The following is a 43,891-nucleotide window of genomic DNA, read 5'->3' on the forward strand; positions in this document are numbered from 1 at the left end:
CAATAACTAATATTTCTATATATGTATTAGTTAATTGAAGTTTCAGAGTTACTGTTCCATTGACTTTGCAATAATTAAATGCATTATTAATTAGAATGGATAGTACTTGAATTAACCTTTCTTTATCGCATATATATCTAGGAAAAATAGTATCTTCAATATCTAAAACAAAATTAATAGATTTTTCTTTTGCCATAATTTCAAAATATTCATAACTATCAATTACTATTGTATCTATTTCTTCTTCATTTAGATTGATACTCCAACTATTTGCATTTGCACTAGCTAAAAGCAACATGTCATTAATCAAATTAGACATTCTATTACCTTCTGAATTAATAGTTTGTATAAATCTATTACTTTCTTCTAGTGTTTTAGTTTTCTTTAAGGCAGATGCGCTAGATAGAATAACTGCTAGAGGAGATCTTAATTCATGAGATGCAGCAGCAATAAACCTGTCTTGTCTTTTTTTGCTATCTATAATAGGTGCAATAGCTTTTTTAGAAAATAGATAAGCAAATATAGTTAATAATATAATAGCAAAAAAATCTATTAATATATAAAATATTATTTGACGATGTAGTTGTTTATAATAATTATCTAGAGAATGCATTAAAACAACAGAAATATAACTATCGTTTTTGGGAATTAGTCCCAATGAAATAAAAAATTTTTGGTTTTTAAATACTGTGGTAAAATCTATACTTGTATATATCTTAAGATTAAGTTCGGTATCGTTTATGTCAAAAGAATATTTTTCTTTTCCGATTTTAATACATTTATCAACTAATTTTTTATAATTTTTATCTGTATGAAATTCAGTGATTTTAAGTGGTGTATTATTTTCAGATATATACATGGTGTAATTGCCATTGAATTCTGATTGTGTAAGCCATTGAAGAGATAAAGTCTCTTGAGCTTGTATGTATGAATAGCATGATGTTGCATTATTAGTAAATGTATTATAATCTGTTGTATATAAGTTCTTCTGGAAGAAACTTAAAGCTATTGTTGACGTTAATACAAGTATTATACTAGTTATGATTGTGCATATTAGTGTTAAGTTTATTTGAAGTTTTTTAAACATCTTTTTTCTCCAGTCTATAGCCTATTCCGCGTATAGTTTTTATTGTTAAATTGCTTCCTATTGATTTTAATCTTCTTCTAACAAGATAAATATAGTTATCTAGGTTGCCATCTTCTACTTCAGCATAACTTCCCCATACATAAGATAATAATTTTTCTCTTGATAGAGTAGAATTGGGATATTTTAGAAAGAAAGAAAATAAAGCTCCTTCTTTTTTAGATAATGAGCATGAATTGTTACCACAAGATAGGATACGTTTATTTTCTTCGTAAGATATATCTAAGTAATTAATTATATCAGCAGTATCTGTAATTTGCTTAGGTCTTCTAGTTATACATCTTATTCTAGCCATAAGTTCTTGAAAATCAAATGGTTTAATGACATAATCATCAGCTCCAGTATCAAGACCTAAAATTCTATCGTTAATAGTGCTTAAAGCAGTAAGCATAATAATAGGAGTTGATATTTTGGCTTCTCTTGCTTTTTTTAAGATTGATATTCCATCTAAGCTAGGTAGCATTCTATCTAATATGATTAAATCATGGTTATCATTTAAAATATATGTTAATCCATCTTCACCATCATTACAAATATCTATATCAAAATTCTCATTAATAAATTCAAATTTTAATGCTTCACATAATTTTATGTCGTCTTCAATTAATAGTATTTTCATTAAGTATCACGCCCTTCAGTAGATATTATATCAAAAAGTTCGTAATATTTAATAAAAATTTGTCTATAAATTGCATAAAAATTATTTATTATGTGCTATATATCATTAAAAATGAGAAATAATATATAGTATTTTAGAGAAAACTTAGAGATTAAATTGTTATAATTTTAGATGAAATTAGAGATTGGGGTGTTATCATGAAGAAGGTTACAATAATAATTACAGTTATGTTTATGGTATTTTTCTTGTTAACTGTAGGAATAGGTTGCAAAGATATAAGAGTAAAGTCAGAACATAGTTATGTAGAAGATGAGTATTCTTTTCCTGATAATATACAAGATATATTAGATGTATCAATGCTTGATAATGGTAAACTTGCAGTGATTGGAAGAGCGTATTTAAAAAATAGTACATTTAGTGATAATATTGATGAACCATTAAGATATTATGAATCTAGTGATAATGGAGAATCGTGGAGAGAGAAAAAGCTAAGAATACCTAAGAAGAATGATGAAAAATTTATAGAATATGAGGAAGGAAAAATTTTAGGAGATGGTTCATTTATATTTTCTATAAGGGAATATACTAAACAAGAATTAATCAAAATTGATTCTATAAAAACAATAAGTGAAGATGAGGATAAAGAAAACAGAGATAATAATCCTATTAGAATAGTAAGAGGAGATTCAAAGGGAAATTTGACAGAGATACCAAGTGACAAATTGCCTATAAATGAATATAAGATAGAGGCGGTTAATAACAGATATGTATATTTAAGAAAAGATGACTCATTAGAGATAATACAATTTGACATAGATAATGAAGAGATTACTAATATAATAAGTTTAGATAATAAACGTCAATAGAAAATATGGATTTTATTCAATTGAGAATATATTATTATTATAAGCATAGGTTGTAAATTTAGAGAAATTTTAGAGATTACATTGATATAATTTAACCGTAGGGTTAAGGAGGAAACTAGATAAATGAATATATTGAAAAGGCTAACTATTATTTTTATAATAATGATTCTTTTAATTACAATGATATCTGGGTGCAAAGATGGAAAAAAAGAACCAAAATCAAAGGGAAGGTATGTAGAGGAAGAATATAAATTTATAGATGGAATGACATATATATTAGACATAAAAGTTATGGATAATGGCAAAATAGCATTGCTAGGACAAATAAATAATGAAAGTAAAGATAGTTTTACTATAGATAAGACTAGATATTATGAGTCGACTGATAATGGACAAAGCTGGACAGAAAAAGAAGTTAATTTGCCATCAAAAATAGATGATAAATTTTTAAATTATGAACAAGGGGAAATATTAGATGATGGGTCTTTTGTATTTATAGTAAATGAATACACTCAAGAAGACATAGATAAAATAAATGAAGAAATGCAATCATTTGAAGATAAAACAAACATAAATGAAGAGTACGTAGAAGAGGAGTATGATCAAAGTATTTCTTCATCAAATATATCTAAACTTGTTAAAATTGATAGAAAAGGAAATATTACAGAAATACATGATGACAATATAAATATAAATGATACAGGAATATTAGGAGAAGAAAATGGTTATTTATATCTTAATACTTATGATAAACCCAATATAATTCAAATGGATATTAATGAAAATAAAGTTATAAGAATTATAAAAACAGAAGGAGATTATATTGGAGAGGCAATTATATTAAATAATAGGATATATGTCAACAACTATGATAATGTAATAGAATATAATACAGAAGATGGAAGCAAAATAGGTAAAGATAATATGCTATCTAAGAATACAATGTCGAATTTGACCTATGCTATTAGTTCGGATAAAAAGACTTTATATCAAGCAGGAGAGGATGGTGTATATAGCTATTCTGTAGGAAATAAAATAAATGAACAATTAATAGATGGTAGTATGACAACTTTTGGAGATGATGATTACATAATAGATAAATTTTTAGAGACAGCAGATAATGAGTTTCTTGCAGTTTTTTACAATTCGTCTGGAAATAAAATTATAATGAAGCATTATTATTATGATAAAGATGTAGATAGTAAACCAGATAAAGAACTAACGGTATATTCTTTATATGAAGATTCTTATTTGAAGCAAAATATAGTTAAATATCAAAAAGAACATTCGGATGTATATATAAATTATGAAATAGGAATAGACACTAATGATAATGAGGATGATATGCCTAGCGAAAGTGATGCAATAAAAACTCTTAATACTGAAATAATGGCAGGAAAAGGTCCAGATATAATATATTTAGATGGTTTGCAAGAAAATTCATATATAGATAAAGGGCTACTTGTAGATCTCTCAGATGTAGCAAATAGTTTTAAGGATAAAGAATACCTGACTAAAATATTAAAAGGTAGCAGTGTAAATGGGAAGATATATTCGTTGTCTATGTATTTTAGAATTCCAGTGATATTTAATAATACTAATAAAAATGTAAGTAATTTAAATGAGTTAGCAGAAGCAGCTAGTGAAGTTAAAGGAAGCTATAAAGGTGATATAGTATTACCTATTGAAGCAGATGAAATGCTTTATTATTTTTATAAAACTTGTGGAGTAGGAATTCTAAATGAAGATAGAACACTTAATGAAGAAAAACTAAAAGAATATTTAGAAGATGTAAAAACAATATATACAGCATCTAAAGATAGTCATTTAGAAAGTACTATAAAAGAACATAAAGAAATACTTGATAATTATGGTAAATGTAGTGATGCAACAGAAGAGAGCTTTGCAAAAAGTATGTATTTTGATAACTATTTAAATTGGGATGTTACAGCTGCTTTAGATGAAATACCAGCTTTTTCACTATGTACATTATATTCTACTCAAGATGTTGTTACTTACAATAAAATTATACAAGGATATTCTAGTTTAAATTATTCAAAGTGGCTAGGTTTAGATAATAAATCAATAATGAATTTGGGCAAGATAGGGATATCATCTAAGAGCAAAGAACAAGAATTAGCTAAACATTTTATAAAGACATTATTTAGTGAAAAATATCAAAATAATTCTAGAGATTCTATGAATTTTTCTGTAAATAAGAAAATATTAAAACAATCATTGCAAGATGAAGAAACTTTATCAGGAACTATGGAATGGCTTAGCCAAGATGGAGATGAAGATGTGTGGATAGATATGGAGCCTCTTAAATCTGAAGAAGTAGATAAATTTATAGAAATGGTTGATTCATATGGTGGTTCTAAAGATGCTGATACTAAGATAATTGATGACACAATAGAAGATATGGTTTCTTATGTTAAGGGGGAAAAAAATATGGATGAAACATTAGCTATAATAAACAAAAAATTAAAGGTTTATTTATCAGAATAGGAAAGGGCATTTTAATGAGAAATATTATGAAAAAAAATAAAAATAACTTTATAAAAGAAAAATTTAATAAAAAAGCTCTTATATTTATTCTACCAAGTATTATAGGTGTAAGTATTTTTATGTTAATACCATTTATTGATGTGTTTATAAGATCATTTCAAAATGAAGTTCTTAGAGATTTTGTTTTCTTAGATAATTATAAAGAAATATTTACTAATGATGCTTTTAAACTTGCTAGTAAAAATACAATAAGATTTGTGTTAGTGTGTATACCATTATTACTTATAATTTCTCTTGTAATAGCAGTTATAATTAATAGATTCTTTAGAAATTCAGAGAGGCTTACTACAGCATTTCTTATTCCTATGGCTATACCTATAGCTTCAGTGGTTCTTATATGGAAAATTGTATTTCATGAGCATGGACTATTAAATAGTTTATTAAATGATGTAGGAATACATGGAATAGATTGGATGAATAGTAAATATGCTTTTTGGGTTCTTGTAGTAACCTATATATGGAAAAACATGGGCTATACAATAATATTATGGATGGCAGGATTAAGTGTTATACCAAATGAAGTATATGAAGCTGCAAGAGTAGATGGCGCATCAGAAGTGAAATGCTTTACTAAAATTACATTACCAATACTTAAACCAACATTGTATACAATTACTGTATTATCATTATTAAATTCATTTAAGGTATTTAGAGAAGCATATCTTATAGCAGGAAATTATCCTGATGAAAGCATGTATATGTTACAGCATACATTTAATAACTGGTTTAGAGATTTAGCTTTTGGAAAAATATCAGCAGCTTCTATTGTTATGGCAGCTGTAACATTAGTTTTAATATTATTTTTGCAAAAGAGTTGGGAGAAGTAAGATATGAAGAAAAAGATAATAAAATTTATAATAATTGCACTTGCAGTGTTTATGATTGTTCCAATAATATTCATAATAGTTGGATCTATTACTAGTCCAGAAGAATTAAAGGATTATTTAGGTCCAGTCCTTCAAAATAAAGAAGGTTTTGCAACATTACCGCTTTTACCTAATTATCCTACACTTAAATCGCTAGTAAAGTTGCTTTTAGATAGTCCAGAATTTTTTGTTATGTTTTGGAACTCTTTACTTATGGTCTTTTTTGTTTTGTTAGGACAAGCACTTATTGCTACTCCAGCAGCATGGGCATTTGCTCAATATAAGTTTCCATGTAGAAAAGCATTATTTACTTTATATATAGTGGCTATGCTTATGCCATTTCAAGTTACAATGTTATCATCTTATTTAGTTTTAGATAAGTTTCATATGATTAATACGACTCTTAGTTTAATAGTGCCAGGAATATTTTCAACATTTCCAGTATTTATAATGTATAGATTTTTTGAAAATGTACCTAAGGATGTCATAGAAGCAGCTAGAATAGATGGCGCTAGCGAATTTAAGATATTCTTCAAAATTGGATTGCCATTAGGTATTCCTGGAATAATATCTTCAATGATATTAGGTTTTATAGAATATTGGAACTTAATAGAACAACCAATAACATTTATAAAAGATCAGAGTAAATGGCCATTATCTTTATTTTTACCAAATATAAGCTTGGAAAATGCTGATATGGCATTTATAGCATCACTAGTAACATTATTTACTTCACTTGTGATTTTCTTCGCAGGTCAAAAGTATTTAAAACAAGGAATATCAGCAACTTGTGGAAAGGAAGAATAATTTATGAAAATAAAAGACATAATTAATTATAAAATAAAAAAAGAAATAAAAGATAAGTATAAAGCTATAAATATACTAGCATATTTTTTACTTATAATGCTTGGATTAACATTGTTATCTAGATTCTCGGATTCACTTACTATTCCAAAAGTACAAACAACCAATGGAAATAGAGGAACTATTGATCACGAAATATCTGGAGAAGGAATGATATATCAAAATAGTAGTAATTCAGTAAACTTAATGGAAGGTCTGAAAATAAATTCAATTGATGTTGCTGAAGGAACATCAGTTAATGTAGGAGATACATTATTAACTTTAGATATGGATACATTAAATACTGTGTTAGCTTCTCTTGAAAAAGAATTAGAATCATCTAAGCTTGCTTATAATAGAGCTGTAGAAGATCAAAAAAATGCAGAAATTAAGATAAATAAACAAATATCAGATGCTAAAAGTGCTATGGACAAGGCACAAAGTGATATGAATAATGCTCAAGATGAGGAAAAAGAACAATATAGACAAGAGTATGAAGCTAAAAAATCAGAGTATGAAGAATTGGTAAATGGTAAGGATGAAACTTTATTATCATATAAAAGAGCAGTAGAAGATGCAAAGAACCAAGATAATTCAGAAGTATCTGAAAAAGTACAAAAGCTTACTGAGATAAAAAATGCAGGTGGTAAATTAACTGCACCTACTTCAGGAACAATTATAGAAATAACTGCTGAAAAAGGTGGAACTACTCAAGGGGGAAGTGTTATATCATTATCTAATTCTGAAGTGGAAAATCTTCTTACAGTACAAATATCAAAAGATGAAAAAAAATCTATAAAAGTAGGACAGAAAGTGGATGTGACAATAGATGATGATAGTACTTATATGTCTAACGTAAAAATAGCATCTATAAAAGTTAATTCTGAAAATTCAGAGATGTTAGATGTTACTGTAAAGCTACCTGTTGGGCAAGGTACTATTGGAGAATATGGCAAAATAACTGTTCCAGCAGAGAGTAAAGAGTATGATGTAATATTGCCACTTGAAGCTATTCATCAAGATGGTAATAAATATTATGTGTTAGTTGTAACTGATAAAGACACTGTATTAGGTAGTCAAAAAATTGCATCAAAGGTTGAAGTATCTATTGCTGATAAAAATGGAGATAGTGTTGCACTAAAGGATTCAGCTATATCTTCTTATGATGAAGTAATAGTATCATCTAATAAAGATATAAAGGATGGAGACAGAATAAGAAAGGAGGATAAATAATGAAAATTAAGTCTCACATAGTTAATTTAGTATTACTTATTATATTGATTATGTGTGTAGGATATGAGATAGCATACTATAATGAGGCTAAATTTTCAAAAAAGGTTTCGTATTTATATGTGCAGGATTCTAATATAGATGTAAAGTCTATGCAAAAGTATCTAAAAGATGAAGAGGTAGATAACAGATTTTCATTTGTTGGATTTAAAGAGGAGTCTAATGGAACAGCATACAATATGGAACTTGGCAAAAATACAGAGTGTAATGTTATATATTTAGTCGGGAATTCTAATGTTATATTAAATAATACATCCTTGTATTTAGATGATAGTAAAGGGTGTATTGTAGATAAGAAAGTAGCATATGCATTATTTGGAGATTATAATGTAAAAGGATTAACAATAACATATAATGATATTGAGTATACAATAAGAAATGTTGTAGATAATTTAGAAAATGCTATAGTCATAGAGGGTGATAGTAATTCTAATATAATGATGGATATAATAGCAGTAGAAAGTGATGATGAAAGTTATACTGAAGAATTTATGAATAAATATGGTATAAATGCTATAACAAGTGATAATAACATATATTATAGATTTGCTGAAGGTATGTCTTGTATTTTACTTATTATTATATTGATTATATTTTTATCTAAACTTATTAGAATTATTATTAAGGACAAAGATAGGCCTATAAAACAACTTATAGACATAGCTATTATAATTATAGTGTGTATGAATTTATATAAAGTTGTAGATGTTAATTTTACTATTAATTATAATCTTATACCTAATGAATGGTCAGATTTTGATTATTGGGGAGATATGATAAGAAAATATAGTGAAAAATATAAGAGTATTATGCTAATGCAGAAATATAATATAGAAATATTTCCTTTCATTAATGCTGCTAAAAGTATAGCTTGTGGAATTATATCTATTGTATTGTTTTGGACCGTTAAGAATAGGATTAAGGTAGATAATTTGAAGAAGTTATATCTATTAATCGTTTTAACAATGATAATAGAATTTATTGTTATTATAATTGTTAATAAAAATTATGAACTTAATAGTTCGAGAATTATATATTTATTTCCTTATTATTTTGCTATAAATTATTTTTTAGATAAAAAATTAAGTTAGTGTTATTGTTGGATAATTTATATTTCACAATAATTAATATCAAAATTATATGTTCTAAGTAAATAATATAATATGTAAAAAATCCAATGTTATTTAGTTTAATTAATATTATGTTTGTTATTAGTATCAATATTATATGTTTTCATAAATAGCATAATTTCATTAAGTATTTACTAATATAATAAAAAAGAGTAAAGATCCCTAAATACTATAAACTCGCTAAAGCTCAGACAGTATAGTATTTTTAACGGGATCTTTACTTTTTTATTATAAGAAATACTAAATTCTATTATAGATAATTTACTTAAAGCAATAATTTGATATTAATTAACTTAAAAAATAAGAAATCAAAAATAAATATATTCAATAATTTTTTATCCTTAAGAACTTTTTTTAAAAAGATATTTGCTTAAGTTAATCATATATAGTACAATATTCATAAATGCACATAATATGGCGATAAGCTACATTAATTATAAAAATTTGTATTTCAAATAATTGATGATTATATATAATTATTAAGATGTAAGTAATAATGTAAACTAATATTATATGTTATATAGTTTTTTTGCCAGAGTAGGGGGTTAAGTATGAGTTTTAATAATGTAAGAAAAATTCCATCTCCAGAAGAGATGAGAGAAATGATACCTTTATCTGCAGCATCACAAAAGATAAAGGCAGAAAGAGACGAAGAGATTAAGAAAATATTTACTGGGGAAGAAGACAAATTTGTAGTAATTATAGGACCTTGTTCTGCAGACGATGAAGATGCAGTATGTGATTATGTTTCTAGATTAGCTAGAGTTAATGAACAAGTTAAAGATAAACTATTTATAGTCCCTAGAATATACACTAATAAGCCTAGAACAACAGGTGAAGGATACAAGGGAATGTTACATCAACCAGATCCATTAAAAGCACCTAACATAATAGAAGGTTTAAAAGCTATTAGAAAGATGTTTGTTAGAGCAATAGAAGAAACTGGATTGACACCAGCTGACGAAATGTTATATCCATGTAATCATATCTACTGTGGAGACTTATTATCATATGTAGCTGTAGGTGCTAGAAGTGTAGAAAATCAACAACATAGATTAACTGCATCAGGTGTAGATGTACCAGTTGGAATGAAGAATCCAACAAGTGGAGATTTATCAATTATGTTCAATGCTATAAAGGCTGCTAATGGATCTCATGATTTTATATACAAAGACTACGAAGTAAGCACAAATGGTAATCCATATGCTCACTGTATCTTAAGAGGAGCTGTTAATAGATATGGTAACAACATACCTAATTACCACTATGAAGATTTAATGAAGACTTTAGAATTATATGATAAGTTTAAGTTAGGAAATCCAGCTGTAGTAGTAGACGCTAACCATTCTAATTCAGGAAAGTTATTTGCAGAACAACCAAGAATAGTTAGTGAAGTTCTTCATAGCAGAAACTACAATCCAGACATTAAGAAATTAGTTAAAGGTGTTATGGTAGAAAGTTATATAGAAGAAGGAAATCAAAAAGTTGATGGAAACCATGTATATGGAAAATCAATTACAGATCCATGTTTAGGTTGGGAAGCAACAGAAAAATTACTTTATACTATAGCAGAACAAGTATAATAGACTAATTTGTAAGATAAGGATTATTACAAAATTTACATTTTGCAATAATCCTTAAATTTATGCATTTAACCTCTAGGAAAGCATATGAATTTTATAACATAATCGCTTTTATACTTTTCCTAATAAGGATGATGCTATAATAGTTGAATATATAATTATAAATATAGTATAATATGTAAGTATGGCGTCTGTGAAAGTGGAGAAAATATATAATAATGTTTATGTTTATAATAAATAGAATACAGGAAATATTATAATATACAATTATAAGATAAAGTTATGGAAGGTGATTTAATGATAAAGTTAGTAGATGTATCATATATAACTGAAGATAAATTTCAGATACTTAATAACATTAATCTTACTATAGATGATTCGAAATTTGTAGTTATAACTGGCCCTAATGGTGGAGGAAAATCTACATTAGCAAAAGTTATAGTAGGCATCATTAAACCAACATCTGGAAAGATATATTTTAATGATATAGATATTACAGATATGAGTATTACAGAAAGAGCGAAGCTTGGAATTAGTTTTGCATTTCAACAACCAGTTAGATTTAAGGGGATTACAGTTAGAGACCTTATTACATTAGCAGCTAATAGGGAGATTTCAACTGAAGAAATTAATTCTTATTTAAATAAAGTTGGGTTAGATGGAGAAGAGTATATTGATCGTGAAGTAAATAGTAGTTTATCTGGTGGAGAAATGAAAAGAATAGAAATTGCAATGGTTATGGCAAAGGATACTAAGCTATATGTTTTCGATGAACCAGAAGCTGGAATAGATATATGGAGTTTCAAGAATCTTATATCTGTATTTACAGAAATGAGAAAGAATAACAAGTCTAATTCAATGATTATTATTTCACATCAAGAGAGAATAATGGATATTGCAGATGATATAGTTGTAATTAGTGAAGGAAAAGTAATATCTCATGATAGTAGAGAAGAAATATTACCATGTTTATTAGAAGGAACTAATAGACAATGTTGCAAGAAGAATACTTTGGAGGTGCAAAAATAATGGATAAAGTAACTAAAAGCTTGATTCAGATTGTATCTGATATAGATGGAACACCTCAAGGTGCATATAATATAAGAGAAAATGGAGAGTGTGCGGGAAGACATACTACTGAGCATATAGATATTATTCCAAAGCAAGATAAATCAGGAATAGACATTAAGATAAAAGGTGATACTAAAGGGGAAACAGTATATATACCTGCACTTGTAACTCATGAAAATGTAAAGGATATAGTGTATAATGACTTCTATATAGAAGAAGGAGCTGATGTTATCATATCAGCTGGATGTGGTATACACAATGATGGATGTGGTACATCAGAACATAATGGAATACATAGATTCTATGTTGGGAAAAATGCACATGTAGTATATTTAGAAAAGCATATAGGAACTGGTGATGGAGAAGGAAAGAGAATTATTAATCCAGTAACTTATGCAGAAATTGAAGAAAATGGTTACCTTGAAATGGATACAGTTCAGATAGGTGGAGTAGATTCTACTAAGAGAGAGTGCAAGGCTATACTGAAGAACGGAGCTAAACTTATAGTTAAAGAGAAGATTATGACACATGGTAATCAATTTGCAGAAACAAGCTTTGATTTGGATTTAGATGGAGAAGAGTCAGGTGCTAACTTGATATCTAGATCGGTAGCTAAGGGTAATTCAACTCAGAGATTTTTATCTAAGATAAATGGAAATGCAAAATGTACAGGACATTCAGAATGTGATGCTATTATAATGGATAATGCAAAAGTGACTGCTATACCTGAGATAACAGCTAATAATATAGATGCATCTCTTATTCATGAAGCAGCTATAGGTAAAATAGCAGGTGAACAAATAATTAAATTAATGACTCTTGGACTAACTGAAGAAGAAGCAGAAGCAAGAATAGTTGAAGGTTTTATGGAGTAAAAAATATAAGGCATAGCCATAAAGAATATGTATGGCTATGCCTTTTTGTTTTATGATATGTAATTTGTGTAAAAAAAATCTCTTATTATAACAAATAGCAGAATAGTATTATATTCTGCTATTTTAAATGTTAATATTAATTACTTCATTTGAAGAGTTTCAGTCATGATTTGACCAACTAATGCAGGATCTGGATCTACATTGTCTCCGATATTAGTAGTAGTAATAACTACTGTTGAATCTCCTAATAAAGGCATAAATTGTTTCATATGCATAGTTACATCTGCTTGAGTTACATCATATTCCATTACAAAAACATCAAATTTTTCTGTAGAAAAATCAGAAAAATTGAAGTTAGTAGCTGAAGAAAATTGAGAAGTAATTTGTTCTTCTAAGCTGCTTTTTATATCATAATAATCATTTATATTTGTACTTCCACTAACATCTTGTATAAGTATGTTAACACTTGAAGTTCCAGTTGTAGTATCTGCAGCAGCTGGATAATATAAATAATGACTAGAAGCAGTTATTTCTTGTTCAGTCCAATTGGCAGGTACTTTAAATGAACATTTGTCTAAATTAATATCTTGTGTATCATAAGTGATATCTGTAGTTGTAACTTTTTTGCTTGAAGTTTCTTCTACTTTTTTGCCTGAATTTGATGTGCTTCCTTTTTTATCATTAGAATCTCCACAACCAGTTAACATAACAGTAGTAAGTGCTGCCATAGCAAAAATAGCTATTCTTTTTAATAATTTATTTTTCATAAAATCCCCCTATTAAGTATAAAATTTAAAATACCTTAAAATAATATCATATTAAGTAAAAAAATACAAATATTAATTTGTAAAGAGTAAAAAAACGCGATAATCATACAAGATTATCGCGTTAAATAAATGATTTTATAGAAAAGAAGTTAATTCGAAATAGTCATTAAGTAATAAATCATTTGTGTTTATATTAGGTTTTACACATTTTATAATGTTGTTTTCAAATAGCATAGCAGTATGTTCTGTATAGTATGCACCAGGTGTATAAGCCATAGGTAACTGATTATAACCATCACTAAATATTACTTGAGTATTGGAAGTTTTAAATTCTTCTGGAATTTCACAGACAAATTTATCGTTTATATTATCTTTTTTCATTTCAACGCCTGGCCAAGGTGCTACATATTTATCATTTACATATATATAAGCAAATATTTTATCGCCCCAGTTAGATGGTTTAGTAGCATATATGCAGCCTTCTACAAAACCTCTGTTTATGAAGTTATGTTTTTTCTTTACATTTACCTTAGATGAAATTTCTTCATATGCAACTGCAACTGATCTACCATCTATTTCAGCATGCATTTTTCCGTTTGATACTATAATCTTTCTTCCTGATAATCTATCAGTATATTCTCCATCTTTTAAGTTTGTTTCTGTGTCTATAATAGCATAATTATTAGATAAATTAATTATTGATACACCAGTTGTACCACGTTCTATTAGAAATACAGAGTTATTATTAAGTATTCTTATATACTCATTGCTTCCAGAAAATTTGTTATGAAATCTGTTTATTTCTGAAACTTTTTTATCTTGCCATGATAAGTTACTAGTTTCTCCAATTCTTCCATGTAAACCGTTTGAAGGACGACAGAAGAATAGAGGAACTGAATCAGCACGAGAAGCTACAATACACCATCCTAATAAAATGTTCTCATCAGATATTCTGTCTGATTTTCTACCATAATCACCAGCATAAGTATCATGTGATTCAACCCATGTTACAAAGTTCTTAGCTATATCGTTTTTACAATAGAATTGAGCAAGACCTGCATTACAGTTTGTAACAGCGTCTATAACATTCCATCCATAAACGTTATCTGTAACCTTAAGATATTTTGAGTAGTTTTTGATGTCTGTTCCGCATTCATTTAATATTTCACCGTATATAAATGCGTTATTATCTTTGTTTTTTATACCTGAAGTAACAGATGGCCAATAATCACTTGAAATATAATCTTCAGGTAGTTCTATATGTTTAGCAGCATCAAAGCGGAAACCAGAAGCTCCTAAATCTTGAAGTCTATTTAAAAAATTAATTATTATTTTTTGAAGATCTTTGTTTGCTGTGTTTAAACCAGGCATACCTATTGCACCTTGAGTCATAGAAGTTCTGTCAAAGTCGTTATTATTAAAAGCACCATTGCTTTCTGCATGCCAGAAGTTATCGTTATCTCTTAAATAAGAAGGAATTCTATCGCATCTATCCCATTTTGCATGATTTCCTTTACCTGTGTTATTAGCTAAATGATTAGTAACTACATCAACTATTATTTTTATTCCATATTTATTTGCTTCTTCGCACATAGCTCTGAAGTCATCTTCAGTTCCTAATGAATTTCCTATAGTAAAGTCAACTGGTTGATAAAATTGCCACCAATCTCCAGTATATGATAAATTGTCATTTTTAGTGGGTTGTACTGGAGAAACTTGAATACTAGAAAATCCAGCTTTAGCTATGTTTACAATATTATTCTTAACATCATTAAATAACCAATTCCAAGCGTGAAATATAACTCCATCTTCGCTCTTTTTAGCTAAGTTATATTTGTTTTGTTCATATAGTTTTAAAGCTTCTTTAAATTTATTATAATGTACTAATGAGTCAGTATTATTCTTCTTTAATTCATCAAGTGTTACGTTTAAACTATCTCTCTCTTTAATATTTATCAAGGTAATCCCTCCTTATTAGTTAAGAAAAGCTTTACATGATGTAGCGCTAAATGCTAATCTCATAATTATCTATACACTTATTATACAGCAAAATGTAAATAAATCAAGAAAAAAGTAAATAAAATGTTAACAATATGAATAAAATGATAAAAATTCTATAATTGTAATGAAAAAAGTCAAAAAATAAAAGAAGCGCTAAAGCAAGTTATATTGATGATTATAGCCATTTGAAGAAAAAATATACATGTTGAGTGAAAAAAATAAAAATATTAAAATATGTTAATAAAGTTTATAAATTTTACGCTATTTAAAGTGAACATAGTAATGCACGATAAATAAATATAAATAATAAGAAGGTGAGAGAATTTTGAAGGAAAATAAATTTTATGGTGCATATAATAATAGAATAAAAAAAGATATAAATGATAAAGCTATAGGAAAAATAATAGAAAAAAGTGAAACATTAAAAAGACTTAGTGAAACAATAACTAAGATGAAACCTCAGAGAATAGATGCTGGAGAGGAGTATATGTTATCTACTGAAGCTGAAGATGTAATGGGAGAAATAAAAACTAGTGATGTATATATAAACATAGAAATAGAAGATAGTTTTTCTAAATACAAAAGAGATCAATGGCTTGCTTTTAGTAAATTATTATATGAAAATGGTTTCTATGATAATATGTCTGATGAAGAAGTTAGGGACATGGAATTTAAACTTATTAAAATAACAGATCCTTTGGATAGCATTGCAAAAGATGATGAAGATATATATTGTGACATAGAAGAAATATTATCATCTTATTGTGCTAATATGGAGCTTGAATCTTCTGTGTGTGCACTTAGATATTTCAGCAACAAATATATAAAAGATGGATTAAAAGAAAAATTCGATAAATTAATAGAAGAATATCATACACATAATTCGCTTATTTTATCTAATTATAAATCACCAGTTGAAAACTTTGAGCTTGCTAGAGCAAAGGTTTTAGAAAAGAGTAAAGATATATTAGAGCTTACAAGAAAGAAGATGGAACATCCTAATATGCCTCTTAGTCAACCTGTTGCTGAATTAGAAGCAGCTTATATATTAGGTAAAGGAGTTGCTTCAAAAGAACTTATTAAGAAGCAAAATCATAAATATGAAGATATATTTAATGAGATAATAACTAATAAAAAGAATGTAGAAACTGCTATAGATGAAGTAAAAGACAGTTTGGTTATTTTTATATCTAAAGGTGGAAAAAATGAAGTGGCGAAAAGTTTAGTTGCTAATAGATCGAAAACCACATTTAATAGAGTATTAGATTATTGGAAAAACTTATAGAAAATATGTTATTATAATATAAAAAATCGATAAGGCTATTATATAATGAAGCGCTATCGATTTTTTAACGTCTTTACTAATGAATATAATTTAAAGTCACTAAAAATTAGCTTTTATGCTTATGAGATTTTTATATTTTTCCTAGACGTTAAAAAACATATAACGGAGGTAAGCAGATGAAGAAGGTTAAAGCTATACTTTTTGATATGGATGGTGTAATTTTTGATACGGAAAGAGTGTATTTAAAAGAATGGAAACAGGTTTTTTCACATTATGGATATGAAATGAAGGATGAAGTATATATATCTGTTATGGGAACAGGAAGAAAAAATGTAAAAAAAGTTTTTAAAGAGCGCTATGGGGATGGTTTACCTATAGAAGACATGTATATATACAAAGATAAATTATTAAGCGAAGCTGTTGATAACAATGAAATCCCACTTAAGGATGGTGCTATAGATATACTAAACTATTTAAAAGCAGAAGGTTATAAAACTGCACTTGCAACTTCTGCTAAAAGAGATAGATTAGAAATTCAATTAAAGCTTGCAGATATTAAGGATAAATTTGATTCAATAGTATGTATAGATGATGTTGGAAAAGGAAAACCTAATCCTGATATATTTTTGTTAGCAGCAAAAAATATAGGGGTAGAACCGGCGGAGTGTATGGTTATTGAAGATTCTGAAGCAGGCATAATGGCAGCATTTAATGCTGGTATGATTCCAATTCATGTGAAAGACCTTAAGGAAGTAAGTGAAACAATAAGAAAACATTCTCATAGACAATTCAATAATTTGCTTGAAATAAAAGAATATATAAAAGAAAATTAAAAACTCTATCAATTGAGAATAAATATCTAAACGATAAAATCTTGATAAACCTTGAACAATCTAGTATTATATAATATATAGCACGTGTTAAGTACACGATCAATTGAGAATGGGAGAGGTATTATGGAAGATAAAAGGTTAGAAATAGGTATTAAGGTAAGTAAAAATACTATTTGGGGCAATGTATTGCTTACGATTATCAAAATAATAGTAGGAATAATATCTAAAAGTTCTGCTATGGTTGCAGATGGTGTACATTCATTATCTGATGTATTGACAACAATAGGAGTTATGATAGGACTTAGATTATCTAGTAAAGAAGCAGATGAAGATCATCCTTATGGACATGAACGTATAGAGAGTTTGACTTCTTTGTTTTTATCTATAATGTTATTTGCAGTAGCTATAGGAATAGGATACTCAGGTATAAATAATATAATTCATAATAATTATAGTACTCCAGGTAAAATGGCAATAGTTGCAGCTATTATATCTATATTAGTAAAGGAGTTAATGTACAAGTATACAAAAAAATACGCGGAAGAAATTAAGAGTGAATCTCTAAGAGCTGATGCTTGGCATCATAGATCAGATGCATTATCATCAGTAGGAGCCCTTATAGGAATAATTGGAGCAAGGATTGGATATAAGTTTTTTGATCCATTAGTATCTGTAATAATATGTATAGTCATTGTAAAAGTAGCTTATGATATATGTAAAGAAAGTATATCTCAACTAGTTGATCAATCAGCAGAACCAGTTGAAGTTGAGAATATTGCAAATAGGATTTTAAGTGTTGATGGTGTTGTAAGAATAGATACATTAAAAACTAGAAAATATGCTAATAAATTATATGTAGATGTATCTATAGCGGTTGATTCAAGCATTACAGTAGTAGAAGGACATAATATTGCTATGACAGTTCATAACTTGATAGAAGAAAATAAAGATATAAAACATTGTATGGTACATGTTAATCCTTATTTTATTACCAAGAGAGTATAGAGAGGTGATTTGATATTTTTACACAATTTTTAATAGATAAGTTCATCAAGAATAGTGCAGATGTAAATGATGAAAAGGTGCGTAATTCCTATATATTATTAGGTGGAATAGGTGGTATAATTGTTAATGCTGTTTTATCTTTGATAAAAATGATTATAGGTATTTTAGTAAAGAGTATAGCTATAACAGCAGATGCAGTTAATAATATGTCAGATGCTATATCATCAATAATTACAATTGTAGGATTTAAGATGGCAAGTAAACCAGCAGATGAAGAACATCCTTATGGACATGGTAGAATTGAATATATATCAGCACTTATTGTAGCATTTTTGGTAATGCTTGTTGGGTTTGAATTTGTAAAATCATCTATTGATAAGATTATACATCCTGATAAGGTAAAGTTCGAGCTTATACCATTTATAATATTAATTATATCTATAACTTTTAAGTTATGGCTTTCTTCATTTAACAAAGTTATAGGAGAAAAAATAGATTCAAAGGCATTAAAAGCTGCGTCAGTTGATGCATTAGGCGATGTTTTTACATCATCTTGTGTGGTAATTTCGTTTTTAGTATCTAAATTTACTGATTTGCCTGTTGATGGGATATTAGGTTTAGTGGTTGCATTATTTATATTGTATTCTGGATTTAATTTAGTAAAAGATACTGTCAATCCATTACTAGGAGAAGCACCTGATAAAAAATTATTAGAGAATATAAAGGATATGTTACTTCAATATGATCATATATCAGGAGTTCATGATTTAGTGATTCATAATTATGGTCCAGGAAGATGTATGGCTACAGTTCATGCAGAGGTTCCTTCAAATGTAGATATTATGACAATTCACGAAGAGATAGATAGAGCAGAAAGAGATGTTTTTGAAAAACTAAAAATTAATCTTGTTATTCATATGGATCCACTATGTGTAATAACAGGAGAAAACAAAAAAACATATGAAGAAGTAAGAAGAATTATAGATAGTCATGACGAATTGATTTCTATACATGATTTTAGAGTGGTTGGAGATGGAGATAAGAAAATAATTCTATTTGATGTAGTAGCAAAACTTAATCTAAAAGTTCAAACAGAACAAGATATAAAGCAACTAATAATAGAGGAATTAAAAAAAGATCATCCATATTATAAATATGTTATTACTGTTGATACTGATGATTTTCAAGTGTAAGTATATATAAAAAAATAAAAAAGAATTTCTAATAAAAAATAGTAAAGATTCCTGAATGCTATAAATTTACTAAAGTTCACAAGGTATAGTATTTTAAATGGAATCTTTAGTATTTTTATTTTTTGGAAAATATTACATATCTAGTATTATAATAAAAAACATAAAGCAATTGATTTTTGAATGTAAGAATTAGTATAATAAATAATGGGGTGCAAGATAATTTCTGAAATACAAAGAAAGAGGGAAAAATATGAGAGAAGAAAAAAGATTTGCCGTACTTATAGATGCAGAAAATGTTTCTGCAAAGTATATAACTCATATATTGTATGAAGTTAGTAATTATGGCGTAATAACTTATAAAAGAATATATGGTGATTGGACTAAACCTAATGCATCAGCATGGAAAGAAGTGCTTTTAGAAAATTCTATTACTCCTATACAACAATATAGTTATACAACTGGAAAGAATTCATCAGATTCTGCAATGATAATAGATGCTATGGATATTTTGTATTCTAATAATGTTGAAGGTTTCTGTTTAGTTTCTAGTGATAGTGATTTTACAAAGCTAGCATCAAGACTTAGAGAATCAGGAATGACTGTTGTTGGAATGGGAGAAGAAAAGACTCCGAAGCCTTTTAGTTCTGCATGTAATAGCTTTAAGTATCTAAATATATTGCTTGATGAAAGCAAAGGTAACGATATGGATGCTTCAGGGGACTCTAATTCTGATAATGATGGTAATGCAAAGTCAGATAGTTCTAATTCAAAGTTAAAAGAAGTAAAGAATATGATGACCGATATATCTATAATTGAAAATGCTATGATTCAAATAATAATTGAATATGGTGATGAAAAAGGAATAGATGCAGGAGAACTAGGTAGTAGATTGTCTAAAAGATATCCGGATTTTGATGTGAGAAATTATGGTTATGCAAAATTGTCCAAATTCTTAGAAAGCTTTGATTCTATAAGAGTGGAAAAGGAAGGACGCCATATAAATGTATCTATAAAAGACTTAGATTCTAATATTGAAAAGATAAAGAGTATAGTAATTAATATAATTAATGAGAGTAAAACAAAATCAGTAAATATGGGTCAACTTAATAAATGTATAATGGAGAAGAATCCTAGCTTTAATATAAGAAATTATGGTTATACAAAATTTTCTAAACTTATTAATGATCTAGAAGGAATAAAGATAGAAAGTAGTGGACAAAACGGATCAGTTAAAATGGTTACTATAGAATAATTATGTGGTAACATTTACCGCTTTTAATAAACATGAAAATGTTATATAATTTTTGATGACTTTATATTAGGGAGACATCAAAAGTGAAGAAAAATCTTAATTTATATGTTTGTGTATTAGGCGTACTTAGTATATTATTAGGGGCATATGTTATTAATGGATATGATCAGTTGAATCAAATACTTTTTAAAATAACATATGATGAACTAAATAGATATTCTTATGAAGAATTAAAAAATATTAAGGAAGATTTATTGTTAGAATCTAAAGAAAATTCTAAGGCTAATTGTATTCTTGGGTATATTGAATATAAGATGAATGATTATAACAGTTCTTTAGAATATTTTTATGAAGTTATTAATAATAAAACTGACTACTTAAGTAAAGAATTAGCTTATATAGGGGTCATGCAGATTTACTTTGACAAAAGCGAAATTGATTTAGGTGAATCAACTTATAGAAAGTTACAACAGCTTTATAAAAAGTATGATAATCATGATATAAAATGGTATGGTAATATTGTATATTCTAGAAAACTAATAGAATCTGAAAGATATAATGATGCAATTTCAATACTTAAGGCATCTGTTAATCTAAATGTTAATTATAAAAAAACAATGAAGTCCTATGCACTTTTATCTGAAGTATATATAGCTATAGATTCTTTTGAAGTATCAAAATTATATGCTAGTAATGCACTTGTTACAGCCTATAATATAGGAGAAAAAGAATATATAATATCAGGAATGCTTAGTTGTGCACAAACATATTATTATAAAAACTTGTATTTAGAGACTATATCTATATGCAATAAAATAATAGATAAATATGATGATATTCCACTTGATTATATTATAGATATATATAGATATTTGTATAAATCTTATTTAGATATTTCTGACCTTGAATCAGCTAAAATGATAGAAACATTATATAAAGACAAAGTTGAAGAATTATCTAATAAAGAAAAGGAATTAGAATATATTCGTATATATTCTTCTTTAAGTATGTATTATTCTAAAGAGGGAGATGCAACTGAAGCTTTACGTTATCTTGAATTAGCTTGTAGATACCGATATGATAAAAATAGTAATATTTATCTTTGGGTTGAAAAAGCTAAGTTAGATTATGAATATGTTATTTCTTCACAAGATAATTATAGTTTGCTACTATATAAATACGAAGAATTACTAGAAAGTTCTCAAAATAAATATTTAGATAATAATTTGAAGAGGCAAATTATAAATTCGATTATAGATATATCAAATGTATCAAAGAATTATAATAAGCTTAAAAAGTATCTAGATATATTTGGAATAGCTCAGCAAAATAATTATGATTTAAAAAATTATCAATTAGGTGATATGATAGAAGAATTTGAAAGTGAAGTTACTTATAAAAGCAAACGAGAAGTTGTTTATAAAGTAATTATAATAGGAATGGCATGTATCTTTTTTTTGTTTTTTGTGATTAGAAGTATTAAAATTCAGAAACTTAATTATGAACTTAAAGAATTGACAGAAATAGATAGCTTAACACAATTAAAAAATAAAAGATATATATATAATTACTTAAGTAGGTTAGTAGGAACTAATCAAGAGGTAATTGTATCAGTTATGGATATTGATTATTTTAAATTATATAATGATAATTATGGACATATTAAAGGAGATTATATCTTAAAGACAGTTGCAGATATTATCCATAATTCCTTTAAAGATGATGTTGTTGGAAGATTTGGTGGAGAAGAATTTTGTGTTGTATCAACTAGAAGTTATTCGCAGTTTAAAGAAGATGTTATTGAGTTTATGATGAAATTAGAAAAACATAATATTAAACATGAATATTCGCCTATAGAGAAAAGAATTACTGTCAGTATTGGAGTAGAGCGTGATGTTCTTAGAAGACAGATTCATATAGATAATCTTATAGAGAAATCAGATAAAAATATGTATATATCTAAAATAAATGGTAGAAATAAATACACCTTTTAAATTAAAATATTAAAAATAATTTAAAAAATCTTTAAAAAAATTTTATTATATAGAAATTAACTTGCACTTTGTAGAAAGATATGATACTATTAAATAGAAGCGTGAGCTTTAAGATTTTAAAAAGTTTCATTTAGATAATTAGACTCTTAATATAGAAGCTCATTATCCAAATAGAACCTTTATATTAGGAGGAAAAGAGAAATGGAAGATAAGACTATCGTATGTAAAGATTGCGGTAAAGAATTTGTATTTACTGTAGGAGAACAAGAATTTTACAAAGAAAAAGGATTTGAAAATGATCCAGTTAGATGCCCAGCTTGTAGAAAAGCTAAAAAGGCTCAAAACAACAGAAGATAATTTTGTTTATTTTAGGCTATACCTTTTTGGTATAGCCTTTTTTATGCATAGGAAATTACATAAATTTAGCATCTAAATCGCCATAATTACCTTGGCGATTTTTTATATTCATATAATAATATAAAAATCCATATAAATATATGATGTATTTTTATGGGGAAGATAGTAAATGGAGAAAAATAAAAAATGTAATGACATTTTCAAAAGTGAAGAAATGGCCTATTTGGTTGAATATTATGGAGATTTTTTAGAGCAAATATCTAATGTTGATTATGCATGTGGTTATATAGTCAATAGCTATTTAGCAATAGCAATAGTAGAAGAAAAGAATCTTGATAGGTTAAGAGAAGAGATACCTGCAATAACTTTTGTGGAAAGGCCTAGTATGTATGTTTTACAAGATATAAAGGTTGGAGATGTAGATAGCATTGAAGAACTTAAGCTTAACCCTTACCTAGGGTTAAATGGGAATGGTGTATTGGTTGGAATAATAGATACAGGAATAGATTATCTTAATAGAAGTTTTATTAATGAAGATGGAAGCACAAGAATAGTAGAATTATGGGATCAAGAGATAGGCGATAGTTTAAAAAATGGGGAACTTAGTAACTATATAGGAACCGTCTATTCTAGAGAAATGATAAATAAAGCATTAGATTTGCTAAAAAATAATGGAGATCCGTATAGTATTGTTCCAAGTGTAGATGAAAATTATCATGGAAGTAAGGTGGCTTCTATAATAGGGGGAAGAGGAGAAGATAAAGAATTTTATGGAGTGGCACCTAATTGTGAATTTGTAGTAGTAAAATTAAGGAAATCTAAATATTATACTAGAATTAACAATGAAAATGGCATTCATGATGTATCAGCTTACAATATAGTTGAGGTAATAGCTGGAGTAGAATATCTTCTTAAAGTTGCACTTAGAGAAAATAAACCATTAGTTATATATATAGGAGTGGGTACAACTAGTGGTGGTCATGATGGTAAGGATTTAGCTAGTAGGTATCTTAATTCAATAACAGAGAATAGTGGAGTAGTTGTGGTTACTGGAGTTGGAAATGAAGGAGCAGGAGAAGGACATGCATCAGGAAAATTAGATTCAGAAGGTGAGATAACAACACATGAAATAAATATTTCTAAAGACATAAGGAATTTTTCTTTCGAATTATGGGTTATTAGACCTGATGTAGTATCAATAAATATAATATCGCCTTATCAAGAAAGTACTGGATTTATAAATGCAAAAATTAATAGAAATGAAAAGATTGATTTTGTATTAACTAATACAGAAATAGAAATATCATATAGACTTCCAGATAATTTTTATGGCGAAGAATTTGTGCTTGTAAATTTTAAAAACATTGTAAAGGGAGTATGGAAGATTCAATTAAGAGGTGAATATATTTTAAGAGGAAATTATAATATGTGGTTACCGTCTATGAGAGTGCTTCCGGAGGATACTAAGTTTCTAGAGTCTGATCCTAATGTAACTCTTACTACTCCTTCTACAGCAGCTAATGTAATAACTACAAGTTACTATAATAGTATATATGATACAGAAGTACCTACTTCGGGAAGAGGATATACTGCTCTTGGGTATATAAAGCCAGATATTGCAACAGCAGGAATGAATGTTCTGGCTATAAGTAAATCAGGAAAAATGGAAGGCGTAAGTGGTAGTTCAGTAGCTGCAGCTATAATATCTGGAATGTGTGTACTTATATTGCAATGGGCAATTATAAATAAAAATAAAGAAAATATATATGCATCTCAAGTGAAAAGTTATTTAATGTATGGTGCAGACAGGAGTAGTGGAGGTCCGTATCCGAATGTATCATTTGGATATGGCAAGGTTAATATATTAAAAACATTTGAGGTAATAGCTGGGATATATAGAAATGATAATAATCTTGAGTATTTTAGTAATAAATTGTTTGTAAGAATACCAAAGGCTATTGTATATAGAGAGGTGTATATATGAATTATGATATTTATTTTGTGTTACAAGAATTAATTCCAACAGAAGTTGCCAAGATAAAATATGTTCAAGATGTAAATCAAGACTATGCGTTAAGAGGAAAAGGTGTATCAATTGGTATAATTGATACAGGAATAGATTATTTAAATGAAGAGTTCCTATTTCCAAATGGAAAAACAAAAATTGAGTATATATGGGATCAAAATATTAATAGTTCAAATGAATCAACAGAGGTTCCATATGGAACTATATATACTAGTGATGATATAGATAGAGCTATAGAAGCAAATAAAAAGGGGGAAAATCCATATGATATAGTTCCTTCAAAAGATGAAATAGGGCATGGAACGGAGATGGCAAGTATAATATCATCTTATGGGTATAATAACGAAGTAAGGGGAGTTGTACCTGAGAGTTCATTGTGTATAATTAAGCTTAAACAAGATTATGAATATAAGGAGAAAAATAATATAAATATACCAGTATATAATGTGAAACAGATAATGGATGCAATAAATAATGTATATATGTATATAAAGAAAACATTAAGCCCTTTAGTAATTTTTCTTCCTCTAGGAAGTAATTCTGGTAATCATAGAGGTAAAGGATTATTTGATGAATTTGTAACTAAAATATCTAATAATAAAGGTATGATTGTGGTTACGGGAACTGGAAATGAAGGTGTTGCGGGGACTCATGCATCTGGGACTATAAGAAAAGAAGGGGAAACATCATCTATAGAGCTATTGGTTTCTAAGGAACAAAAAAATATAAAGTTGGAAATATGGGTGCCAGCGCCAGATATAATGACTGTAGAGGTTATATCACCATCTGGAGAGAGAACTGGTGAGATAGGAATTAATTTAAACAAAAATACTAGTTTTAAATACCTTTTTGAAAAAACTAATGTGAATATTTCATATGATATTCCAGAAGAATATTCAGGAGACGAACTTATAATTATAGAATTTACTGATATTCAAGAAGGTACATGGACATTTAATTTAACTGGTAAATTAATTACAATAGGAGAATTTAATGCATGGATTCCTGTTTCTGGTATAACCAAAGAAGGAACAAGATTTAGACAAAGTGATCCATTTGGTACTATAACAATTCCAGGGGATGTAGTAAGTGTACTAACTATAGCTGCATACAATCAATTGAATTACAATATATTAGATTATTCTGGTAGAAGTTTTAGAAATGATAATTATTATCCTATATCAGTTGCTGCTGGAGGAGTTAATGCACCTGCAGTTTCTATTGATAATAAAGTTAAAAAAGTAAGTGGTACATCTGTTTCATCAGCTATTGCTGCAGGTGTATGTGCAATGCTTTTAGAATGGGGAATTATAAATGGTAATTTTCCAGATATGTATGCTGAAAGTATAATAACATTTATTGTGAAGGGGGCTCAGCAGAGAAAGGGAGATATTTATCCTAATCCTTTGTGGGGATATGGGCTTTTAGATGTTTATGGTATATTTCTTAATATGACTTAGATATCTAAAATAAAACAAAAAAATAAGAAAAATATTAAAATTTTCTCTATGACAATGGTAATTGTGGTGATATAATTTAAAGGGATGTTTTATAAAAAAATACTTAAGGGGATGATTTCACTTGGTAGATGTAACAAGTCTCTCAAAAGAACAATTAATAGATTATAAACAAAAATTAGAGAAGGAATATCAAAAATATGTAGATTTAAATCTATCTCTTGATATGTCTAGAGGAAAGCCAGCACCAACTCAATTAGCTTTATGTGATAAGCTACTTGATAAACTTGATAATTATACTACAGAAGATGGTGTTGATGTTAGAAACTATGGTATTTTAGATGGTATACCAGAATTAAAGAGACTATTTGCTGAAGTTTTGGGATTAAAAGAAAAAAATATTATTATTGGTGGAAATGCTAGTCTAAATTTAATGTATGATACTTTAGCTAGAGTATTTTTATTTGGAACACAAGGCAATACACCATGGAGTAAGTTAGATAAAGTTAAATTCTTATGTCCATGTCCTGGATATGATAGACATTTTGCAATGTTAAATGACTTTGGTGTTGAAATGATTAATATAGATATGCAACATGATGGACCAGATATGGAAACTATAAAGAAATTAGTTGCAGAAGATGAATCTATAAAAGGTATTTTCTGCGTTCCATTATATTCTAATCCTCAAGGAATATGTTATAGTGATGAAAAAGTTAGGGAATTAGCAACAATGAAAACAGCAGCAAAAGACTTTAGAATATTCTGGGATAATGCATATGGAATACACCATTTATATGGAAAACATAAGGTACACAAGTTACTAAACATATTTGATGCTGCGAAGGAAGTTGGTAACGAAGATAGAATTTATTATTTCTTCTCAACATCTAAGATAACTTTCCCAGGTTCAGGAGTTTCATTATTATCAGCAAGTGATAGAAATATCGAAGAAATAAAGAAACATATGGGAACACAAACAATTGGTTATGATAAGATAAACCAATTACATGTATATAGATTCTTTAAAACAGCTAGCAATTTAGAAAAACATATGAAAGATATTGCTAATGACATGAGACCTAAGTTTGATTTAGTTCTTGAAACATTAGATAGAGAACTTAAAGGCTCAGGATTATTAAAATGGGAAGCTCCAGATGGAGGATATTTTATAACAGTAGATACTTTAGAAGGCTGTGCAAAGGCAACAGTAGAGTTAGGAGCTAAAGCTGGAGTTAAATTAACTAATGCAGGAGCAACATTCCCATATGGAAAAGATCCTAGAGATACAAACATTAGATTAGCACCATCATATCCAACTTATGATGAACTTAAGAAAGCAATAGAATTATTCTGTGTTTGTGTTAAGCTTGCAGGAGTCAATAAGTTATTAGAAACAAAATAATTTAGAATTATATGTAATTTTATGGAGTAGTTCTGAGATAAAATATAGGTGAAGAAACCTAAGTGCTATAAATTTACTAATTATTTAAATATAATTATAGCATTTTAATGGCTTCTTCACTTTTTTACTTTATAGGAATTTATATAACTTGATATAAAAGGGAAAATATGATATTATACAATAAAAGGTATCAAATAACTTATTATACAATAACGCTTATTGTATTTTGTATATAAAAATACTATTAAAATTATAAGGAGATGAAGTGAATGGTTATATTTATTTTGGCACTTATTGCACTTGCTTTAGGAGGAATAGCTTGGTATAAGGTGTTACCAGCTTTTAATATTCATAGTGTAGGGGTATGGATATTTATTATAGTAGTTCTAAGTGTGGTAGCAGTTATATATACTGCCTTAAAAATAGTTAAAAAGAAAAACGATATTAACAAATTGCGTATAATATGGGGGACAATAGGAGTGTTATTTGTTGTATTTTTAGGATTAATCCTATTCTCTTCTAATGTATTTAGATCAAAGACATATGCTAATAGAATATCAGTAGATAGTGGAGAATTTACAGAAGACATTCCTATGGTGGAGGATATTAAGAATATACCACTTATGGACACGAAGTCTGCCAAGAAATTAGGTGATAGAGTTGTAGGATCTTTAACTGATGTAGTAAGTCAATACAATGTTTCAGATGATTATACAACTATATGTTATAACGGAGAAGTAAGAAAGATCGCAGTTCTAGAATATGATGGCTTTTTCAAGTATATTAACAATAAATCAAAAGGAATTCCAGGATATGTACTAGTTAATCCAAAGACTAACGAAGCAGAATTTGTAAGATTAGAAAAAGGAATTAAATATTCGCCTTCTGCATATTTTTCTAATAATTTAAAGAGAAAATTACGTAGTAAATATTTAACTAAGATATTTGGAAATTATACTTTCCAAATAGACGATAAAGGAAATCCTTATTGGGTTGTTACATGTGAAGAACCTAATACATTCTTCGGTGCATATTCTCCTAGTGAAGTGATTATATTAAATGCAGTTACTGGAGAAAGTAAGATTTATGATATATCTAAGACACCAGAATGGGTGGATTATGTATATGATGGGGATACTGTAGAGGAATTATATGATTCCTATGGAACATTAGGTAACGGATATTTCAATAGTTTATTTGCGCAAAAAGGCTGTAAAGAGACAACAGATGATTTTGGATATTTAATTCAAGATGATGATGTATATGTGTATACTGGTGTTACTTCTACTACTTCTGATGAATCAAATCTGGGATTCATATTGGTTAATTCAAGAACTGGTAAGTTTAAATATTATGAAATGTCAGGAGCAGAAGAATATTCAGCAATGTCAGCAGCAGAAGGTGTAGTACAAAATTATGGTTATAAGGCGAGCTTCCCATCACTTATAAATATGGACGGTGAAGCAACTTATGTTATGGTGCTTAAAGATAATAATGGATTAGTTAAATTATATGCTATGGTTAATGTTAAGAATTATACTATAGTAGCAACAGGAGAAACATTGAATGAAACTCTTAAAAATTATAGAGTAGCACTTAGTTCAGCAGGTAAAAAGGTAGATATTAATTCAAGCAAATCAGATAGTATAGAAACTATAGATGCTAAGATATCAGATATTAAGTTCTTGCTTGTAGATGGAGAAACTATATGTTACATTAAGAGTGAAGATGGACATTGTTATAAACAAAAATTTGCAGATAATGAAGAACTTATACTTTTAAATGTAGGTGATACAGTAAAAATAAGCTATGACAAAACAAGTAGTAAAGATGATATTATAGATATTTTAGATATAAGCAAATAATGATAATAGTATTAGCTGCAGTAATTGATTAAAATAGAATTTAGTATTTTTTATAATAAAAAAGTAAAGATGCCGTTTAAAATGCTATACTTTCTGAACTTTAGTGAGTTTATAGCATTTAGGCATCTTTACCTTTTTTTAATTATATTTAGTAAATACTTAATGAAATTATACTCCTATTGTAGCATATATAATAGCTTTTATAGAGTGCATTCTATTTTCTGCTTCATCAAATACAACTGATTGTTTTCCTTCAAAAACTTCATTAGTAACTTCTATTTCATCAAGGCCAAATTTTTCATGAACTTCCTTGGCTACTTTTGTTCCTAAATCATGATAAGAAGGTAGGCAGTGCATGAATATTGCATCCTTGTTAGCATTATCCATAACAGCTTGATTTACTTGATAAGGCATAAGAAGTTTTATTCTTTCAGCCCATACTTCATCAGGTTCACCCATAGATACCCATACGTCTGTATAAATAACATCAGCATTTTTAGTTCCTTCTTTTACATCTTCTGTTAAAGTTATTGTACAGTTATTTTCTTTTGCAATTTCCTTACAAGTATTAACTAAGCTTTCATTTGGAAAAAGACTAGAAGGTGCACAAGCTGTGAAGTTAATGCCCATCTTAGCGCAAGCAACCATAAGAGAGTTTCCCATATTATTTCTAGCATCACCCATATATACAAAGTTAACGCCTTTTAATCTACCTAACTTCTCTTCAATTGTTAATAAATCTGCTATCATTTGAGTAGGGTGGAATTCATCAGTTAATCCATTCCATACAGGAACATCAGAATATTTAGCTAATTCTTCAACTAAATCTTGACTATAACCTCTGTATTCTATTCCATCATACATTCTACTAAGTACTCTTGCTGTATCAGGAATACTTTCTTTTTTACCAACTTGTGATCCAGCAGCATCTAGATATGTAACACCCATTCCTAGGTCGTGTCCTGCTACTTCAAAAGAACATCTAGTTCTAGTAGAAGTTTTTTCAAATAATAAAACTATATTTTTACCTTTTAATTTATCATGAGCTATACCAGCTCTTTTTAAACTTTTTAAATCTTTAGCTAAATCAATTAAATATCTTATTTCATCGCTAGTGAAATCAAGTAGTTTTAAAAAATCTTTACCTCTTAAATTAACTGCCATTTTTATAAAGCCTCCTTAACATTATGAAATCAATACTATATCAAGATAATTATATATTATTCTTCAATATCTGTAAAACGTTGTTTTGGAGGGATACATTCTTTATTAACTAAATAATATTTTACATAGTTTGACTAAAAAGGGTTCACTACTACTTTATAATAACACTGAATAGACTCAATAGAAAAATATTAATAAAAAATGTAAATGAAATTAATTTCATGTAAATATATACATAAATAAGTTGTTATTTGGCAACTAAAAGTGATATAATTATTAAAAATAGCACTAATAGTGCTAATAGCTACTACTTGTATATCTTGTAGTTCAAATAGCAATACAATAACTAAAAAAACAGAGTCAAAAACAATCGCAGAAAAGCAAATTAATGTAAACAGCAATGTATGAAGGAAGTGTTAGAGGACATGTAAAATGTAATGCAAGTAAACCTGATATTGGCTTATAAAGGAATAACCTTAAAAACTGAAAAATACTAGAGTAATATTTTTTGCTTAGTTAGGATAGTAGAATTGGATGTGAGATATGTTTAAATGTGATTGTTGTGGTCTATGCTGTATGAATGTAGGAACATCAGAATTGTATTCAGATCTTGATAGAGGAGATGGGATATGTAGATATTTTAATGATAGTACAAGATTATGTTCTATATATCAAAATCGACCAGATAGATGCAATGTTGATAGAATGTATGAGTTGGTTTTCAGCAAGAGCATGAGTAAAGACGAATACTATGAATTGAATTATGAGGCGTGTGAAAAATTGAAAAGGAGAGAAAAGTAATGTATTTATCAATTCTAACAAGTGAAGAAAAAAGAATGTTTTTGGGATTAGCATATGATTTGGCTACATCTGATGGAGATTATAGTGCAGAGGAGCAGGTTGCTATTCAGGGATACTGTCATGAAATGCAAATGGAATTTGATAAAAAAACAATGGTAAAACCAATTGATGAAATTATTCGTAAGTTCAGTCAAAAATCAGATCTCAAAACAAAGAAAATTATTGTATTTGAGGCAGTTGGATTAGCAATGGCAGATAATAACTATGATGATAATGAGAGAGCAATTATATTAGATATGGAAAATAAATTTGGGCTGGATAAGAGTTTTGGTGATGAATGTGAAAAAGTTATAGGTGAGTATATCTCATTTCAGAATAGAATGAATAATCTTGTCATTGGATAAGAAAGAAGGTGCGAAATGGGTTTTTTTGACTTGTTAAAAAAAAGTAGTTTATCTAAAGAAGTGATTGAAAGCCAGGATGAAGGAAAGGAAAGTGATAATGGCGCTTCTAAAATTAGTGTGGGATATGTAACAACACAGACTGTCAAAACATCTACTAAAGATGCTGCTGTAAGGTTTGCAAAACCTATTGAATATACAAATAACAGAATTTTGTATGATTCGGGTGTAGCAAAAAATCAAGCAAAACAAATGCTATTTAAAGATGGTCAAATTGTTAAGTGTCCATATACTGGGGAAAGATTGATTCTCACCAAAAAAGAAGCAAAATTATTATATGGAGATAAGTACTTAGAGCATTTGGCAGAGAGTGACCATATTATTGCTTTGGAAGAAATACATGAGATTGTCAAGGCTAATCCATGGCTTACTGTAGATGATGTTAAGCAAATTGCCAATAATCAGAGAAATATGAAAGTAACATCTCACAGATTTAACAATCCCAAAAGAAGTAGATCAAATAAGGAGTATGTTATAGATAAAAAATATCTAAAAGAGAAAGGTGTTAATGTAACTGAAGAAGGGAAAAAACTTGCGATACAAGATGAAGAAAATGCATTGAAATATGTACAGGACAGCTTTAAGAAACAGTCAAGAAAAAATCTTATTGAGACTGGACGAAACGCAGGTAGAGTTGGAGCTTATAATGCAGGTTTAACAGCTTTGACAATGTCAGGAATTATGAATACTGTTGCTTTAATAAAGGGTGATAAGAGTAGTGATGAGGCCATTGCCGATACTATAAGAGATAGTGGAAAAGCTGCTATTACAGGATATGCAATGAGTGGAGGTTTGACGGTAGCAACTCAATCATTATCGCAATCTTCTGCTCCATTTATAAAAGCTTTAGCAAATTCGAATGTTCCTGCTAAGGTGATAACTGCTGTAATTGGTACAGGAGATACCTTGAAAAAATGGGGAACAGGGGAAATAACTACACAGGAGTGTCTAATTGAATTGGGAGATAAAGGATTAAATATGGCTACTATAGGGTATTCGATGGCTGTTGGACAAGCACTTATACCAATTCCTGTGGTAGGTGGTGCTGTTGGTGCATTGGTTGGTTCAATGCTTACAAGTACATATTATAATAATCTTATTAATACCCTTCAAACTAGAGAACTTGAACATCAAGAACGAATGCGTATTATTGAAGAATGTCATGCGGCTGCAGAACAAACGAAAGCATTTAGGAAAGAGTTAGAGATGTATTTAGATAATTATTTTAACGATTACAAAGATTGTTTTGATACAGCAATTTCAAGTATGAGATTTGCGTATACTAATGGAGATGCGGATGGAATGATAGCAAGCGCAAATGAGATTACAAGAAAATTGGGTGGACAGGTTCATTATGAAACGGTGGATGAGTTTAAGTGTTTTCTTGATGATAATTCGACAGATATATTGTAGGAGGTGTAAAGTATGCCAATACCATTTTTACTAGGGGCATTAGCAGTTGGAGCCGGTGTTTTAGGAGCCGGTGGACACTTGTCAGCCAAAGAAACAAATGAAAGAGCACAACGTGTAGCAGAGGATGCACAAGATTTGTATAACAGTGCAAAAAGGTCTTTAGAGCAGGCACAGAATTCAACTGAGAAAGCATTGTTAAAACTTGGATATGAAAAGAAAAATGTATTAGATTCGTCAATGAGAGTGTTTTTAAATTCATATGAAAAAGTTAAAAACATCGAAGTAAAAGAATCAATAGGTTTAGATGAAATATCAAATTTTGCAATTGACCAACAAGGGGCAATACAGCTTAGGGAAATGACAGATATATATTCATCAACAATTAAAAGTGGCGCAACTGGAGTAGCAGCGGGATCAGTAGTTGCGTTGGCTGCAAGTGGTTCATTAACTGTAGTTACAGGTGGTCTAGCAACAGCAGGAAGTGCTTTGTTGGCTGGAGAAGTAACTGCAGCTGCTGGAATAGCTGGGTCGGCTTTATCGTTTGGAGCGGCTATGACACCTTTAGCAGCTGTTGCGGCTCCTGTTGTGTTGTTTACTGGAATATCTGCAAGCATGAAAGCTGATGAAAATTTGGAAAAAGCGAATGCTATGTATTCAGAAGCAGAAGCGGCATCTGAAAAAATGAAAGTATCGGAAACCTTATGTAATGCTATATCAAAGAGATCAGATATGTTCGATGATCTGTTGGTTGATTTAAATTCCATGTTTGCAGAATGTGTTGGAATAATGGCAGGTGTTATAAGGAAAAAAGAAGGTAGGATTTTTAAGAAAAAACTAAGTTCAAATGATTTTACAGAAGATGAATTAAAGTTGATGGCTGTAACGAGATCGTTGGCTGGTGCTGTTAAAGCGGTGATAGATACGCCGATACTTTCAAAAGATGGAAATATTGCACAAGAATCAGAACAAATATATGAACAAACAACTGAAAAATTACCGGATTTTAATAATGCAGTGGAAGAAGTAAAGCAAATTGATTATAAAGCAAAACCAGATGCTATAGTTGTTAGTAAAAACAATGCAAGGACAAATAATACATCTTCTACAAGTAATTCGATTCTTAGAAAAACAAGAAATGTTTTTGCTGTCGTAATTGGTTTTATTCTTGCAACTGAATTTGCTAGTTCATTAGCTTTGATAATTACACAGGGCTCTGATAGAGTTTGGTTTATGAATTCATTGAGCGTTAATACTGTTTCATTGTGGCTTGTTATTTTCTCAACATTTACAATGATTATTGGACATTTTTATAGTGAGAAATTCATCAATTTTTGTGAAATTTTAGAATTTGTGGGATTGAGCCTATTATATGTGCAATTTTGTAGAACTATAGAACTGATAAATCATTATATTATTTTTTCTGTTGTGATGATGGTTATTGCGGTAATTTTATTTGATTTTTTTGAGGGAAAAAAGGAAAAGTGGGCTTGTGGCTCATATGTGGCTAGTTTATTTCTTTCTTTGGCATTTTTTCCATTTTTCTATTTAGCATATGCTTTGTTGAGTAAATTTATAGGCATTTCCGATGGATTTTGCTTGGCATTATCTACAGTTATAAATGCATTCTTTGTTTTGGTTTCGATGTATTAGGTATCAGACAGCAATTCTTCTACAAATAATACTGCTTCTAAATCTGAACAAAAGTGAATTATTTGGCATGTCTAAAGTAGAAACAGCTGTTTTGCATTATTTAAGAATAAAAATCTCAGAAAATTACTTCTGAGATTCACCTACTCGATCTTATGAAAAAGGTTTAAATATATTAAATATTTGAAGAAGTCAATATTGCTATATTTAATTATACTGAAGGGTGCTATAACAGAAGAAGGTTGTACTCGTGGATACTTGATGAATTTATTTTGTTATAATATGTCAAAAGTAATAAAAAAGTAATAAAATAAGCTATTTTGTAATAAATTCGTAATTTATATATTAATTATTTTGGTAATATATAAGTATACAATATTTATATATTTATATGATTCCCTTATAATTTTTGAAAAAGACGAAGGCTAGTTTTATACTGGTTTCGTCTTTTTTTAACGTATATGAAAGTATAAATTTTTTTAGAGGAGTACTATGATTAATATAGACTTTCTGGCAATTAAGAAAATTATACCAACCTTAGTAGAATAGTGCTATAATTGTTTTTGTGTTAAATTTACTTAGGAGGACAGAATTAGAATGGATATAAAATTTTCGGACAATTTAAAGCATTTTCAAGCAGGGATATTTAATATATTAGATGATAAGAAAAAAGAATTAATAGCTAAAGGGAAGAAAGTATATAATTTATCAGTGGGAACACCAGACTTTGAACCAGATAAACATGTGGTAGACGCATTAGTAAGGTCTGCATCTAATCCAAAGGAATGGGTATATTCATTAGGAGATTTAGACGAACTTCTAGAAGCAGTTGTTGATTATTATAAGGAAAGATTTAATGTTACAATAAATAAAAATCAAGTAACTTCTGTATATGGTTCACAAGAAGGGTTAGCACATATAGGACTTAGTTTATGTAATAGAGGAGACAAGGTTCTAGTACCTAATCCAGGATACCCAATATTTGAAATAGGACCATTTCTAGCAGGGGCTGATCTTATATACTATGATTTATTACCAGAGAATAACTATCTTCCAGATTTGAATTCTATAGATAGAGAAGTCTTAAAAGATGTTAAGTTTATGATTATATCATATCCTATGAATCCAGTGTGTAAAGCTGCACCTTCAGAATTTTATGATAAAATAATACAATTTGCAAAGGAAAACAATATAATAATTGTACATGATAATGCGTATGCAGATATTATATATGATGGTAGACAAGGAAATTCTATATTAGCCCATGAAGGTGGTAATGAGGTAGCGGTAGAATTTTATTCAATGTCTAAATCTTTTAATATGACTGGATCTAGAATATCATTTTTAATTGGAAATGAAGAGATAATTAAAAGCTTTAAAACTCTTCGTTCTCAGATTGATTATGGAATATTTATACCTGTACAAAAGGCAGCAATAGCTGCATTAAAAGGACCTAAAGATAGTTTGGAAATTCATAGAAAAGAATATGAAAATAGAAGAAATGCCTTATGTGGTGGATTAAGGAGAGTCGGAATAGAAATAGAAGATAGTGAAGGATCTATGTTTGCATGGGCTAAGATACCAAAAGAGTATAAGACATCAAGTGAGTTTTGCATAGATTTGTTAGAAAAAACTGGTGTTATATGTACTCCAGGTAGTGCTTTTGGGACTCTTGGAGAAGGATATGTGAGATTTGCATTAGTGCTTCCTGTAGATAAGATAGAAGAAGCAATTAAACAAATTGAATTAAATATGTAAATAATATAATAGAAATATAGAGTCTTAAGATATTTACAGACAATACAGATACATTAAAAATAACCATAACGCTTGAATATTTAAAATAGAAGTTATTTGATGGAACAAAGCATTTTTGCTAGAGAAGAATTAATAATATTTATAATAAATAAAATACTGTGAGAAATTAAAAGTAAGTATGAATAAAATTGAGCAAATGCTTTGTAAAATCAAATCACTTCTTATTTTAATTATAAATAGAACTTGTTATATTGATGCTATATACAAGAGATAAAGTTGTTAAGCATATGCAAAAGCAAAGGATAACCGATATTATCTGTTTTTTCGTATAATATAGAGAATGCCAATCCCATAGCGAAATAAGGAAGAACATTTATAAGTTGTGAGAAATCTCCTAAAAATAAAATATATGTCCACACGTGATATAATCCAAATAATAATGCTGATATTATATGTGATAGTATTTTAAATTTATTGCGTAGAAGCCTAAAAATTAAACCTCTAAAAATTAATTCTTCAACAAAAGGACCAAAAACAACAGCGGCTAAGAACATACTTAAGAAATTTCGCTTTAGTTCATCATTGATACTGTCTTGGTTAGCATTAGTCGTATTAGAGAATTGTTGAATTATCATAGAACATATAATTATAAGTGCAAGCATTAGAATATAAGTACTTATAGTTAATAACAAGTTTTTAAAAAAATCTTTATGTATGTTTTGAAGATTTTGTTTGATAAATTTCCTATACTGGAAAGCTAATATTATTGCAAAGGCTATATAAAATATTAAATTAAAGTTATTAGCAAGTGTTGTGTAAAACCTAGTTCTATAAAATAATAAAAGTACAAAAGGCAAAAAAGCAAAACTTAGTATATATAATATAGCAGTAATAATTTTTATAACCTTTTCTGAAGACGATTCAAATTTTAGTTTTTCCATAAATTAATTCCTTTCTTGTAAAGTTAGTTTCTAACAATTAGTATATCTTAGTTTATTATAAATGTAAAACAAATAGTATACTGAGATAATGAAGCAAAAATCAAGTCCTAAATATTAACATAAAATACATAAAATATACATATAAAATATACAAAATATTACATAAAAAGTGCTATTATATAGGTACAGAAAAAAGTACATAGCACAATCTTTATATTATATAGGAAGAGAAAATATGAAGAATTATCTAAGAAAGATAATCTGCTATGTATAATACAAAACAATAAAAAAATTACCATTAGATTAGTAGTATTACACAAGGAGGAATTGTATGTTAGGTGATGTTGTGTATGTTGAGCGAAGAACTTGGTGTAATGGTTTTAAAGAGGTAAAGGAAGATAACGGATACTTCAGAGATTATGGAATAGAAGTTGGTAATAATAAAGTAATACATTTCGTAAATTATGACGAAGAAGGATATTTAGTACAAAAGGTTGTAGAATCATCTATGGATGAATTTTCTAGAGGTCTAGAAGTTAAACTTGATAATAGAATAGAGTATAAGTTTAATAAAATAGAAGCCTTGGATAGAGCTTTTTCTAGACTTAATAGATCTTTTGGTAATTATCATATGATAAATAACAATTGTGAAAGTTTTGTTTTGTGGTGCACTACAGGCAAAAAAGAATTAAAATTTAATAATGATTTTAGATTTTTATCTAGTCATAATGGAGTGGTGAATGTTAACTAACTTTTTCTTAAATAAATATATACGTGATAAAGAACCTTAAGAGGATAGAGACTTTAATAGCTTTAATCCTTGAGAGGTTCTTTTTAATGTTAAAAAATAATTATATTCTGATTTAAGTAATTCTAGAAAAAATATTTTAATAAATTACTACCATATTGTATAATAACTGTTATAATATTAATTAAGTGACTAAGTAAAAGGAGGCTAGAAATGCATGATGGTGATGTGGGCAATGAAATCAACTTTCTACTAGTAGATAGAAATAATTGTTCTCAAGATGAATTAGCAAATTTCATAGAAAATTCATTAGATGATATCTATATATTAAAGGAAGAATCTTTTAAGCCTATTACAGAAGAAGAAGTATACAATGTGGATATTAATAAGCATAGGTTCAAAGTTATCAATAAACATAAAGAAACACAAGTAACCTCATATTGTTCAGAGGAATTTTTCTCTTCCGATGGATTGGGGCTAGGAGGATACGGATTAAATCTTATATAGATAGTAGGAGGATACTATGACTACAGCATTTCATACTAATTGGAGTAAGCCTTTTTGTATTAGAAATTGGAGAGAAGAATATCATCTTAAAGACTTTGAAATATTAATAATTATGCTTTCCGCCCTAAAATGGCGTCAGTATAATGGATCTATTGTGTTATATGCAGATAAGATAAGTGCAGAAGAATATTATAATTTAGGAATAGATCATATATATGATTTGGGAATTGAAGAAAAGTTAGATAACATTGATCCTAAGATAGATTCAAATATCTTTTGGGCTGCATCAAAGTTATATGCTCTTAGAGATATAAAAGGTGACGTTGCAATGCTAGATAATGATTTTGTTATATGGAATGATATAAGATCATCTCTTCAGAATCAAGAGTTAGTTGTTATTCATAATGAAAAAATAAATTCAAAAGCATATCCTTCCAGGGAATTCTTCAATTTCAAAGATGATTATTCATTTAAAAAAGAGTGGGATTTTTCATTGCCTGCTTATAATACTGCTTTCGCTTATTTTAATAATGATGATTTTAAAGATTATTATGTTACAGAAGCATTTAAATTTATGAAAGAAGTCAAACTTATAAATGACAGAAGGTCATTTATGGTATTTGCAGAGCAGAGACTATTATCAATGTGTGCTCATGAAAAAGATATTTCTACAAAGGAATTATCTAAAATAATAGAATTAATTAATAATAACCAGAGATTATATACTCATTTATGGGGATATAAAAATGTATTATTAAAAGATTCTAAAGAGAGAAAAAAGTTCTGTATAAGGTGTATAAAGAGAATAATTGAGGACTTTCCTAAAGAAATTACAACAATAGCTAATATAGAAATTTTAAAAGAGTACTATGAAGAAGTAGTAGAGACTAATTAAGAATTTCTAAACATAAAAAATTAAGATTGTATTATTATTAGATAACGTAAATTTCACAATAATTAATATCAAAATTATATGTTCTAAGTAAATAATATGATAGAATTAAGTATTTATTAATATAATAAAAAAAGTAAAGATCTCTAAATGCTATAACTCACTAAAGCTCACACAGTATAGCATTTTAAACGAGACCTTTACTTTTTTATTATAAGAAATACTTAAGTATATTATAGATAATTTGTTTAAATCAATAATTTGATGTTAATCAAAAATCTTTTCATCTATTGTGATTTTAGATAAAACTTTATTAATGCAATTTAATGCATTAAAAAATTCTTCAATATCAACATCTTCAGTTTTGCTAAGCGAATCACAAATAGTTTCTGAATTTAATTTAACATGGTTAATTAAAAAATTAATTCCTGCTTGAGACAGAGAAACTTTAATTATTCTTTTATCATTAGAATCTTTAACTCTTTTTACAAAATCCATTTGAAACAACTTGTCTATTATTTTAGTCATGTTTTGTTTAGGCATTTTCATAGAGTCTGCTAAAGAAGTCATAGATATTTCTTTATAATAATAGATAACACATATAGTATAGTATTGTAATGGGCTCAATACTTCTCTAAAAGAAGAAGTATAAGTCCCTGAAATTTTTTCGTATACTAATGTAATAAATTCAAAAAGTGCTTGAGATTGTGAATTTTTGTTCATTTTTCCTCCTACTAATTTACATATGTAGTAAAATAAAATATAATAAAAGTGCTAAAAGTATTACTATTTTAGCTTCTATAATGATATAAATATAATATCAATTATGGAGAAAATTGTCAATTGAGTTGGGGGTATATATTTTGAGAGAGGATATTTTAAATAAATTTTATGAAGGAAATAGTTTTGAGGCATATAAAGTATTTGGAGCACATTTATGCAATGAATATGGTAAAGAAGGAGTAAGATTTACAGTTTGTGCACCAAATGCAACGCATATTCAGCTAATTGGAGAATTTAATGATTGGTATGGTGCTGATTATGAAATGCAGAAGATAGATGATAGAGGAACTTATACATTATTTACTGAGTATGCCAAGGAAGGCATGATGTATAAATATAGAGTTTTCAAAAGAGATGGAGGTTTTATAGATAAGTGTGATCCATATGCTTTTTATTCAGAACTTAGACCTGGAACAGCATCTATAATTGCAGATATAGATAATTCAGTATTTACAGATGCAGCATGGATGAATAGTAGAACTAAGAATTATGATAAACCAGTTAATATATATGAGGTGCATTTTGGCTCTTGGAAGCAAAAGTCAGGAGATAGAATAGAAGATAGATGGTACAATTATAATGAATTAAGTGATGATATTATAAAATATATTAAAGATAATAATTTTACACATATTGAACTAATGCCATTATGTGAACATCCTTTTGATGGGTCTTGGGGATATCAAGTAAGCGGTTACTATAGTGTAACTTCTAGATATGGTAAGGTTAAAGATCTTATGCAATTTATTAATAAATGCCATAAAAATAATATTGGAGTTATTTTAGATATAGTACCTGTTCACTTTGTTATAAATGATTATGCATTGGCTCAATTTGATGGAACACCAATGTATGAATACCAATATGGTGAAGTTTCTAGAAGTCAATGGGGAACATGTAATTTTGATTTTTTTAGAAAAGAAGTTAGAAGCTTTTTATTATCAGCTTCAGCATACTGGCTTGATGTATTTCATTTCGATGGATTAAGATTAGATGCTATTTCTAATGCACTATATTGGCAAGGTAATAGTGATAGAGGTGTAAATGTAGGTGGTGTTGACTTAATAAAAACTATGAATGCTGGAATAAACAATATGTTTAATGGTGTAATGCTTATTGCAGAAGATAGTACTACATTCCCAAATGTAACAAAACCAATAGAAGAAGGTGGATTAGGCTTTGATTATAAGTGGGATTTAGGTTGGATGAATGATACATTAAGATATTTTTCTATGCATCCATATGATAGAATATATGAACACAACCTTATTAATTTTTCAATGATGTATTATTATAGCGAAAGATTTTTACTATCTTTCTCTCATGATGAAGTGGTTCATGGTAAAAAAACCATCTTAGATAAAATGTATGGAGAATATGAAGATAAGTTTCCGCAAGCAAGAGTATTATATACTTATATGATGACTCATTTAGGTAAGAAACTTAATTTTATGGGAAATGAATTAGGACATTTTAGAGAATGGGATGAAACTAGAGAATTAGATTGGAATCTACTAGAATTTGATGCTCATAAGAAATTTAATACTTTCTTTAAGGATTTATGTAAGCTATATAAGAATAATAAAGCTTTTTATGTTAATGATTATGCGAAAGATGGATTCTATTGGATAGATGCAGATGATAGTGAACATAGAACATATTCTTATGTAAGAAGTGATGGACAAAAGGAATTTATAATAGTGTTTAATGCATATACAGAGCATTATAAGGAATTTAAGTTAGGCTTTAATAAAAAGTGTAGAATAAAAGAGAGATTTAATACTGATAATATAAAATATGGTGGAGAGGATAGAAGGAATACAAGAATTATACAATCTAAAAAAGAGCCGTATAAGAACTTTGAATATTCATTTACTATTAATTTAGCTCCATTTACAGCTTGTATATTTGAAGTTTTAGATAAATAAAATTTAAAAGTTTGTACATTAGTAATATTATTATTAGTCAGTAATAAAGAGTAAATAATTTTCGAGTTAATAATCTCCATAAATGTAATAAATTATGGTATAATTATATTAGGAAAAACCTTAATTTTACTATGTTTATGGAGATTTTATTATGATAAAAATCACAAGAAAACAAAAGAGAGAAAAAGAATCAAAAATAAATTTTTTCGCGGAATTTACTAAAATTAGAAAACACTTTTTCCGTGATTTTAATAAGAAGTTAAGATTAGTTAAAGATGTTAGACATACAAGTTATATTACATATGAACCGGATATATTACTGTTTACAGTAATTATGAAAAATGTTTCGGGAATATTTAGCATGAATAAAATGACAAGGGATTTCAACACTGAAGAATCTATTAATAATATTGCTAAAAGTTTAGGAATAGATACTTTAGAGGAGATTCCTCATTATGATACAATTAATAATTTCTTAGAAAAATTAGATATAAAGCAAATTGAATCAATACGTGATTATATGATAAGAGAGCTTTTAAAGAAAAGATCTCTT

General features: G+C 28.0%; 37 protein-coding genes (1 of these 37 cut by a window edge). 30 read left to right on the top strand and 7 right to left on the bottom strand.

The genetic code is table 11. The annotated features are described in order from the left end of the window. Window positions 1-1,087 carry the 5' portion of a cell wall metabolism sensor histidine kinase WalK gene (locus KQI77_RS11580; protein ID WP_216390583.1) on the bottom strand. The gene continues 203 nt to the left of window position 1, outside the view, so the window shows 1,087 of its 1,290 coding nt (coding positions 1-1,087); its start codon is at window positions 1,085-1,087; the stop codon falls past the left edge of the window. Beyond that, window positions 1,080-1,763 carry a response regulator transcription factor gene (locus KQI77_RS11585; RefSeq protein WP_216390584.1) on the bottom strand — a complete coding sequence of 228 codons (684 nt, stop codon included), beginning with the start codon at window positions 1,761-1,763 and terminating at the stop codon, window positions 1,080-1,082. Before KQI77_RS11585 ends, KQI77_RS11580 begins: the two co-directional genes overlap by 8 nt. A 197-nt stretch (window positions 1,764-1,960) precedes the next feature. Here KQI77_RS11585 and KQI77_RS11590 point away from each other — a divergent pair, with 197 nt between their 5' ends. The 9 genes from KQI77_RS11590 (at window position 1,961) to KQI77_RS11630 (ending at window position 12,855) form a co-directional block, all read left to right on the top strand. Continuing rightward, window positions 1,961-2,629, top strand: a complete 669-nt coding sequence (locus KQI77_RS11590) for a hypothetical protein (RefSeq protein WP_216390585.1) — start codon at window positions 1,961-1,963, stop codon at window positions 2,627-2,629. Window positions 2,630-2,752: 123 nt separating this feature from the next. After that, window positions 2,753-5,137 (top strand): ABC transporter substrate-binding protein, encoded by a 2,385-nt coding sequence (locus KQI77_RS11595; RefSeq protein WP_216390586.1) that lies wholly within the window; start codon window positions 2,753-2,755, stop codon window positions 5,135-5,137. A 26-nt stretch (window positions 5,138-5,163) separates the two neighbouring features. Further along, window positions 5,164-6,024, top strand: coding sequence for a carbohydrate ABC transporter permease (locus tag KQI77_RS11600; protein WP_216390587.1), 861 nt, complete (start codon window positions 5,164-5,166; stop codon window positions 6,022-6,024). A 3-nt stretch (window positions 6,025-6,027) separates the two neighbouring features. Further along, a complete protein-coding gene (locus KQI77_RS11605) occupies window positions 6,028-6,870 on the top strand; it encodes a carbohydrate ABC transporter permease (protein WP_216390588.1) in 843 nt (280 codons plus the stop codon). A 3-nt stretch (window positions 6,871-6,873) separates the two neighbouring features. Next, on the top strand, window positions 6,874-8,139 hold the full coding sequence (locus KQI77_RS11610) for an efflux RND transporter periplasmic adaptor subunit (protein ID WP_216390589.1): 1,266 nt from the start codon (window positions 6,874-6,876) through the stop codon (window positions 8,137-8,139). Further along, entirely contained in the window at window positions 8,139-9,287 is a 1,149-nt protein-coding gene (locus KQI77_RS11615) for a hypothetical protein (RefSeq protein ID WP_216390590.1), read from the top strand. The genes KQI77_RS11610 and KQI77_RS11615 overlap by 1 nt, the downstream gene beginning before the upstream one ends. A 590-nt stretch (window positions 9,288-9,877) precedes the next feature. Continuing rightward, window positions 9,878-10,909: a 3-deoxy-7-phosphoheptulonate synthase gene (locus KQI77_RS11620; RefSeq protein WP_216390591.1), complete on the top strand. Its 1,032-nt coding sequence runs from the start codon at window positions 9,878-9,880 to the stop codon at window positions 10,907-10,909. A 297-nt stretch (window positions 10,910-11,206) separates the two neighbouring features. Then, the gene (locus KQI77_RS11625; protein WP_216390592.1) at window positions 11,207-11,938 is read left to right on the top strand and encodes an ABC transporter ATP-binding protein; all 732 of its coding nucleotides are present in this window, start codon (window positions 11,207-11,209) and stop codon (window positions 11,936-11,938) included. Next, window positions 11,938-12,855: a SufD family Fe-S cluster assembly protein gene (locus KQI77_RS11630; RefSeq protein ID WP_216390593.1), complete on the top strand. Its 918-nt coding sequence runs from the start codon at window positions 11,938-11,940 to the stop codon at window positions 12,853-12,855. Before KQI77_RS11625 ends, KQI77_RS11630 begins: the two co-directional genes overlap by 1 nt. A 140-nt stretch (window positions 12,856-12,995) precedes the next feature. Here the strand turns inward: KQI77_RS11630 and KQI77_RS11635 are convergent, their stop codons facing one another. Together KQI77_RS11635 and KQI77_RS11640 are read right to left on the bottom strand one after the other, a co-directional pair. Next, window positions 12,996-13,622, bottom strand: coding sequence for a hypothetical protein (locus KQI77_RS11635; RefSeq protein WP_216390594.1), 627 nt, complete (start codon window positions 13,620-13,622; stop codon window positions 12,996-12,998). A gap of 135 nt (window positions 13,623-13,757) precedes the next feature. Continuing rightward, window positions 13,758-15,581 carry an alpha-amylase family glycosyl hydrolase gene (locus KQI77_RS11640; protein ID WP_216390595.1) on the bottom strand — a complete coding sequence of 608 codons (1,824 nt, stop codon included), beginning with the start codon at window positions 15,579-15,581 and terminating at the stop codon, window positions 13,758-13,760. A gap of 367 nt (window positions 15,582-15,948) precedes the next feature. Here KQI77_RS11640 and KQI77_RS11645 point away from each other — a divergent pair, with 367 nt between their 5' ends. The 11 genes from KQI77_RS11645 to KQI77_RS11695 all read left to right on the top strand — a co-directional run bounded on the left by KQI77_RS11645 (window position 15,949) and on the right by KQI77_RS11695 (window position 30,295). Continuing rightward, the gene (locus KQI77_RS11645) at window positions 15,949-16,908 is read left to right on the top strand and encodes a hypothetical protein (RefSeq protein WP_216390596.1); all 960 of its coding nucleotides are present in this window, start codon (window positions 15,949-15,951) and stop codon (window positions 16,906-16,908) included. 176 nt (window positions 16,909-17,084) lie between these two features. After that, window positions 17,085-17,741, top strand: coding sequence for an HAD family phosphatase (locus tag KQI77_RS11650; protein WP_216390597.1), 657 nt, complete (start codon window positions 17,085-17,087; stop codon window positions 17,739-17,741). Between the two features lie 123 nt (window positions 17,742-17,864). Then, window positions 17,865-18,746, top strand: coding sequence for a cation diffusion facilitator family transporter (locus KQI77_RS11655; protein ID WP_216390598.1), 882 nt, complete (start codon window positions 17,865-17,867; stop codon window positions 18,744-18,746). Between the two features lie 14 nt (window positions 18,747-18,760). Continuing rightward, window positions 18,761-19,939 (top strand): cation diffusion facilitator family transporter, encoded by a 1,179-nt coding sequence (locus KQI77_RS11660; RefSeq protein ID WP_216390629.1) that lies wholly within the window; start codon window positions 18,761-18,763, stop codon window positions 19,937-19,939. A gap of 250 nt (window positions 19,940-20,189) precedes the next feature. After that, on the top strand, window positions 20,190-21,191 hold the full coding sequence (locus KQI77_RS11665) for an NYN domain-containing protein (protein WP_216390599.1): 1,002 nt from the start codon (window positions 20,190-20,192) through the stop codon (window positions 21,189-21,191). 83 nt (window positions 21,192-21,274) lie between these two features. Then, window positions 21,275-23,185, top strand: a complete 1,911-nt coding sequence (locus tag KQI77_RS13305; RefSeq protein ID WP_216390600.1) for a GGDEF domain-containing protein — start codon at window positions 21,275-21,277, stop codon at window positions 23,183-23,185. Window positions 23,186-23,386: 201 nt separating this feature from the next. Then, window positions 23,387-23,542 carry a zinc-ribbon domain-containing protein gene (locus tag KQI77_RS11675; RefSeq protein WP_216390601.1) on the top strand — a complete coding sequence of 52 codons (156 nt, stop codon included), beginning with the start codon at window positions 23,387-23,389 and terminating at the stop codon, window positions 23,540-23,542. A gap of 169 nt (window positions 23,543-23,711) precedes the next feature. After that, entirely contained in the window at window positions 23,712-25,526 is a 1,815-nt protein-coding gene (locus KQI77_RS11680; RefSeq protein ID WP_253289446.1) for a S8 family peptidase, read from the top strand. Beyond that, on the top strand, window positions 25,523-27,028 hold the full coding sequence (locus KQI77_RS11685; RefSeq protein ID WP_216390602.1) for a S8 family peptidase: 1,506 nt from the start codon (window positions 25,523-25,525) through the stop codon (window positions 27,026-27,028). The genes KQI77_RS11680 and KQI77_RS11685 overlap by 4 nt, the downstream gene beginning before the upstream one ends. A 121-nt stretch (window positions 27,029-27,149) precedes the next feature. Next, a complete protein-coding gene (locus KQI77_RS11690) occupies window positions 27,150-28,430 on the top strand; it encodes an aminotransferase class I/II-fold pyridoxal phosphate-dependent enzyme (protein ID WP_216390603.1) in 1,281 nt (426 codons plus the stop codon). 269 nt (window positions 28,431-28,699) lie between these two features. Continuing rightward, window positions 28,700-30,295: a hypothetical protein gene (locus tag KQI77_RS11695; RefSeq protein ID WP_216390604.1), complete on the top strand. Its 1,596-nt coding sequence runs from the start codon at window positions 28,700-28,702 to the stop codon at window positions 30,293-30,295. A gap of 168 nt (window positions 30,296-30,463) precedes the next feature. On the opposite strand, the gene argF is transcribed toward KQI77_RS11695, so the two are convergent. After that, window positions 30,464-31,459, bottom strand: coding sequence for an ornithine carbamoyltransferase (gene argF, locus KQI77_RS11700; protein WP_216390605.1), 996 nt, complete (start codon window positions 31,457-31,459; stop codon window positions 30,464-30,466). A 543-nt stretch (window positions 31,460-32,002) separates the two neighbouring features. Here argF and KQI77_RS11705 point away from each other — a divergent pair. From KQI77_RS11705 to KQI77_RS11725, 5 genes are all read left to right on the top strand, one after another. Next, window positions 32,003-32,260, top strand: a complete 258-nt coding sequence (locus KQI77_RS11705) for a YkgJ family cysteine cluster protein (protein WP_216390606.1) — start codon at window positions 32,003-32,005, stop codon at window positions 32,258-32,260. After that, a complete protein-coding gene (locus KQI77_RS11710) occupies window positions 32,260-32,664 on the top strand; it encodes a hypothetical protein (RefSeq protein ID WP_216390607.1) in 405 nt (134 codons plus the stop codon). The genes KQI77_RS11705 and KQI77_RS11710 overlap by 1 nt, the downstream gene beginning before the upstream one ends. Before the next feature lie 15 nt (window positions 32,665-32,679). Continuing rightward, window positions 32,680-34,134, top strand: coding sequence for a hypothetical protein (locus KQI77_RS11715; RefSeq protein WP_216390608.1), 1,455 nt, complete (start codon window positions 32,680-32,682; stop codon window positions 34,132-34,134). A gap of 12 nt (window positions 34,135-34,146) precedes the next feature. After that, window positions 34,147-35,784, top strand: coding sequence for a hypothetical protein (locus tag KQI77_RS11720; RefSeq protein WP_216390609.1), 1,638 nt, complete (start codon window positions 34,147-34,149; stop codon window positions 35,782-35,784). Between the two features lie 594 nt (window positions 35,785-36,378). Further along, window positions 36,379-37,539 carry a pyridoxal phosphate-dependent aminotransferase gene (locus tag KQI77_RS11725; RefSeq protein ID WP_216390610.1) on the top strand — a complete coding sequence of 387 codons (1,161 nt, stop codon included), beginning with the start codon at window positions 36,379-36,381 and terminating at the stop codon, window positions 37,537-37,539. A 257-nt stretch (window positions 37,540-37,796) separates the two neighbouring features. Here the strand turns inward: KQI77_RS11725 and KQI77_RS11730 are convergent, their stop codons facing one another. After that, window positions 37,797-38,480 carry a CPBP family intramembrane glutamic endopeptidase gene (locus KQI77_RS11730; RefSeq protein ID WP_216390611.1) on the bottom strand — a complete coding sequence of 228 codons (684 nt, stop codon included), beginning with the start codon at window positions 38,478-38,480 and terminating at the stop codon, window positions 37,797-37,799. 331 nt (window positions 38,481-38,811) lie between these two features. Between KQI77_RS11730 and KQI77_RS11735 the strand changes: the two genes are divergently transcribed. The 3 genes from KQI77_RS11735 to KQI77_RS11745 all read left to right on the top strand — a co-directional run bounded on the left by KQI77_RS11735 (window position 38,812) and on the right by KQI77_RS11745 (window position 40,630). After that, entirely contained in the window at window positions 38,812-39,231 is a 420-nt protein-coding gene (locus tag KQI77_RS11735; RefSeq protein ID WP_216390612.1) for a lecithin retinol acyltransferase family protein, read from the top strand. 210 nt (window positions 39,232-39,441) lie between these two features. Then, complete coding sequence (locus tag KQI77_RS11740; RefSeq protein WP_216390613.1) at window positions 39,442-39,735, top strand: hypothetical protein; 294 nt, start codon at window positions 39,442-39,444, stop codon at window positions 39,733-39,735. A 16-nt stretch (window positions 39,736-39,751) separates the two neighbouring features. Continuing rightward, entirely contained in the window at window positions 39,752-40,630 is an 879-nt protein-coding gene (locus KQI77_RS11745; protein WP_216390614.1) for a DUF6734 family protein, read from the top strand. A 264-nt stretch (window positions 40,631-40,894) separates the two neighbouring features. Here the strand turns inward: KQI77_RS11745 and KQI77_RS11750 are convergent, their stop codons facing one another. Then, window positions 40,895-41,350 (bottom strand): MarR family winged helix-turn-helix transcriptional regulator, encoded by a 456-nt coding sequence (locus KQI77_RS11750; protein WP_216390615.1) that lies wholly within the window; start codon window positions 41,348-41,350, stop codon window positions 40,895-40,897. 140 nt (window positions 41,351-41,490) lie between these two features. Here KQI77_RS11750 and glgB point away from each other — a divergent pair, with 140 nt between their 5' ends. Continuing rightward, window positions 41,491-43,338 (top strand): 1,4-alpha-glucan branching protein GlgB, encoded by a 1,848-nt coding sequence (gene glgB, locus KQI77_RS11755; RefSeq protein ID WP_253289447.1) that lies wholly within the window; start codon window positions 41,491-41,493, stop codon window positions 43,336-43,338. A gap of 151 nt (window positions 43,339-43,489) precedes the next feature. Beyond that, window positions 43,490-43,891: transposase family protein (locus KQI77_RS11760; protein ID WP_216390616.1), on the top strand; the 402-nt coding region annotated here is incomplete at its 3' end.

This window comes from Clostridium sp. MSJ-8 (genome assembly GCF_018918325.1).
Classification (GTDB): Bacteria; Bacillota; Clostridia; order Clostridiales; family Clostridiaceae; genus Clostridium.

Bases quoted from the DNA above. Each gene is read 5' to 3' on its own strand.
- KQI77_RS11585 (WP_216390584.1), bottom strand. From the start codon at position 1,763: ATGAAAATACTATTAATTGAAGACGACATAAAATTATGTGAAGCATTA.
- KQI77_RS11590 (WP_216390585.1), top strand. From the start codon at position 1,961: ATGAAGAAGGTTACAATAATAATTACAGTTATGTTTATGGTATTTTTC.
- KQI77_RS11595 (WP_216390586.1), top strand. From the start codon at position 2,753: ATGAATATATTGAAAAGGCTAACTATTATTTTTATAATAATGATTCTT.
- KQI77_RS11600 (WP_216390587.1), top strand. From the start codon at position 5,164: ATGAAAAAAAATAAAAATAACTTTATAAAAGAAAAATTTAATAAAAAA.
- KQI77_RS11605 (WP_216390588.1), top strand. From the start codon at position 6,028: ATGAAGAAAAAGATAATAAAATTTATAATAATTGCACTTGCAGTGTTT.
- KQI77_RS11610 (WP_216390589.1), top strand. From the start codon at position 6,874: ATGAAAATAAAAGACATAATTAATTATAAAATAAAAAAAGAAATAAAA.
- KQI77_RS11615 (WP_216390590.1), top strand. From the start codon at position 8,139: ATGAAAATTAAGTCTCACATAGTTAATTTAGTATTACTTATTATATTG.
- KQI77_RS11620 (WP_216390591.1), top strand. From the start codon at position 9,878: ATGAGTTTTAATAATGTAAGAAAAATTCCATCTCCAGAAGAGATGAGA.
- KQI77_RS11625 (WP_216390592.1), top strand. From the start codon at position 11,207: ATGATAAAGTTAGTAGATGTATCATATATAACTGAAGATAAATTTCAG.
- KQI77_RS11630 (WP_216390593.1), top strand. From the start codon at position 11,938: ATGGATAAAGTAACTAAAAGCTTGATTCAGATTGTATCTGATATAGAT.
- KQI77_RS11635 (WP_216390594.1), bottom strand. From the start codon at position 13,622: ATGAAAAATAAATTATTAAAAAGAATAGCTATTTTTGCTATGGCAGCA.
- KQI77_RS11650 (WP_216390597.1), top strand. From the start codon at position 17,085: ATGAAGAAGGTTAAAGCTATACTTTTTGATATGGATGGTGTAATTTTT.
- KQI77_RS11655 (WP_216390598.1), top strand. From the start codon at position 17,865: ATGGAAGATAAAAGGTTAGAAATAGGTATTAAGGTAAGTAAAAATACT.
- KQI77_RS11665 (WP_216390599.1), top strand. From the start codon at position 20,190: ATGAGAGAAGAAAAAAGATTTGCCGTACTTATAGATGCAGAAAATGTT.
- KQI77_RS11675 (WP_216390601.1), top strand. From the start codon at position 23,387: ATGGAAGATAAGACTATCGTATGTAAAGATTGCGGTAAAGAATTTGTA.
- KQI77_RS11680 (WP_253289446.1), top strand. From the start codon at position 23,712: ATGGAGAAAAATAAAAAATGTAATGACATTTTCAAAAGTGAAGAAATG.
- KQI77_RS11685 (WP_216390602.1), top strand. From the start codon at position 25,523: ATGAATTATGATATTTATTTTGTGTTACAAGAATTAATTCCAACAGAA.
- KQI77_RS11695 (WP_216390604.1), top strand. From the start codon at position 28,700: ATGGTTATATTTATTTTGGCACTTATTGCACTTGCTTTAGGAGGAATA.
- argF (WP_216390605.1), bottom strand. From the start codon at position 31,459: ATGGCAGTTAATTTAAGAGGTAAAGATTTTTTAAAACTACTTGATTTC.
- KQI77_RS11705 (WP_216390606.1), top strand. From the start codon at position 32,003: ATGTTTAAATGTGATTGTTGTGGTCTATGCTGTATGAATGTAGGAACA.
- KQI77_RS11710 (WP_216390607.1), top strand. From the start codon at position 32,260: ATGTATTTATCAATTCTAACAAGTGAAGAAAAAAGAATGTTTTTGGGA.
- KQI77_RS11715 (WP_216390608.1), top strand. From the start codon at position 32,680: ATGGGTTTTTTTGACTTGTTAAAAAAAAGTAGTTTATCTAAAGAAGTG.
- KQI77_RS11720 (WP_216390609.1), top strand. From the start codon at position 34,147: ATGCCAATACCATTTTTACTAGGGGCATTAGCAGTTGGAGCCGGTGTT.
- KQI77_RS11725 (WP_216390610.1), top strand. From the start codon at position 36,379: ATGGATATAAAATTTTCGGACAATTTAAAGCATTTTCAAGCAGGGATA.
- KQI77_RS11730 (WP_216390611.1), bottom strand. From the start codon at position 38,480: ATGGAAAAACTAAAATTTGAATCGTCTTCAGAAAAGGTTATAAAAATT.
- KQI77_RS11735 (WP_216390612.1), top strand. From the start codon at position 38,812: ATGTTAGGTGATGTTGTGTATGTTGAGCGAAGAACTTGGTGTAATGGT.
- KQI77_RS11740 (WP_216390613.1), top strand. From the start codon at position 39,442: ATGCATGATGGTGATGTGGGCAATGAAATCAACTTTCTACTAGTAGAT.
- KQI77_RS11745 (WP_216390614.1), top strand. From the start codon at position 39,752: ATGACTACAGCATTTCATACTAATTGGAGTAAGCCTTTTTGTATTAGA.
- KQI77_RS11750 (WP_216390615.1), bottom strand. From the start codon at position 41,350: ATGAACAAAAATTCACAATCTCAAGCACTTTTTGAATTTATTACATTA.